The organism is Enhygromyxa salina, assembly GCF_002994615.1.
Lineage (GTDB): Bacteria > Myxococcota_A > Polyangia > Nannocystales > Nannocystaceae > Plesiocystis > Plesiocystis salina_A.
The window spans coordinates 1-57,671 of record NZ_PVNK01000146.1 but is presented as its reverse complement, the minus strand read 5'-3'; the positions used below and the strand labels follow the sequence as shown (position 1 = coordinate 57,671).

Annotated in this window: 44 protein-coding genes and 1 tRNA gene (1 of these 45 running past the window's edge); 21 read left to right on the top strand and 24 right to left on the bottom strand. The window is 69.9% G+C overall.

What is annotated here, in order from left to right; genetic code table 11:
- On the top strand, positions 1–408 hold the 3' portion of the coding sequence (locus ENSA5_RS36000) for a hypothetical protein (protein WP_146155723.1). It extends 348 nt beyond the left edge of the window; only the last 408 of its 756 coding nucleotides appear in the window; its start codon lies off the left edge, out of view; its stop codon occupies positions 406–408.
- Between the two features lie 524 nt (positions 409–932).
- Here ENSA5_RS36000 and ENSA5_RS15320 read toward each other — a convergent pair.
- Together ENSA5_RS15320 and ENSA5_RS15315 are read right to left on the bottom strand one after the other, a co-directional pair.
- A complete protein-coding gene (locus ENSA5_RS15320) occupies positions 933–1,418 on the bottom strand; it encodes a hypothetical protein (RefSeq protein ID WP_106392401.1) in 486 nt (161 codons plus the stop codon).
- A gap of 448 nt (positions 1,419–1,866) precedes the next feature.
- Positions 1,867–2,187, bottom strand: a complete 321-nt coding sequence (locus tag ENSA5_RS15315; protein ID WP_106392400.1) for a thioredoxin family protein — start codon at positions 2,185–2,187, stop codon at positions 1,867–1,869.
- Positions 2,188–2,221: 34 nt separating this feature from the next.
- On the opposite strand from ENSA5_RS15315, the gene ENSA5_RS15310 reads away from it, so the two are divergent.
- Positions 2,222–2,578, top strand: a complete 357-nt coding sequence (locus ENSA5_RS15310; protein ID WP_106392399.1) for a hypothetical protein — start codon at positions 2,222–2,224, stop codon at positions 2,576–2,578.
- Between the two features lie 86 nt (positions 2,579–2,664).
- Here ENSA5_RS15310 and ENSA5_RS15305 read toward each other — a convergent pair whose 3' ends face one another.
- The 3 genes from ENSA5_RS15305 to ENSA5_RS15295 all read right to left on the bottom strand — a co-directional run bounded on the left by ENSA5_RS15305 (position 2,665) and on the right by ENSA5_RS15295 (position 4,989).
- The gene (locus ENSA5_RS15305; RefSeq protein WP_106392398.1) at positions 2,665–3,792 is read right to left on the bottom strand and encodes an RHS repeat domain-containing protein; all 1,128 of its coding nucleotides are present in this window, start codon (positions 3,790–3,792) and stop codon (positions 2,665–2,667) included.
- A 144-nt stretch (positions 3,793–3,936) separates the two neighbouring features.
- Positions 3,937–4,308 carry a helix-turn-helix domain-containing protein gene (locus tag ENSA5_RS15300; RefSeq protein WP_106392397.1) on the bottom strand — a complete coding sequence of 124 codons (372 nt, stop codon included), beginning with the start codon at positions 4,306–4,308 and terminating at the stop codon, positions 3,937–3,939.
- A gap of 102 nt (positions 4,309–4,410) precedes the next feature.
- Positions 4,411–4,989: a sigma-70 RNA polymerase sigma factor region 4 domain-containing protein gene (locus ENSA5_RS15295; RefSeq protein ID WP_146155722.1), complete on the bottom strand. Its 579-nt coding sequence runs from the start codon at positions 4,987–4,989 to the stop codon at positions 4,411–4,413.
- Positions 4,990–5,087: 98 nt separating this feature from the next.
- Here ENSA5_RS15295 and ENSA5_RS15290 point away from each other — a divergent pair, with 98 nt between their 5' ends.
- Together ENSA5_RS15290 and ENSA5_RS15280 are read left to right on the top strand one after the other, a co-directional pair.
- Positions 5,088–6,746, top strand: a complete 1,659-nt coding sequence (locus tag ENSA5_RS15290; RefSeq protein ID WP_146155721.1) for a serine/threonine-protein kinase — start codon at positions 5,088–5,090, stop codon at positions 6,744–6,746.
- Positions 6,747–7,528: 782 nt separating this feature from the next.
- The gene (locus ENSA5_RS15280; protein WP_181197777.1) at positions 7,529–9,103 is read left to right on the top strand and encodes a serine/threonine-protein kinase; all 1,575 of its coding nucleotides are present in this window, start codon (positions 7,529–7,531) and stop codon (positions 9,101–9,103) included.
- Positions 9,104–9,783: 680 nt separating this feature from the next.
- On the opposite strand, the gene ENSA5_RS35995 is transcribed toward ENSA5_RS15280, so the two are convergent.
- From ENSA5_RS35995 to ENSA5_RS15245, 7 genes are all read right to left on the bottom strand, one after another.
- On the bottom strand, positions 9,784–9,996 hold the full coding sequence (locus ENSA5_RS35995) for a hypothetical protein (RefSeq protein ID WP_146155720.1): 213 nt from the start codon (positions 9,994–9,996) through the stop codon (positions 9,784–9,786).
- A 1,108-nt stretch (positions 9,997–11,104) separates the two neighbouring features.
- Positions 11,105–11,995 (bottom strand): TlpA family protein disulfide reductase, encoded by an 891-nt coding sequence (locus ENSA5_RS15270; RefSeq protein ID WP_106392392.1) that lies wholly within the window; start codon positions 11,993–11,995, stop codon positions 11,105–11,107.
- A gap of 10 nt (positions 11,996–12,005) precedes the next feature.
- On the bottom strand, positions 12,006–13,604 hold the full coding sequence (locus ENSA5_RS15265; protein WP_106392391.1) for a DsbA family protein: 1,599 nt from the start codon (positions 13,602–13,604) through the stop codon (positions 12,006–12,008).
- Positions 13,605–13,840: 236 nt separating this feature from the next.
- On the bottom strand, positions 13,841–15,904 hold the full coding sequence (locus ENSA5_RS15260) for a DsbA family protein (RefSeq protein WP_106392390.1): 2,064 nt from the start codon (positions 15,902–15,904) through the stop codon (positions 13,841–13,843).
- Between the two features lie 44 nt (positions 15,905–15,948).
- Positions 15,949–17,400, bottom strand: a complete 1,452-nt coding sequence (locus ENSA5_RS15255) for a DsbA family protein (RefSeq protein ID WP_181197776.1) — start codon at positions 17,398–17,400, stop codon at positions 15,949–15,951.
- Between the two features lie 195 nt (positions 17,401–17,595).
- Positions 17,596–18,126, bottom strand: a complete 531-nt coding sequence (locus ENSA5_RS15250) for a hypothetical protein (RefSeq protein ID WP_106392388.1) — start codon at positions 18,124–18,126, stop codon at positions 17,596–17,598.
- 161 nt (positions 18,127–18,287) lie between these two features.
- Positions 18,288–18,360 (bottom strand) — tRNA-Gly (locus ENSA5_RS15245).
- Between the two features lie 210 nt (positions 18,361–18,570).
- Between ENSA5_RS15245 and ENSA5_RS15240 the strand changes: the two genes are divergently transcribed.
- From ENSA5_RS15240 to argH, 6 genes are all read left to right on the top strand, one after another.
- A complete protein-coding gene (locus tag ENSA5_RS15240) occupies positions 18,571–19,569 on the top strand; it encodes an Asd/ArgC dimerization domain-containing protein (protein ID WP_106392387.1) in 999 nt (332 codons plus the stop codon).
- Positions 19,562–21,535 carry a bifunctional glutamate N-acetyltransferase/amino-acid acetyltransferase ArgJ gene (gene argJ, locus ENSA5_RS15235; RefSeq protein ID WP_106392386.1) on the top strand — a complete coding sequence of 658 codons (1,974 nt, stop codon included), beginning with the start codon at positions 19,562–19,564 and terminating at the stop codon, positions 21,533–21,535. The genes ENSA5_RS15240 and argJ overlap by 8 nt, the downstream gene beginning before the upstream one ends.
- A gap of 9 nt (positions 21,536–21,544) precedes the next feature.
- On the top strand, positions 21,545–21,988 hold the full coding sequence (locus ENSA5_RS15230; protein ID WP_106392385.1) for an arginine repressor: 444 nt from the start codon (positions 21,545–21,547) through the stop codon (positions 21,986–21,988).
- Between the two features lie 188 nt (positions 21,989–22,176).
- Positions 22,177–22,659, top strand: a complete 483-nt coding sequence (locus tag ENSA5_RS15225; protein ID WP_106392384.1) for a hypothetical protein — start codon at positions 22,177–22,179, stop codon at positions 22,657–22,659.
- A gap of 157 nt (positions 22,660–22,816) precedes the next feature.
- Positions 22,817–24,295, top strand: coding sequence for a CotH kinase family protein (locus tag ENSA5_RS15220; protein WP_106392383.1), 1,479 nt, complete (start codon positions 22,817–22,819; stop codon positions 24,293–24,295).
- A 65-nt stretch (positions 24,296–24,360) separates the two neighbouring features.
- Positions 24,361–25,671, top strand: coding sequence for an argininosuccinate lyase (gene argH / locus ENSA5_RS15215; RefSeq protein ID WP_181197775.1), 1,311 nt, complete (start codon positions 24,361–24,363; stop codon positions 25,669–25,671).
- Between the two features lie 7 nt (positions 25,672–25,678).
- Here argH and ENSA5_RS37695 read toward each other — a convergent pair whose 3' ends face one another.
- A complete protein-coding gene (locus ENSA5_RS37695) occupies positions 25,679–25,840 on the bottom strand; it encodes a hypothetical protein (protein ID WP_181197774.1) in 162 nt (53 codons plus the stop codon).
- Between ENSA5_RS37695 and ENSA5_RS15210 the strand changes: the two genes are divergently transcribed.
- A complete protein-coding gene (locus ENSA5_RS15210; protein ID WP_106392381.1) occupies positions 25,839–26,477 on the top strand; it encodes a hypothetical protein in 639 nt (212 codons plus the stop codon). The genes ENSA5_RS37695 and ENSA5_RS15210 overlap by 2 nt on opposite strands.
- A gap of 42 nt (positions 26,478–26,519) precedes the next feature.
- Here ENSA5_RS15210 and ENSA5_RS15205 read toward each other — a convergent pair whose 3' ends face one another.
- From ENSA5_RS15205 to ENSA5_RS15175, 7 genes are all read right to left on the bottom strand, one after another.
- Positions 26,520–27,314, bottom strand: a complete 795-nt coding sequence (locus ENSA5_RS15205) for a hypothetical protein (RefSeq protein ID WP_106392380.1) — start codon at positions 27,312–27,314, stop codon at positions 26,520–26,522.
- A complete protein-coding gene (locus ENSA5_RS15200) occupies positions 27,311–29,269 on the bottom strand; it encodes a methyl-accepting chemotaxis protein (protein WP_106392379.1) in 1,959 nt (652 codons plus the stop codon). The genes ENSA5_RS15205 and ENSA5_RS15200 overlap by 4 nt, the downstream gene beginning before the upstream one ends.
- Positions 29,270–29,416: 147 nt before the next feature.
- Complete coding sequence (locus ENSA5_RS15195; RefSeq protein WP_258182863.1) at positions 29,417–30,610, bottom strand: fatty acid desaturase family protein; 1,194 nt, start codon at positions 30,608–30,610, stop codon at positions 29,417–29,419.
- On the bottom strand, positions 30,607–31,599 hold the full coding sequence (locus tag ENSA5_RS15190) for an NAD-dependent epimerase/dehydratase family protein (protein WP_106392377.1): 993 nt from the start codon (positions 31,597–31,599) through the stop codon (positions 30,607–30,609). Before ENSA5_RS15190 ends, ENSA5_RS15195 begins: the two co-directional genes overlap by 4 nt.
- Positions 31,596–33,308 carry a fatty acid CoA ligase family protein gene (locus ENSA5_RS15185; RefSeq protein WP_258182862.1) on the bottom strand — a complete coding sequence of 571 codons (1,713 nt, stop codon included), beginning with the start codon at positions 33,306–33,308 and terminating at the stop codon, positions 31,596–31,598. The genes ENSA5_RS15190 and ENSA5_RS15185 overlap by 4 nt, the downstream gene beginning before the upstream one ends.
- Entirely contained in the window at positions 33,305–34,195 is an 891-nt protein-coding gene (locus ENSA5_RS15180; RefSeq protein ID WP_106392376.1) for an alpha/beta fold hydrolase, read from the bottom strand. Before ENSA5_RS15180 ends, ENSA5_RS15185 begins: the two co-directional genes overlap by 4 nt.
- Positions 34,196–34,199: 4 nt before the next feature.
- Positions 34,200–35,216 carry a 3-oxoacyl-ACP synthase III gene (locus ENSA5_RS15175; RefSeq protein WP_106392375.1) on the bottom strand — a complete coding sequence of 339 codons (1,017 nt, stop codon included), beginning with the start codon at positions 35,214–35,216 and terminating at the stop codon, positions 34,200–34,202.
- 164 nt (positions 35,217–35,380) lie between these two features.
- On the opposite strand from ENSA5_RS15175, the gene ENSA5_RS15170 reads away from it, so the two are divergent.
- Positions 35,381–39,796, top strand: a complete 4,416-nt coding sequence (locus tag ENSA5_RS15170; protein ID WP_106392374.1) for a cation-translocating P-type ATPase — start codon at positions 35,381–35,383, stop codon at positions 39,794–39,796.
- Here the strand turns inward: ENSA5_RS15170 and ENSA5_RS15165 are convergent.
- The 4 genes from ENSA5_RS15165 to ENSA5_RS15150 form a co-directional block, all read right to left on the bottom strand.
- Entirely contained in the window at positions 39,778–42,300 is a 2,523-nt protein-coding gene (locus ENSA5_RS15165; RefSeq protein WP_106392373.1) for a fused MFS/spermidine synthase, read from the bottom strand. The genes ENSA5_RS15170 and ENSA5_RS15165 overlap by 19 nt on opposite strands.
- Before the next feature lie 128 nt (positions 42,301–42,428).
- Positions 42,429–44,072 (bottom strand): dihydroxyacetone kinase subunit DhaK, encoded by a 1,644-nt coding sequence (locus ENSA5_RS15160; protein ID WP_106392372.1) that lies wholly within the window; start codon positions 44,070–44,072, stop codon positions 42,429–42,431.
- Between the two features lie 36 nt (positions 44,073–44,108).
- Positions 44,109–44,837 carry a hypothetical protein gene (locus ENSA5_RS15155; RefSeq protein ID WP_106392371.1) on the bottom strand — a complete coding sequence of 243 codons (729 nt, stop codon included), beginning with the start codon at positions 44,835–44,837 and terminating at the stop codon, positions 44,109–44,111.
- 164 nt (positions 44,838–45,001) lie between these two features.
- On the bottom strand, positions 45,002–46,249 hold the full coding sequence (locus ENSA5_RS15150; protein ID WP_258182861.1) for a DUF4215 domain-containing protein: 1,248 nt from the start codon (positions 46,247–46,249) through the stop codon (positions 45,002–45,004).
- Between the two features lie 1,229 nt (positions 46,250–47,478).
- Here ENSA5_RS15150 and ENSA5_RS15145 point away from each other — a divergent pair.
- The 9 genes from ENSA5_RS15145 to ENSA5_RS15105 all read left to right on the top strand — a co-directional run.
- The gene (locus ENSA5_RS15145; RefSeq protein WP_106392370.1) at positions 47,479–48,930 is read left to right on the top strand and encodes an aldehyde dehydrogenase family protein; all 1,452 of its coding nucleotides are present in this window, start codon (positions 47,479–47,481) and stop codon (positions 48,928–48,930) included.
- Complete coding sequence (locus ENSA5_RS15140; protein WP_181197773.1) at positions 48,927–50,105, top strand: LuxE/PaaK family acyltransferase; 1,179 nt, start codon at positions 48,927–48,929, stop codon at positions 50,103–50,105. The genes ENSA5_RS15145 and ENSA5_RS15140 overlap by 4 nt, the downstream gene beginning before the upstream one ends.
- Before the next feature lie 28 nt (positions 50,106–50,133).
- The gene (locus tag ENSA5_RS15135; protein ID WP_181197772.1) at positions 50,134–51,048 is read left to right on the top strand and encodes an alpha/beta hydrolase family protein; all 915 of its coding nucleotides are present in this window, start codon (positions 50,134–50,136) and stop codon (positions 51,046–51,048) included.
- 134 nt (positions 51,049–51,182) lie between these two features.
- Positions 51,183–52,274 (top strand): LLM class flavin-dependent oxidoreductase, encoded by a 1,092-nt coding sequence (locus ENSA5_RS15130; RefSeq protein ID WP_106392368.1) that lies wholly within the window; start codon positions 51,183–51,185, stop codon positions 52,272–52,274.
- An 88-nt stretch (positions 52,275–52,362) separates the two neighbouring features.
- The gene (locus tag ENSA5_RS15125; protein WP_106392367.1) at positions 52,363–53,340 is read left to right on the top strand and encodes an NAD-dependent epimerase/dehydratase family protein; all 978 of its coding nucleotides are present in this window, start codon (positions 52,363–52,365) and stop codon (positions 53,338–53,340) included.
- Complete coding sequence (locus ENSA5_RS15120; RefSeq protein WP_106392366.1) at positions 53,340–54,578, top strand: DegT/DnrJ/EryC1/StrS family aminotransferase; 1,239 nt, start codon at positions 53,340–53,342, stop codon at positions 54,576–54,578. Before ENSA5_RS15125 ends, ENSA5_RS15120 begins: the two co-directional genes overlap by 1 nt.
- Before the next feature lies 1 nt (position 54,579).
- The gene (locus ENSA5_RS15115) at positions 54,580–55,533 is read left to right on the top strand and encodes an IolE/MocC family protein (protein ID WP_181197771.1); all 954 of its coding nucleotides are present in this window, start codon (positions 54,580–54,582) and stop codon (positions 55,531–55,533) included.
- 2 nt (positions 55,534–55,535) lie between these two features.
- Positions 55,536–56,843, top strand: a complete 1,308-nt coding sequence (locus tag ENSA5_RS15110) for a M20 family metallopeptidase (RefSeq protein WP_106392364.1) — start codon at positions 55,536–55,538, stop codon at positions 56,841–56,843.
- A 25-nt stretch (positions 56,844–56,868) separates the two neighbouring features.
- The coding region (locus ENSA5_RS15105; RefSeq protein WP_181197770.1) for a DegT/DnrJ/EryC1/StrS family aminotransferase at positions 56,869–57,671 on the top strand (803 nt) is incomplete at its 3' end.

Sequence of the window (57,671 nt, the reverse complement as noted above, 5' to 3'; positions counted from 1 at the left end):
GGCCGCAGCGCGGCCAAGGACGGGTTCTTCTTCGGGGGCAGCACCCAGTCCGCGACCAACGACGACAGCGAGACCTGCGGGCCCCAAGACAACCCCGACAACCTCGACACCGGCCGCGATCACTTCTTCCGCATCTGGCTGGTCGAGGGCGACACGATCACCGCGACCCAAAACCCCAACGGCTGGCACGCGCGGCTCAAGATCCACGACGAGGCCGACTGTGTCGGCAACGCGAAGGAGTGCACCTTGCTGCCGGACCCGGCCGTGATTGTGTATGTCGCGCCGAAGACGGATTGGTTCACGCTCGTCGCCGATGGGCGCAGCGTCGGGTTGGACGACCATGGCGATTACACGCTCTCGGTCGACCTCGTGCCCGGGCCCAACGTCGACGAATGCGGATGCGGTTAGCTTTAGACCCCCGCAGGCGTCAGCAACTTTGCCACGCACGGCCGCTGCGCGGCCGGTCGGTCGCTCCGCTCCCTCCCTCGGTGGGCTGGTATGAGCTTCGCTATCTCTTGCGTGGCCCCCTAAAAGGGGGCTCGAACGCGTTCTTCTGTGGCTCATGCGTTGTGCGACTCGCTCGGAGACATGAGCTTGTTTGCGTGGGCCCCTGAGAGGGGGGCCGAACGCGTTCTTCTGTGGCTCATGCGTTGTGCGACTCGCTCGGAGACATGAGCTTGTTTGCGTGGGCCCCTGAGAGGGGGGCCGAACGCGTTCTTCTGTGGCTCATGCGTTGTGCGACTTGCTCGGAGACATGAGCTTGTTTGCGTGGGCCCCTGAGAGGGGGGCCGAACGCGTTCTTCTGTGGCTCATGCGTTGTGCGACTCGCTCGGAGACATGAGCTTGTTTGCGTGGGCCCCTGAGAGGGGGCCCGAACGCGTTTTTCGGGGGCCATGCGTCGCGTGACTCGCTCGCTGGCCTCGCCGCGTGAACTACTGGGCGGTCACGGTGCCGGTTGAGTAGTACTCGACGACACCGCCTCCCCAGTCCCGACCGACGATCAGATCGGCCGACTCGACGGTCGTGGTCCCGGGCGCGCAGACCGGGTTCGACAGCTCGTAGAAATAGCCCTGGCTTGCGCTCTCCCACGACAAGGAGGTGGTCGAAGACTCGAAGTCGTAGGTCGTGTTCGAGAGGACGAGCTGGCCCGGGGACGCCCAGCCGCCGTAGAAACCCGGAGCCATGGTCGTCACCGTTGCCTGGTCGTCATCGAACTCGACGCTCATCGAGCTGCCGTTGGGGTCGGTGTCGTTGGTGCCCTCGAACAGCAGGTCTCCGTCAACCCCGATCCAGTCCTCGGCCAAGCTGCCGCAAGCCCGGGCGTCGGCAGTCGAAGACGCCAACAAGATCAGGCTGCCGACGGCGAGGGTGAGGAAGGCGCGAGGCCGGAACGTTTGAAGATTGAGTGTGTGATTCATGGGTTCGTCTTTCGTGTTGCGGGCGCGCGCAGTCCTGTCGCGGGCGCACCTATCTATGACGAGAGGCGTCGGCGCTCACGTGTCCCCCTATTGGCGATGCGAGGTGCAGCGAGCGAAGCCCGAAGGGCGCGGGCGAGATCGTGGTTCTCCGCGCCGAGTGGGGCCGTCTGCTCGTGCTCGAAATCAGTGCTTGTTTGCTCGCTCGCACAACAACGCGCGACCCGGGGCCGTCGTTACTGCCCGGTCAACGCTTCCATGTTGGCCAGGCACCCCCCGGCTGCCTGGTAGTGCTCAACGCCTTGCGGCATCGAGCGCGAGGCCTCGAGTCGTCCGGCCGAAATTTCGAGCCTCGCCGGGCACGTCGAAGCTTCGCTCGCACCGACGGCAGCGCTGCGATTCAAGCGTGGATCTTGGTCGCCGCCCCCCTGGGGCTCGCCTCTTTGGCTCGCTAGCCCCCCGTGGCGCTCGCCTTCAAGGTTGCGAGCGCGGCGGCGAGCTCCGCCGGCGCCTGGGGCCGGACGACCCGCGCGACTTCGACCCCGTCGCGTAAGAAGATCAGCGTGGGCCACAGCTTGACCCGGAACATGCGGCCGAGCTTCCGCCCCCGCCCATCCTCGACCTCGACGCGACGCACATCGCTCAGGACCTGCTCGATCATCGCTTGCGCGGCCTGGCAGAACCCGCACCAATTGGTGCCGAAGATCAGCACCGCGGGGCCCTCGAGCGACTCGATCGTCTTGGGGTCGGGTTGCTCCGTGGCGTAATTCATCTCTCGCGGATCTTAGCAAAACAGCCCGTCGGGGATGAGTCTTGACATCTCGCGGCTGGTCGGGCCTGCCCAGGTGATGCGGGTGTTCGCTGTCACCATCATCTTTAGCGCGACCGGGTTGCTCGCTGACGACCTGCGCGTCTGCGAGGTCATGAAGGACACGCTCGTGATGCAGAGCGACAAGCCTGCGAGCGAGATCAGCGTGGCCGTCGGCCTTCGCCTCGTCGATGCCGGCTGGACCCCCACGGGCGACACGCAGATCCCCGAATCCGGCGGGGAGGTCGTGTACTCGCGCGCGGACGCGCGCCTCAAACTCAGCGCCGACAACCTCGAACGTGGGCCCACCCACGTGCGCGCCACGCTCAGCTCGAGCGCGCCGCCAGAGGACTGAAGTCCCGCACTGTGCGGCTGGACCGTGCTCGTCGGACTCGGGCAGCTCCGTTCGAAACAACTGCTCTCGGTGTCGCACCGGGCCGCTTATTCGAGCGCTTCCGGCAGCAGCGGAAGTTCAGCGTGAAGCCACGCATCGAGGGCCGCGTTGCCCTCACCGGCTTGGGGTGAGGTCGGGAACGACCATGTCGCCAAGACCTCGTTGGCCCGCCAGTGGGCCGTGGCGAACGCGGCGTTGGGGCAGTCATCGTAGCCCAGCGTCCAGGCCTCGCCCTGCGACTCGACCGAGATCACTCGTTGACGCTCGTCGAAACGAAGCTCGAACTGGTCGCCACCCGGCCGGTCCTGGGCCAGGGAGACCGTGCGTCGATCCATGGCCTGCTCGACGACCCACCGCAGCTCGGGGTGCGCGGCAATGCCCGCCGCGTAGGTCCACCTCCGCTGGCGATCAGGTCCGTCTTCTCCAGTCAAGCGCCCCCGGTCATCGTAGGCATAGCGTGGTCCAGGAGACGGGCTTGGCTCGACCGTCTCCTCGTGAACGACTCGACCGCACCCGTCGAGTTCGTAGCGAGAAGCGTAGCTCGACGACTCCCCACCGCCGGTGACCACGGTGCGTGCCTCCACGATGCCCTCGGTGTAGCGGAGTCGCTCCTCGACCCGCTCCGTGCCTTCGCAGTCAGCGTAGGTCCATGCCGAGGTCACGACACGGCCGTGCTCGTCGTAGTCCCACTTCACCGTCTCAACCGTGAACGGAGCGTCGCCCAAGAAACATGCGTACTCCGTGACCGCCTCCGGGTTGTCTCCGTCGAGGTGCAGCTCGATGGTACGTTCCACGGCGGCGAGTTGCCCCTGCTCGCCCCAGATCCATCGCTGCTCTTGCCGCTCGAAGTCCTCGCAGCTCAGCTCTATGCCGCTCATCGCTCCGCCAAGTTTGCAGACCTCGCTGAACTCGGCGACGGCTTGGACTGGGCGGCCCAACTCGTCGTAGCCCAATTCGAGGCGGACGTGATGCCCCAAGCTGACGTTTTTCAGGCCTCCCTCGACACTGCATAGGCCCGGGCCCGTGACCAGGCGGCCCAGGGCGTCGACGCTTGCGCCGTGTGCTTTGCCGTCGGGGCACGCGGCGACGACGGGACCGCCCGCGTCTGCCCCCGTCTCCCCTCCCGCGCTGGGCACAGGTGTCGCGCAGCCCACAAAGGTGACCAGCATCAGCAACAGCCAGGATCGACGGCCCACGGCCTTACTTTGCGGCGGTCTACGGCTGCTTTCAAGGGTAGCTTCTCGGCCGGGTCTCGAGCCAGCGGGCGCGACAGAGGCCCCGCGGTGAAGGCCGGGACCTGGCGCTAGCAGCCCGGGCTGCTAGCCGCCATCGTCATCACCCTTCCTTGCAGCGTCGAGCTCCCCGAAGGTGAAGCGCAGCAGCTTGATGCCAAACTGAATCTCCCACGAAGACCGGCCCACGAGGAGCTCGCTGAGCTCGCGCTCGAGCTCGCGCTCGCCCAGCTCGAGCTCGGTGAAGAGCGTGCTCAGCTGCATGTCCAGCCCGCCGGCGAGCCTGCGCAGGGTGTCCAAGCTCGGCGACGACGCCCCCTGCTCGAGCCCTCGGATCGTGTCGACGGCCAGCCCGCTGAGCTTCGCCAAGTTCTCTGGCGTCAACGCCCTGGCCTGCCGAAGCGCGCGCAGATGTCGGCCAAAGGCGACATGCTTCGGGTTGCTCTTCTCCCTCGTCATCGGGTCTCCTCATCAGTTGTTTGGGCGGCGGGCGACACACCCTCCTATCCTCACAACTCGTGTGATCTGTTGGAGCCGAGGCGAGAAAAAATGAAAATCGCTTTAGACAGCTCCCGACGGCGTCCTGAAGGGGGACCGCGTTAGGCGCGCGCGTTCGATCGACTGTTTGAGCTGCCGCACCGCCTCCCACAGTCGCCAGCGCGCCGTGGTCTCGGGGATGCCCTGGCGCCGGGCCAGATCTCGGTTGCTGCCCCCGTCAAGCGCGTTGAGCAGCGCCGCGGTGTAGATGTTGGGGAGCTGCGACGCGTGCCGAACGATCATCTGCCGCTGTTCGTCGGTGAGCACGAGCTCGTGGAGGTCTTCGGGCGTGTCGTGCTCGTGGGCGCGCTGCTCGAGCTTGGCCCAACGCGCACGCCGACGGCGCACCTCGCCTTTTTCGCGGCGGCCTTCGGTGTACGCGAAGCCGAGCACCCAGCCCAAGAACTCCTCGGGCTCCTCCGGCGCGAGGGACAACTTCGTGAGGACGTCTCGCACAGTATTTTGCACGACCTCGTCGGTCTGGCTGCGGCTGAAGTGGTGCGAAAAGTAGCTGAACAAGACCGGATACAGCCAGCGCCCCAGCGCGTCGAGGCCCGCTCGCTGACCAGCCCGGGCGGCTCGTATCACTTCCTCCCTATCCATGCAGGCAGTCTACACGAACAAAATCACCAACAACTGGCCAAAGGGCCAAGCATGAGCGTGCCCGACGCACGCGTCGAGATTGCGCTAAGTTCCCCTTCTTGACGACCCCAGCTCAACACAGCCAAGGCGCTGGCCGGGTGTTCGACGAGCTCGCCCAACGGGAGGACGAGCGCTTCACAACGCCCCCGCGCTGGGAGGCGCTGATGGAGGCCGTGAGCGAGGCCGCATGCCTCCACCTCTTCAACCCCGACCACCCGCTGCAGACGATCGGCCGCTTCGAGGCCCTTGCAACCCGTGGTCTCGGCGGCTTCGGTGTCGTGTTCAAGGTTCGAGATCCCGAGCTCGACCGTCTCGTCGCCCTCAAGTTGTGTATGACGCGGGGCCCCGAGTCCGCCGAGGGCCTGATGAACGAGGCCCGCGTCCTCGCCAAGCTCTCGCACCCCAACATCGTCTCGATCCACGAGCCCGGCCGCGAGGGCGACGACGTGTTCTTCGTCATGGAGTTCGTCGACGGCGTCAACGCCCACGACTTCGTCCGCGACGAGGACCCGCCGTGGCCCGAGGTCGTCGACGTCTACCGCGGTGCCGGCCGGGGCCTCGCGGCCGCGCACGACGCTGGGATCGTGCACGGGGACTTCAAACCCTCGAACATCCTGCTCGACGCCGAGCGCTGGCCGCGGGTCGCGGACTTCGGGCTCGCGCAGGTGATCGCCGACCACCTCGCTGGTGAGGTGCTGCGCCATCGCCCGGGGACGTTGCCTTTCATGGCGCCGGAAGTCCTCCGCGGGCAGGCTGGAGACCCGCTGTCGGATCAGTGGTCCTTCTGTGTGTCGCTGTGGCAGGGGCTCGAGCACGGGCTCCCCTACGATGGCTGGACCCCCGCGGAGCTGCTCGAGTCGATCGAGCGCGGCGAGCCCTGGGTGCTGCAGCCCGCCGTACCCGAGGCCGTGCGGAGCGTCGTGCGCCGGGGTTTGAGCGTCGACCCTGCGCAGCGGTACCCGGACATGCACGCGCTCGTGGCCGAGCTCGACAAGCTCCGGGAGCGACCGGGGGCGTCGCAGGAGACAGGTCTCGACGCGCTCGCGCTCGTGCCTGGGTCTTCGAAGGTCACGGAGGCGAGGCGCCGTCCCTTCGTGCTGGGGCTGTTGCTGACGGGCGCGGCGTTGCTGGGAGCATGGAGCGTCGAGCATGTCCCATGGGCGGAGCCGGACCCCGCCGAGACGTCTCATGCAATCCCTGATCGCCCCTCGCCGAAGCCGGAGCCGGAGCCGGAGCCGGAGCCGGAGCCGGAGCCGGAGCCGGAGGGGTGTGCGCTGTGGGAGCTGCCGCCCCTCGAGCCGAGCCCGGAGGTCCAGAGCATCTGTCGACTGATTCGAGATGGTGACTACAAGGGTGCAGACTTGCTCTGGGACTCGGTCCATCGCGCTCGATTCCTCAACCCGTCCACGTCCGGGATCGAGGGATACAATCACCTAGACTTGGCTCTGGATACTCTCATCGTCGCACAGACATTCGCGGAAGCGGCCGTGGACCTCGAGAGTTCGCAGTCACCCAAAGACACGGCGGCGACGGAGGAGGCCACCTACCCGGCAGTGGTTCTGATGGCCAAGCAATGGGCGAACGCTGCATCCTCTACGAGCATCATTCATCGCGAGACTGAGCGCGCTGGCGAACCCCCAGTGACGGGGGAGCCGCCAGTCACGCTCGAGAAAATTGACCGCCAAGTCGGTGAGGTGCACCGGCGTCTACAAGACTAATCCGACCTCGTCGAGCGGCCCTAGGTGTAGCACTCCACGGTTCCATCGGCATTTAGAATGCCGTACGGACATGCGAGAAATTCCCCACGACAGTCCCACCCGTCCTCGCCATCGGTGGGAACGCAGACACCACCTGCGCAGCAGACAACGCCTTCTATGGCCAGCCCGGGGGGCGGCACGTCAGGTGGAGCCACGCACAACCCGGCGTCGCACATGCTCGGGAACGGCTGGTAGCAGATGACGCCAGCCGCGGTCGCCTCGCCGTACTCGCAATAAAAGCGTGTCCCCGACTGGCACCGGCCCGTGTGATCGGCCGCGGTGCAAGCCGCACCGTCGACGTCGATATCGCAACATAGGTTGGCGTCGAGGACCGGCGCCTCCGGACCCGTCCAGGCGCAATACCGCGCAAGGCCCTGGCCGGTCGAGTCCAGATACGGCGCCCCGCTTGCGTCCGCATGCAGGAGATCGCACAGATTCGGGTCTGAAGTCGCGAAGGTTGAGAGGAGGGTGGACAGAATGACTGGGAGCATCATTCGCGAACGCTAGCACGCGCAGCCCACGCGTGCGCCTGCGTTCGTACCGCGCAGATGGGTTCTGGCGCCAAGCTGCGAGGTAATCTCCGGCGATCTCCGAAACCTGCTGCTGTTCGCAATCATAGTCCGCGAATTCTTCGCAGTCCACATTCACACCGAGACACTATTCAAACATCACCAACAACTGGCCAAAGGGCCAAACATGAGCGTGCCCGACGCACGCGTCGAGATTGCGCTAAGTTCCCGTTCTTGACGAGCCCAGCTCAACACAGCCAAGGCGCTGGCCGGGTGTTCGACGAGCTCGCCCAACGGGAGGACGAGCGCTACACAACGCCCCCGCGCTGGGAGGCGCTGATGGAGGCCGTGAGCGAGGCCGCATGCCTCCACCTCTTCAACCCCGACCACCCGCTGCAGACGATCGGCCGCTTCGAGGCCCTTGCAACCCGTGGTCTCGGCGGCTTCGGTGTCGTGTTCAAGGTTCGAGATCCCGAGCTCGACCGTCTCGTCGCCCTCAAGTTGTGTATGACGCGGGGCCCCGAGTCCGCCGAGGGCCTGATGAACGAGGCCCGCGTCCTCGCCAAGCTCTCGCACCCCAACATCGTCTCGATCCACGAGCCCGGCCGCGAGGGCGATGACGTGTTCTTCGTGATGGAGTTCGTCGACGGCGTCAACGCCCACGACTTCGTGCGCGACGAGGACCCGCCGTGGCCCGAGGTCGTCGACGTCTACCGCGGTGCCGGCCGCGGCCTCGCGGCCGCGCACGACGCGGGGATCGTGCACGGGGACTTCAAACCCTCGAACATCCTGCTCGACGCCGAGCGCTGGCCGCGGGTCGCGGACTTCGGGCTCGCTCAGGTGATCGCCGACCACCTCGCTGGCGAGGAGCTGCGCCACCGCCCGGGCACGCTGCCCTTCATGGCGCCCGAAGTGCTCCGCGGGCAGGCCGGGGATCCGCTGTCGGATCAGTGGTCCTTCTGCGTGTCGCTGTGGCAGGGCCTCGAGCACGGGCTCCCCTACGATGGCTGGACCCCGGCGGAGCTGCTCGAGTCGATCGAGCGCGGCGACCCCTGGGTGCTGCAGCCCGCCGTGCCCGAGGCCGTGCGGAGCGTCGTGCGCCGGGGTTTGAGCGTCGACCCTGCGCAGCGGTACCCGGACATGCACGCGCTCGTGGCCGAGCTCGACAAGCTCCGGGAGCGGCCGGGGGCGTCGCAGGAGACAAGTCTCGACGCGCCCGCGGTCGTGCCTGGGTCTTCGAAGGTCACGGAAGCGAGGCGCCGTCCCTTTGTGCTGGGGCTGTTGCTGACAGGCGCGGCGTTGCTGGGAGCATGGAGCGTCGAGCATGTCCCATGGGCGCAGCCGGACCCCGCCGAGACGTCGAAGCCGCAACTGGCAGGGTGTGCGCTGTGGGAACTGCCGCCCCACGAGCCGAGCCCGGAGGTCCAGAGCATCTGTCGGCTGATTCGAGATGGTGATTACAAGGGTGCGAACTTGCTCTGGGACTCGGTCCATCGCGCTCGATTCATCAGCCCGTCCACGTCCGGCATCGAAGGATACTCTCACCTAGATTTGGCTTTGGATGCCATCATCATTGCACAGACATTCGCGGAAGAGGCCATGGTCATCGAGAAGTCGACGACGAAGGAGGAGGCCTACCGAGTGGCGAGTTCGATGGCGAAGGGGTGGGCGAACGCTGCATCCTCTACGAGCGTCCTTCATCGCGAGACTGAGCGCGCTGGCGAACCCCCAGCGACGGGGGAGCCGCCAGTCACGCTCGAGACAATTGACCGCCAAGTCAGTGAGGTGCACCGGCGTCTACAAGACTAAAGCCGACCTCGTCGAGCGGGCCTAGCAGCCCGGGCTGCTAGGTGTAGCACTCCACGGTTCCATCGGCATTTAGAATGCCGTACGGACATGCGAGAAATTCCCCACGACAGTCCCACCCGTCCTCGCCATCGGTGGGAACGCAGACACCACCTGCGCAGCAGACAACGCCTTCCACCGCGAGGCCGGGGGGCGGCACGTCAGGTGGAGCCACGCACAACCCGGCGTCGCACATGCTCGGAAACGGCTGGTAGCAGATGACGCCAGCCGCGGTCGCCTCGCCGTACTCGCAATAAAAGCGTGTCCCCGACCGGCACCGGCCCGTGTGGTCGGCCGCGGTGCAAGCCGCACCGTCGACGTCGATATCGCAGCATAGGTTCGCGTCGAGGACCGGCGCCTCCGGACCCGTCCAGGCGCAATACCGCGCAAGGCCCTGGCCGGTCGAGTCCAGATACGGCGCCCCGCTTGCGTCCGCATGCAGGAGATCGCACAGATTCGGGTCTGAAGTCGCGAAGTTTGAGAGGAGCGTGGACAGAATGACTGGGAGCATCATTCGCGAACGCTAGCACGCGCAGGCCACGCGAGCGCCTGCGTTCGTACCGCGTCGATGGGGTGCTGACGGCGAGCTACGAGGCAATATTGGCAGATAGCAGCGGCCGTGCGGCGAGCGCCGAGACCTTCTTCTATTCGCAATCATCGTCCGCGAATTCTTCGCAGTCGACATTCGCACCGATACATTGTTCACATTTACCGGTCGTACGCACGAGCCCGGCAAGCACCATCAACACGCGCAGCCCCACGTCGAGCTCCTCGGGCGCGAGCCGGCGGGCGAGATCGACGAGATCGACGAGATCGCCGGGCCAATTGTGTGGACCGGGACTCGGCGCGGCGCCCACCAGGATCCGCAGGCGGACGCGGCGACGGGGCTCGGGGCGGCGGTCGTCGCCGCCGGGCTGGTCACGACGCTGCTCGGGCGGGCGCCCGCCGTCGGGGACGAATCAACCCGCGAGGATTCTCACTATGAATCAGGGATCATTTTAGAGCCACCCGCCGACATTAATAAGAGACGCACCCGAACTCAGCGTCGACGCGCTCACCGCGTTGATCGAGCGCGGGGATCTCGACGCTCCTCGCCACGAGTGAGAGCGAAGCCAGCTTCGCCAGCCAGTCGTGCGCGCCCGCGACCCCACGGCATGAACCCGCCCGCCTGCCGGGCCGGTTCGCTTCGCGGGGTCCTGCGAAGGCCCTCACTCGGCGGCGCTCATGGCGTCTCGCTGATCGCCTCGTTCGCGCTGCTCGGCCTCGCGCAGCCGCTGCATCTGTTTGATGAACAGGTTGCCCATGCGATCAGACGCGACCGGTAACATTTAGCGGAGTTCGAGTTTTGCTTCGACCTTGGTCCAGGCCAGACCGAGCCGACTGGTAGGGGCAACCCCGATGGCTACGACAAGCCCACGACGAGGAGAAGCGCCCCTACGACAACAGCTGGGACTTCGCCTCGGCTCAGCGAGTAGGCCTCGGGCTCGAGCAGCGATCGCCTGGCCGAGCCGCTCCCGGCGACCGAAGAGAATCGCAGCACCAAATACATCGATGCGCACACCCGCGATTGAAGCGGGCCGTCGTGGGAGCCTCGACCTCGGCCCGTGGGATCGAGCTCTGGCCTGGCGCTGCCGTGCGCGCGTGAGATCGGGCCCGAGACCGCGCTGCAAGCTGCGACCACGCCCCTCGACGAGCTGGAATCTCGCGCGAGTCGGGCTGCGCCCGAGGGGCCCGTACCACCCGCGTGCAGCTCATGCTGGCGTGCCACATCTGCTCGCCGCTCGCGGCCGAGACGGGCTCAAAGAGCGAAGCTCGGCTTGCCGACGCCTTCGCGAACGACCCTGAGCCCGAGCACCATCTCGCCGGGCGGCCGAGCTCCGCTCCGCTCAGCTCCGCTCCGAGCTCACGCCAAAGCTCGCATCAAAGCTCGCACCGGTCCCAGCGCGGGCACTCGTCGAAAACCACTCAGTGGCTCTGCTCAGCGCTGGCCTCGACGCAGCGGACGCCCTTGGCCTTGCCCCACTCGCGGACGTTGACGAACACCGCCTCGAGCTCGCCCTCGGGGCTCACGAAGTAGGTGTCGGGGATCTTCTCGCTGCCAAACAGCTGGTGGGCATCGGGCGGCTTGGCCCGCAGGATCTTCACCTCAGTCTCGAGCAGGCCCATCCGCTCGAGGTAGGGCCCGATCAGCTCGGGCTCCTGATCGACGCTGATCGCGATCACGGCCAGGTCGTCACGCTCGCCGAGCCGCGACGCGAGCACGTCGAGGTCGGGCCACTCGCGGGTGCAGGGCTCGCACCAGGTCGCCCAGAAGTTCACGACCAGGAACTTGCCGCGGAAGTCATCGAGCGAGACCGGGTTGCCGTCGAGATCCTCGAGCTCGAGCTCGGGGACCGGCCCCGACGCGGGCGACGGGCTCAGCGGGCGGCAGGCGGCGCCGAGCTGGGCCTCGGCGGCCGGGACCAAGGCCTGAGCGAAGCCGAAGACCAAGAGCCCGCCGACGAGCACGAACACGAGCATCGCAAGGATCGCGACCGAGTCGAGACCGCGGCGCGCCCCCTTCTCGCCCGCGGCAGCCGGCTTCGGCGGCGGGATCGAGACCCGCGGCTTCGCGGTGGGCTCGCCTGCGGCGGCCTCGCCTGCGGCGGCCTCGCCTGCGGTGGCCTCGCCTGCGGTGGCCTCGTCTACGACGGCCTCGCCTGCGGCGGCCCCGTCTGCGGCGGCCTCCTCGGCGACGGCCTCGTCTGCGACGGCCTCGCCTGCGGCGGCCTCCTCGGCGAGCGCCTCGCCGCCCTCGGGCGGGCCCGCTTTGGCCGCTTCGGCCTCCTCGGCTTGATGGTCTGGCTCAGCAGTCAAGCAGCCCTCGTCAGTCGACGCTCGTCTTGGCGTCGGCCATCAGCGTGTCATACACCGCGCTCGGGGCGGTGCCGTTGGCGACCATCTGCCGGGCCTCGACGAGGCGCTCTTGCACGAGCGCCTCGAGCACGGCGTAGCCCTGCGCGCCCGAGACATAGCGTCCGTTGATGAAGAACGCAGGGGTGCCGTTGACGCCGTATTTCTCGGCCAGCTTCTGATCTTTGACCAGCTGCTGCGCGACGGCCTCGCTGGCGTAGTCGGCCTTGAACTGGTCGAGGTCGAGGCCGAGCTCGACGGCGAGATCCTCGAACTCCTGGACCTCCTTGGGCTGGCGCAAGAACAGCTTCTCGTGCATCTCCCAGAACTTGCCCTGGTTGGCGGCCGCGAGCGCAGCCTTCGAGGCGTCGCGGGCCTTGGGGTGGAGCGAGCCGAGCGGGCGCTGGACGTAGACCAGGCGCAGCTCGTCCTTGTGCTCCTCGAGCAAGCGGTCGATGTCGGGCATGACCTTCGAGCAGTAGGGGCAGTGGTAGTCGGCGAACTCGACCAGGGTCACGAGCGCGGTCTCGGGGCCCTTGACCGGCCGGCCGTCGATCGGGACCTTGTAGACCGAGACATCGTCGGGCTCGCCGGGCCTGCGCTGGCGCTTGGACTTGGCCGCGCTCGGGGCACCGACCTGGTGCTCGAGCGCGTCCTTCATCAGGTGCTCGTAGAGATCGGCCCGGGCGACGCCGTCGTCGACGATCTCCTTGGCGTACTCGAGCTCGGCCTCGATGATCTTGCGCCAGTCGATCGCGCTGCGCTTGCCGCGATAGAGGTGACCGTTGACGAAGAAGGCCGGGGTCCCGGTCACGCCGACCTTCGAACCCGCGAGCATGTCGCTGTCGACGTCCTGCTTGGCCCGGGGGTCCTCCATGTCGCGGCCGAACTTGCTCGCGTCGAGGCCCCGCTCCTTGACCCACTCGGGGATGTGCTCGATCGAGGCCTTGTCCTCGAACAGGCGATCGTGGAACTCCCAGAAGTCGCCCTGCTGGTGGGCGGCCCAGGAGGCGTAGGCGGCCGGACCGGCGTTGCGGTGGCCCGGGAGCGGGTAGTGCTTGAAGATCAGGCGCACGTCGCCCTCGTAGGCGGCGGTGGCCTCGGCCAGGGGCTCGACGGAGTCGGCGCAGTAGGGGCACTGAAAATCGGCGAACTCGATGATCGTCACGAGCGCGTCGTCGGGGCCCTTTTGCGGCTCGTCGCCGCGCAGCACGACGTGGTAGCGGTCGCCGGTCTCGGGCGTCGGCTTGTCGCCGAACTTGACCCGGACCCACTGGCCAACGAAGTAGCCCAGGACCAAGGTCGCGAGGAAGCCGAGCACGAACACGAGGTTGCCGAGCAGCTTGCTGCGCTTGTCGTCGGCGCCCGCGGCCTTGCCTGCGCTGGCCTTGGCGCCGCCGGGCTCCTCGACCTTCGGCGGGGTCGCGTCGCCCGCGTCGCTCGCCTCGTCGCGCGCGTGGAGCTTGGACTCCTCGACGGTCTCGTCCTCCGGGTCGCGGCCGTCGGCGTCGGCGTCGGCGTTGGCCTGGTCTTGGGTCTCGTCGCGTTTGTCGTCTTCGTCGTGCTCGGACATGTCTGACTCCGACTCGCAGCCCCGGTCTGGGGTCGCGGCAGCTTACTGTCTGGCGCGGGCCTGCGCAGCCCTGCCGAGCCCAGATCGGGGTTGTGTCCCGATCTGGGCTCGGCAGGACCGCGCCGGACCGGTGCGCACCGGTCCGGCGGGTCACGGCGAAACCGTGGGAGGGCCCCATGGTGCAATGCCTCACGCCGCGAGGCGTGACGGTGCATCGCACCACAGGCTCCTGGCGGCTAGTCGTCCTTCTTCTCGGCCTTGGCGTCCTTCTTCTTGGCCTCGGCGGCCTCGAACCCGCCAGCGAGCTCCTCCTTGAACACGACCTCGGCCATCTTCATCGGCACGGCGCCGCGCATCGAGCGGCCGTTGACGAAGAAGTTCGGGGTCCCGGACACGCCGTTTTTGGCGCACAGGGCCTTGTCGGCGGCGATCTTCTCCTTGGTCGCCGGGTCCTTCCAGTCGGCCATGAACTTCTCGACGTCGAGGCCGAGCTGGGTGGCCATGTCGCGGAAGTCGCTCTCGGACCGCTTGCTGCGATCCGCGAACAACAGGTCATGCATCTCGAAGAACTTGCCCTGGTTGCCAGCCGCGATCGCGGCGAGGTGCGCCCCCTCGGCGTTCTTGTGCATCGGCAGCGGGAAGTTGGCGAAGTAGAACGCCGTGATGTCCTTGTAGTCCGGGTGCTCGAAGATCTGCTTGACGAGCTCGGCCCCACGCGTGCAGTAGGGGCAGTCGAAGTCGGAGCACTCGACGATCGTCAGCTTCGGGTCCTTCAGGTTGCCCTTGCCCGCGAGGGTATCAACGGGGATCTGGCGCCGGACGTGGTCGGCGACCGGCGGGGCCTTGACCTCGGTCTCCCAGCCCTTCGACATCTCCTCGTAGAGCTTCTCGGGCTCGACCTTGTTCTCGGCCATGTAGGCCTTGGCCTTGGCCATCTCCTGGTTGATCACGGCCTCGAAGGCCTCGTAGGGCTGGGCGCCCGACAGCGGCCGACCGTTGACGAAGAAGGCCGGGGTCCCGCCCGCGCCGAACTGCATCGCGATCTTCTGATCCTCCTCGATCATCTTGGCGAGCTCGGGATCCTTGCGATCGGCGTTGAACTTCTCGATGTCGAGGCCGAACTGGGCGGCGAGCTCACCGTAGGTCTGCTCGTTGAGCGCCCGGGTCTCGGCCTTGGCGAACAGCGCGTCGTGCATCTCCCAGAACTTGCCCTGGCGATGGGCCGCGAGGGCGGCGAGGGCCGCGGGCTTGGCCTGCTTGTGCATCGGCAGCGGCTGCTGGCGGAAGACCACGCGGACGTCGTCGCCGAAGGTCTCCTCGATCTTCTCCAGCGTCGGCAGGACCTTGCGGCAGTAGGGGCACTCGAAGTCCGAGTACTCGACGATCGTCACGAGCGCGCCGTCTTCACCCTTTTGCGGGCGGCTGTCGGTCGGGACCGCGTAGTTCTTGCTCGGGTCGGGCTTGCCGGGCCGGGCCTTGCCCTGCTGGCCCTTCTGGCTCTTGGGCCGCTCGGGCGCGGCGCGCTCGGTCTTGGCCGCCTTCATGATCCGGGCGTAGATCTCGGACTTCTTGGACCCGGCGTCGAGCAGCGCCTGGGCCATCTCCTTCTCCTTCTCGATCATGGTCTTGAGCTGCTCGGGGCTCTTGGTCCCGCGCTCAGGCCTGCCGTTGATGAAGAAGCTCGGCGTCGAGCCGATCCCGAATTTCTTGCCCTGGGCGAGATCGGCGTCGATCTGCGCGGCGTAGGTGTGGTTCTCGAGATCCTGCTTGAACTTGGCCATGTCCGGCACGCCGACCTGCTCGGCGTAGCTGAGCAGATCCTCGTTGCTGAGCTTGCGGGCGTTGTCGAACACCAGGTCGTGGAGCTCCCAGCCCTTGCCCTGGGCGTGGGCGGCGAGCACGGCCTCGGACGCCGGCTTGGCCTGGGGGTGCATGGCCAGCGGGAAGTGCTTGAACACGATGCGGACGTCGTCGGGGTACTCCTCGGCGACCTGCTTGAGCGAGTTGGTCAGGCGCGAGCAGTAGGGGCACTGAAAGTCCGAGTACTCGACGATCGTGACGAGCGCGCCGTCGGGGGCGCCCTTCCACATGTCGTCCTTCTCGTAGGTGATCTGGTAGCGATCGCCCGTGACCTTGTCGTTCATCGAGGCGTCGACCTCGTCCATGGTCACGAAGGTGCCGCCGGTCTGCGCGGCGGCGCCGGTCTTGGCGGGGGGCGCGACGCAGCCGACGGTCGCGGTCGCGCCGAAGCCGAACAGGAGGCCGGCGGCGATGAGGGTTCGAAGTGCAAAACGCTTCATGATGGTTGTCCTCGTGGGGGCCTGGGGCCCGGGGTCTGGTTGGTTCAGGGTTGGTCGGCGCTGCCGGCCGACGCGGGGTCTTGTTGGGGGTGAGTGGGTTGCGCGACCTCGAGGTGCGCGTTCGGGAATTGGTCGGCCCCGAGGGCCTCGCGCATGAGCGCGTCGTGGAGCTCGGCGCGAGCCGTGCCGTCTGCCTCGAGCTGCTTGGCGCGCTCGAGCTCCTCGTCGATGATCGTCGTGAAGGTCTCCGCGCTGCGGACCCCGTCGACGTAGCGACCGTTGACGAAGAAGCCGGGCGTGCCCTGGACGCCGAGATAGCGAGCCAGGAGCACGTCGGCTGCGAGCGCGTCCGAGACCTCGCGGGTCTGGAAGTCGCGCTTGAACCGTTCGACGTCGAGGCCGAGCTCCTCGGCCACGCGCACGAAGGTCGAGAACACCATCGCGCCGCGATCATCGGCGAACAGGCGCTCGTGGTACTCGCCAAACTTGCCCTGCTCGCCGGCCGTGATCGCGGCCCGGGCCGCCGCGGCGGCGGCCGGGTGGATCTCCAGCGGCAGGTGGCGAATCTCGACGCGGAGATCGTCCGGGTACTGCTCGCGCAGCGCAGGCACGACCTCGGTGTGGGCCTTGCGGCAGTAGGGGCACTCGTAGTCGATGAACTCGACGAGCACGACCGGCGCGTCTGCCGGCCCGAAGCCCGCGGCCCCGGTCGGGATCGCGTAGCGTTGCCGGGCGTCGGGGCTGTCGAGCTTCGCGGGCTCGGCAGCGGCGGCCGCGGCCGCGCGCTCGGCCTGGAGGCGCTTGGCCTCGTCGTTGTCGTCGACGCGGCCGCGCTTGGCGGTCTTCATGAATTCCGCGTAGACGTCGGCGCGCTTGATGCCCTCTTGCATCATCTTGCGCGCGCTGGCGATCTCGCGGTCGATGAGCGCGTGCCAGCCAGCCTCGTCCTTGAAGCCGAGCACGAACAGGCCGTTGGCGAACGCGGCGGGCAGCGGGCTCAAGCCGAGCGCGGCGGCCTGGCGACGATCGCGGACGCGCGGGGCCGCGTAGCGCCCGGTGTCGAGATCGTCCATGAACTGCGGGACGTCGAGGCCGATCGCCTCGGCGTGCTTGCGCAAGACCGGGCGCGAGAAGTCGTCCGGGTGCTCGAACAGGCGCCAGTGCATGTCCCAGAACTTGCCCTGACCGCCGGCCGCGAACGCGGCCTCGGCCGCGCGCTCGCCGTGCTGAAAGCCCGGCACGGTCCCGGCCCGGTAGACGACGCGAAGATCCTCGCCGTAGTCCTCGACGAGGTGCTTCATGACGGCCCAGCTGCGCCCACACGGGGCGCACGCGTAGTCGGACCACAGCACGATCGTGACCAGCGGCTGCTCACCGCCGATCGCGTAGTCGCCGTCCTCGACGTTGACCACGAAGCGACGCAGGTCGATGTCGACCGCCGCTTGTTGCTTGTCAGGTTTGGCAGGACAGGCCGCCAGCGGCCCGATTAGGGCCAATAGCAGGCCAATCCTCGAGAGGGAGGAGCTAGGTGCTCGTGTCATGGGTGTTCGCCGTCATGTGCTGCTAGGTGGCCCGATCGAGTCGACTCGGGCGCTCACGTCACTTCAGGTCGAGCGTGACTCGACCGGTCCCCTCACCGCTGCTCGAGCTCGGATCCCGCTTGGATCCTGAGTGAGCGCGGTGAAGAACAATCAGTGACCCAGGAGCCTGGGCGGCGGAACAGGAGGCTGGAGATCGCGTGAGCTCGGTCCGCGCAGCTGCGTGTTGAAGCCGGGGCTGCGAGCGTCGTCACCAGCCAGACCGATCGTGGCCCAGCTCGAGCGCGCGCTCGACGAGCTCGACGCGAGCTTGGGGGCCGGGGGTGCAGGCGCGGCGGAATTCATCTTGCCGCAGTCGCGGCCCTCGGCCTGGCAGCTTTGCTGGGCCCAGATGTCGGCGAGCAGATCGTTGCAGGCCTTCTCGGTCATGCGGACGTCGAGGGCCCGCAGCAGCGCGATCGCCAGGGGCTCGTCGAGCATCTCGTGGAGCGAGGCGCCGCAGTCGACCAGCTCCTCTTGCTGGCTCTCCCCACACGCGCCGCCCTCACCGTGCACGCCCTGCCCGTAGGGCAGGTACTCGGCCGAGGGCGCGGCGGCCTCGGCCTCGGCCCGCGGGACGAGCAGCGCGAGCAGCATCAGCCCGGCGCCGAGCAGGCGCAGGACCGCGCTCAGGGACCGACCCAAATCCGAGCCGGGAGCCGGCGACGCCGGCCGATGTGGAGAAGCGAGACGCACGTCCGCGGGGGAGGCTATCCGCGCTCGCATTTGCGCGCAACCCTCGAGCTGATCCGGGGTTTCCGCAGGAGCGGGTGAACCAATGAAAAAGCCCGGCAGAACCGGGCTTGAGCGGGAAACGAGACTCGAACTCGCGACTTCAACCTTGGCAAGGTTGCGCTCTACCAACTGAGCTATTCCCGCGTCAGGGCGCGAACTCTACCCGAGCGCATCGGCGAGTCAAGGCCAAAATCTTGGCGCAAAAGCGCCTCGATGTCTGCCAGCTCACGAACTCCGCTTCAGCGCCCTACCCGCGGGCCCTCGATGCTGCCGATCCCGCATACTATGCATCTATGCTGCATGTGCACGGCGAGCCTTGCGGTTGGCCATGCGTCAAGATAAACGGCCACTCAAGTGGCCCAAGAACAGTTCAAGCTCGGCATCGTGGGAGCATCAGGCTACGCAGGCCAGGCTCTCCATGCGCTCACGATGCATCATCCATGCATCTCGCCGTGGATCGTCAAGGCTCGCTCGCCGGGTGATCTCGACCGCGCGTCCCGCGAGCAGCTGCGTCGATGTGACGTGGTCGCCCTCGCCCTCCCCCATGAGCCGGCGACGCAGTGGACGGCGGCGCTGGTCGAGCTCGGCGCCGCGAGGATCCTCGATCTGTCCGACGCGCGCCGCCGCGATCCCGAGGTCCACTACGGGCTGCCCGAGCTGTTCGGCGCGCCCCCAGCTGACGCGCGCTTCGTCGCCAACCCGGGCTGCTACCCGACCGCGACCTTGCTGAGCCTGCGTCCGCTGATCGAGCGCGAGCTGATCCACCCGCGCCACATCGCGGTGCTCGGAACCAGCGGGGCGTCGGGGGCCGGCAAGGGCGTCGCCGAGCACCTGCACTTTTGCAACCTCACCGGCAACAGCTTCCCCTACAAGGTCGGCGAGCACCGCCACATACCGGAGATCGAGCACCACCTCGGCGGCGGGGCGACGATCAATTTCGTGACCCAGCTGCTGCCGATCGTCCGCGGGATGTTGGTGACCAGCTTCGTCGAGCCCCGCGTCGGCCCCGAGCAGCTGCGCGAGGCGCTCGTCGATCACTACGCCGCGCACCCGTGGGTCAGCGTGCTCGAGCAGCCCGGCCAGGGCCTCGGCCTCGGCCACGTGGTCGGCAGCCACCAGGCGCTGATCGCCGTCGGTCCGGCCGCGCGCAGCGATCTGGTCCCCGTGTTAGCGAGCATCGACAACCTCATGCGCGGCGCCGCCAGCTTGGCGCTGCACAACCTCAATCTGTGGCTTGGCCTCGAGCCGGGCCTCGGCCTGCCGCCGCCGCTCGCGGACTCGCCCTCCGGCACGCCGCGAACCTTTGCCTCCCTCGTCCGCCCCCCTCTCTTGCCCCCGAGCGACCATGTCTGACACCACCGAGCTCAGCCTCTCGACCTCCCTCGACGGCCCCGTGCCCCTGCCCAAGGGCTTCGAATTCGCGGGCATCCACGCGGGCATCAAGCGCTCGCGCAAGGACCTCGGGCTCATCCGCTGCACCAGCCGCGCGGGGGCCAACGCGGCTGGCGTGTTCACCCGCAACCCGGTCCGCGCGGCCTGTGTCGATCGCTGCGCCGAGCTGCTCCCGGCCAGCGGCGTGCGGGCGGTGCTGGTCAACAGCGGCAACGCCAACGCGATGACCGGCGCGGCCGGGGTCGCCGTCAACCTCGCGATGGCCGCGGCCGCGGCCGCGGCCCTCGAGGCCAAGCCCGAGGCGATCTTGACCTCCTCGACCGGGGTCATCGGCGTGCCCCTCGACCCCGAGAAGATCGCCGCGGCGATGCCGAGCTTGTCCGCCGAGCTCGGCGAGGATCCGCGCGGCTTCGCCCGCGCGATCCTCACGACCGACACCCTGACCAAGGTCGCCCACGCCGAGCTTCAACTGCGCGACGCCGAGGGCCAGCCCCAGGTGGTTCGGCTGTTCGGCGTCGCCAAGGGCTCGGGGATGATCCACCCCAACATGGCCACGACCCTCGGCTTCGTGTGCACCGACGCGGCGGTCGAGCCCGAGCTGCTCCGCGAGCTGCTCCGCGACGCGACCGAGCCGACCTTCAACGCGATCACCGTCGACGGCGACACCTCGACCAACGACACGGTCCTCGCCCTCGCCAGCGGTGAGGCCGGGGTTGCGATCGAGTCTGAGCCGGACCGGGCGAGCTTCAGCGCCGCGCTCGAGGCCGTGCTGCGCTCGCTCGCCGAGCAGGTCGCGCGCGACGGCGAGGGCGCCACGCGCCTGCTCGAGGTCCACGTCAGCGGGGCTCCCGACGCCGCGATCGCCAAGGCGATCGCCCGGGGTTGCTGTCGCAGCTCGCTGTTCAAGTGCAGCGTGTTCGCGGGTGAGGTCGCGGGCTGGGGTCGGCTCGGCGCGGCCGCGGGCCAGGCCGCGCTCGAGGCCGGCTTCCTCGAGCTCGATCTGGCCGCGATCGAGATCGACGCCCAGCGCATCCCGCTGGTTCGCGGCGGGGCTGCGATCGGAGCGGCGGGTCCAGCCGGGGCCGCCGACGAGGGCATCGACCTGGGCGAGCTCGCCCGGCGCCTCCGCGAGCCCACGGTCCGCTGGGACGTGCGCGTGGGCGAGGGTCCCGGCAGCTTCACCGCGCTCGGCTGTGATTTCTCCTACGACTATGTCCGCATCAACGCCGACGAGGCGCTTCAGGTCACGGTCAACGCCCAGGGCCAGGTCGGCCGCAACGTGACCCTGGCCTCGTACACCCCGATCCTCAAGCACCAGCTGCTCGTCGACGGGCTGTCCTACGTGCGCCGCTTCACCGGCCTGCGCGCGATGGTCCACCTCTCGGGCTCGGCCGCGCGCAAGCCGATGCTGCTCGCGAGCGTCGCCCGGGATCTCGAGCTCATGCTCAGCGCCGAGCTGAGGGTGCTCGTGGTCGTGCCCGACCTCGAGGTCCTCGCCGGCCTCCGCCGGGACTTCGCTGATGGCGCCTACCACCTCGCGCAGGTCCCCCACGATCCCGAGCGGATCGGCGCGCGCCTCGATCGCGGCCAGGCCTGCGTGCTGGTCCAGACCCGGCCCGACCCCGGCGAGCTCGTCGCCCTCGCCGTGCGCCTCGGCGTCGCCAAGCTGCTGAGCCTCGCCGACGATCAGGGCCTGCGCGACACCGGCGGCCTCGTCAGCGAGCTGACGCCCGACCAGGCCCTCGTCGGGCTCGACCGCGGGCGCTTCTCGACCGAGGCCGACGAGAACCTCGCCTTCGCCCGGCACGCCGCCCGCCAGGGCCTCGGCGCCCTCCACCTGATCGACGGCCGCATGCCCCACGCCCTCGTCGCCGAGCTGTTCACCGAGCAGGGCATCGGAACCTTGATCACGCGTCAAATTCGCTAGCTCGAGACCGTGTCCGAGACCAAACAACGGCGCAAGATGCTTCGCCAGCTGCTGCTCTCCGGCCGCGGCGGGAGCACCCAGACCCAGCTCGTCGAGGCCCTCGCCGAGCGCGGCCTGCCGACGACCCAGAGCACCGTCTCGCGCGATCTCAAGCTGCTCGGCGCGCACCGCGGCGTGGGCGACGACGGCGGCTTGGTCTACCGGCTCGAGCCCGCCGGTCGGACCAGCTTTCCCGCGAGCATGGTCGTCTCGGTCGAGCACAACGAGACCCTCGTCGTGGTCCGAACCCGCGTCGGTCGGGCGCCCGCCGTCGGCATCGAGCTCGACGGCCTCCGCCACCTCGACATCCTCGGGACGATCGCCGGCGACGACACGGTCATCGTCATCCCCCGATCGATCAGTCGGGTCGGCGAGCTAGCGAATGCGATCGCGCAGCTTGCTAAACTACAGTAAATGCCCTGCCCCTCGGACCGTTCGACGGGCAATCGACAGATTTGCGCGTATTCGCGCTGTCCTCAATTGCCCCACTCACCCAGAGTTCCCCATTAGTGGATGTATATACATAAATTTAAATACCATTATTTTCTCTAAATGATCCTAGGGACGTGGTTGGCGATCCCGACCCATGCTTTGCTATTCACATGGCCGAACTCGATGATGTCCCGACCGAGCGGCCCCCGCTCAACCCAAGCGCGCGAAGCTCAGCCCGCCTCGGTCTCGGCCAGGCCGACATCATCGCTCCCGGCCTGGTCCACGTCCGCTTCGCGGGCGCGATCCGGCTCGAGCACCTCGAGCCGGTCCTCGCCGCGGGCGACGCAGAGATCCGCAAGGGCCGGCGCCTCCTGCTGGCGATCGACGCCGACGATGTCCACGCCTACAAGCCCGAGGTTCGCAAGCTGCTGCAGGCCTGGCTCGGGCGCCACAAGGCCGACGTCGAGTCGGTCTGGGTCTTGTTCCGCTCGCCCGTCATGAAAATGGGCGTCGCAATGATCAACACCTCGACCGGCGGCATGATCCGCGGGTTCCAAAACCCCGAGGCCTTCGACACCGAGCTGACCCGGGCGACCAAGCGCGCACGCGGTGGCTGGCTCGTGAACCGGGCGCAAGTCGCAGCCGGGCACTGAGCGCGCGTTTACGACCAATCCGGCGGGCGCGCGGCCCCCAATGCCGAATCTGCCGCAGCCCATGCGAGTTCTGCACCCCGGATCGAAGTGAGCCCGCACCTGGGTGCCTACATTGGCTCAGGGTCTGTGGCGCGGTAATTGCTCGGGGTCGAGAGCCATGGAATTTTTATCTGCCCGCCATCTCCTCCTGCCTGTCACCCTCACCGCGTTATTCGCGTGTGCGAACTGCTCCGCCGACGCGCCTGGGGGCGAGGGCAGCGATGAGACCGGCAGCGAGGTCGGCGGCGAGACCGGCGGCGAGACCAGCGGCGAGACCAGCGGCGAGACTGGCGCGGGTCTGTGCGCCGACGACCCGGCCGATCTCCTGCGCCCCGACGGCTGGGGCGTGCAGAGCCACTGCAAGGGCGTCGAGCCCGACTACGACGGCTTGTTTGGCGAGGGTCTCGTCCACCGCATCGACATCACGATCGCGGCGGAGGACTTCGCGGCCATGAACGCGAACCTCGACGATCTCCTCCAGAGCATGGGCGGACCGCCCGGGAGCCAGGCCGACGAGGATCCGATGTTCGTGCCCACGACCGTCGCCCTCGACGGCGTCACGTGGTGGCAGGTCGGGATGCGCTTCAAGGGCAATTCGTCGCTCCGATCGACCTATATGTCGGGCGGCAAGAAGTTCTCCTTTCGCCTCGACTTTGACGAGTTTGAGGCCGACAACCCGGAGCTCCTCGATCAGCGCTTCTGGGGCTTCAAGAAGATGACCTTCAGCAACGGCTACAAGGATCCGTCGCTGATCCGCGACAAGACAGCGGCAGACATCTTCCGCGCGGCAGGCGTCCCCGTCGCGCGCTCCTCGTTTGCGCGGATCTATGTCGACACCGGAGATGGGCCGGTCTACTGGGGCCTGTACACGATGATCGAGGATCCCTCGAACAAGATGATCGACACGCAGTTCGCCGATGGGAGCGGCAACCTCTACAAGCCCGATGGCACGGGCGCGCGGCTCTCGAGCTTCGATCAAGCCTCGATGATCAAGAAGACCAACGAGGACCTCGCCGACTACAGCGACGTCCAGACGTTCATCACCGCGTTGAACACGGGGTCGGGCCAGGCGTGGCGCGACGAGCTCGAGGCGGTGTTCGACGTCGACCGCTTCTTGACCTACCAGGCCACCAATCAGGTGATGGTCGACTGGGACGTCTACGGCTGGATGACCCACAACTACTACCTGTACGCGGATCCAACCGACGGGCGCATCGTGTGGATCCCCTGGGACCTCAACGAGGCCCTGCTCATCAACAACGGCGGGCCCGGCGGATCCGGCTCGTCCGACTCGGTCTTGCTCGACGAGATCGGCTCGGAGTGGCCGCTGATCCGCAGGCTGCTCGATGACGAGATCTACGCGTCGACCTACCGCGAGAAGCTCGCGGACATCATCGCCGGCCCCTTCGAAGCCGAGACCGTCAAAGCGACGATGCAGGCCAACCACGATCTCATCGCGCCCTACGTGTCCGGGCCCGAATCGCAGGAGGCCGCGCCCTACTCCTTCTTGTCGAGCCCCGCCGAGTTCGATAGCTCGCTCGACTACTTGTTCAGCCACGTGGACGCGCGCATCGCCGCCGTCGAAGAGGCGCTGTAGCTGGGGCTGGCGCCGCGCACATGACGCCCGGGTGCTTCGCGGGCATTGCTGATAGGTTCGCGGCCATGAGCTCCATCGCCCGAACCGACGCCACCGGCGGCACCCTCGATCCCGAGTTCCTCGCCTGGCAGACCTCACTGCCGATCGACCGCCGCCTGCTCGAGGTCGACGTCGCCGGCAGCGTCGCCCACGTCGAGGGCCTCGTCGCGGGCGGGCTGCTCACGCGCGAAGAGGGCGACGAGCTCCAGGCCGCGCTCCAGGGCTTGCCGGGCAAGGTCGCCCGCGGCGAGGTCGAGCTCCCGGTCGAGGAGGACGTCCACATGGCCGTCGAGGTCTGGCTGCGCGCGACCGTCGGCGAGCTCGCCGACAAGCTCCACACCGGGCGCAGCCGCAACGATCAGGTTGCGACCGATCTCAAGCTCTGGACCCGGGCCGCGCTCGCCCGCGTGCTCGCGGCGCTCGGCCAGCTCGACGCGGGCCTCGACGCCTGGATCGCGCGCTGGGGCGAGACCCCGATGCCGGCCTACACCCACCGCCAGGTCGCGATCCCCGTGCTCGCGCGGCTGTGGGTCGGCGCGGCCCTGCGTGAGCCCCTGGCCCGCGACCGCAGGCTGCTCGCGGTCGTCGAGGACGAGATCGCCGACTCGCCGCTCGGGGCCGGGGCGATCGGGGGCAACACCTTGCCGATCGATCCCCAGGTGCCCGCGCGCGCGCTCGGCTTCGCCCGGCCGCCGAGCAACCCCCTCGACGCCGTCGGCTCGCGCGACCACACGCTGACCCTCGCCTTCGCCTGCGCCCGCATCGGCCAGCACCTCGCCCGCTTCTGCGCCGACGTCATCGAGCTCAGCTCCGACGGCCTCGTGACCCTCAGCGGCGCGGTCGCGTGTGGGTCGTCGATGATGCCGCACAAGCGCAACCCCGATCTCTTCGAGCTCGTCCGGGGTCAGGCCGCCCTCCGCCAGGGCGAGCTCGTCGCGCTGATGACCACCTTCCAGGGGCTGGGCACCGGCTATCACCGCGACTTGCAGCAGGACAAGCAGGTCATCTTCGCCAGCATCGACGGGACCGTGGACTGCCTGAAGATGATCACCCTCGGGCTCGAGCACCTCGACCTCCTGCCCGAGCCGTGCCTCCGCGCGCTCGAGCGCGGCGACGCGATCGCCACGGATCTGACCGAGCACCTCGTCAGCATCGGCACGCCCTTTCGCGTGGCCTATCGGCAGATCGGCGCGCTCGTGGCCAGCCAGCGCGCGGCGGGCAAGCGGCTGGTCGAGCTCGAAGCCGAGGATCTGCGCGCCGCCGGGCTCCCGCTCTCGCTGCTCGAGCAGCTCGACGTCGGCGCGAGCGCGAGCAAGCGCGCGGCTCGCTACCGCTGAGCCCGAATCAGGCGAATCGGGTCTGGGGCTCGCCCTCGGCCGGCTCGGCGACGGCTTCGGCTTGCGCAGCTCGGCTGGCGGCGAGCTGCGCCTCGGCTTGCGCAGCCGGGGCGGCGTGTGGGCAGGGATCTTCCTCAGCCTCGGCCTCGGCGTAATACAGTCTATCCATGGCCGACCGCGCATCGCTCGAGACGACTCCAAACGTCAACCGTGAGCGCTTCTTGGCGCTCGCCGCCGCGCTCGCGGCCGCGAGCTGCATCCCTCAGCCGCCAGCCGATCTGCCCAAGCCCGAGGTCTCCGAGCCCGAGCCCGAGCCCGAGCCCGCGACCGGGCCCGTCGTCATCGTCGAGCCCGCGCCGACGCCCAGCCCCACCGCGTTCGTCGAGCCAGCGGCGCCCGCTTGCGACAACAACCTCGGCCGCGTCGACTGCTCGCAGATCAGCAGCACCTGCGAGGGCCTGCGCGGCTCGTGTCAGATGCTCGCCGACGGCTACCCCTACAAGGCCCGGGTCGGCGAGTCGGTCGCGCGGTGTTGGGCGCGGCTCGGCCAGGGCGCCTGCAACATGCGGGGGCGGAAACAGTGCTACCGCGAGGGCATCCGCGACGGGTGCCTCGATCCCGCGTTCGAGGCGGAGTGCCAGGAGCGGCTCGACCGCTGCCACGACGCCGGGGCCTCGGCCAATTACACCGTCGACGAGTGCGTGCAGGTGCTGTCCTCGCTCAGCGACGAGGGCGAGCGCGAGTGGGCCAGCCAGGCCATGGGTCCGACCCGCGAGGGCTGCCGCCTGATGTTCCCGGTCTACTGACGAAGGGCGACCCTGGGCGCATGCCTCACGCGCTGTCCGTAGTCAGGGAGTCTCCACGCACAGCTCGAGCCCGTCGTAGACGAGCTCGCAGGTCGAGCCCACCGGACACATCGGGTCGGCGAGGTCGCAAAATTGCGAGCACACCCCGGCCTGAACATCGGAGCTGAGCTCGCCGCTCCAGCACATGCTGTTCGCGCCGCAGCTGTCGCTGAACTCCGGGGCGCCGTTGGCCGTGCAGAGCTCGCCGGGCACACCGCGGCCCTCGAGCGGCACGCACATGGTCGGGAACAAGCCCTCCTCGTCGAGGGGACGGCGCACACACTTCTCGCCGTCGGGGCAATCTTGGTGGTTGAGGTCGCAGGGAGGAGACTCGAACGCCCCACACAGCATGTCGATGTTCGATGCGTCGCGACCGCTGCAGCTCTCGCGCAAGAACACGTAGGGCGAGCCACACACGAGCTCGCGACAGGCGGGGTTGTCGAGATCGTCGGGTGGGCACAGCGGCTCGTCGACGCAGCGCAAGTCGATGGGCGCCGAAGGCGTGCCGTCTGGAGACGCGATCTCCTCCGAGCAGGTCGCTGCGCAGATGAAGCCCTCGTCGCAGTCACACGACGGAGCCTCGGCGCCCGGGAGGTCGATCGGCCCGGGCCCGGTCTCCGACGTGGTCTCCGACGTCGACTCAGACTCCGTCCCTTGCGAGGCGTCGGTCGTCGAGGTCGCGCTCGTCCCATCGTCGGACACCGACCGCGTCGTGCACGCGATCAGGCAGGTGAGCGCGATCAGGCAGGCCGAGCGTCGCGTGGACAAGGCCGGCGACGGCACCGCGCAGGAGGTCACGACGATCCACCTACCGACGGCAGGACCTCGACCTCGAAGCGCCGCGTCAGCCGCTCGAGCTCGTCGGCCTGGAGCTTGAGCCGCTCGGCCGCGATCCGGGTCTGCTCGGTCGCGGTCCCCGTTGCGATCACCCGCTCCGACACGCCCAGCATCGCCGCGGACGCGCGCTGGGTGTCGCGGCCCTGGGCCGCGGTCAGGGTCGAGATCTCGCGCGCCGCCGCGGCGGTGCGCTCGGCGAGCTTGCGGCTGCCCTCGGTCGCGATGACCGTGCTCGTGCCCGAGTTTTTGATGTCGATCACGCGCCCGCGGACGTCGGCCACGGTCCCGCTCACGCGCTCGGCCAGGCGCCGCATCTCGGCGGCGACCAGGGCGAAGCCGCGACCAGCCTCGCCCGCCCGCGTGGCCTCGAGCGAGCCGTTGAGCGCGAGCAGATCGCTGCGGTCGGCGATCTGCTCGATGAGCTCGAGCAGCTCCGAGACCCCGTTGGCCTGGGTGCTGAGCTCGGTGATCTTGCCGACCATCTCGTCGGTCGTCGACAGGGTCTGCTCGGCGTTGTCGAGGACCCCCTCGGCGGTCTGGGTGATGTCGTGGGCGGCGTTGGCCAGCAGCTCGACGGTGCCGCCGACCTCGGCCACCGTCCGCGACTGTTGGTTGACGACCCGGGCCTGCTCTTGGGCGACGGCCTGGAGCTCGGACGCGGCCGAGGCCAGGTCGAGGGCGGTCGCCCGGATCTGCGCGACGGTCTCGCGCAGCCGCCCGAGCATGCCCCGGAACGCGTCGTGAAGATCGCCGGGTCGGTCGAGCTCGACGGTGAGGTTGCCCCCGGACACCAGGTGGGCCGCGTCTGCGAGCTCCTCGAGCACGTCGAGCATGCCGTTGAAGTCGCGGATCAGCGCGCCGACCTCGTCGTTGCTCGGTGGCCGAAACCGGCCGATGTCACGGATCTCGCCGGCCTCGAGCACCCGCTGGGTCGCCCCGCGGACCTCGGCCAGCTGCTTGGCGATCGCGCTGGACACCGACCAATTCGCCGCGGCCACGCCGGGGACGAAGAACAGCGGCAAGCCCAGCACAAAGGCCAGGATCAGACCCAAGCGCTCCTCGGTCTCGACCTCGGCGACGACCCAGCGGCCGTCGCCGATCGGGGCGGCCGCGACCGTAAGCCCGCGAACGACGTCGGTCTCGGCCACGCCCTCGTCGCCCGGGCCGAGCTCGCCGACGACCTCGGGCAACGCGGACGCCTCGACGACGCGCAGGCCCTCGTCGAGCTCGCCCGCGTCCTTGACCGCCCTCGCCCCTCGCTCGACCCGACGCTGCTGCTCGACCCGATCCGTCGCGCGCCATGCCTCGACCAGCCCCATCCCCGCGAGCCCGGACATGCCGAAAAACACCGACATCGTGATCGGGACGTTGAGCAGCACGAACAGGCCGACGATCGTCGATGGTCGGCGCTGCGCGTCGAGCCCTCTGTCGGCGAGCGCCGCCCCGACCGCCGCGCGATCCTCGAGCAGCACGGGCTCGATCAGGTTGTTGACGATCGCCAGCACGCCACCCAAGATGGCCATCAACACCAGGCCCGCCATGAACAGCTCGGCGTCGCCGAGCTGCAGGCGCGCGGGCAGCCCGAGCAGCCCCAGGGCCGTCGACGACACCAGGACCACGGCCCAGCCGAGCGCGCAGAGCCTGGCCAAGCGACGGGGCCCCCGCTGCAGCGCCGCGTCGAGCTTCAGCAGCTCGTCGCTGTCGCGGTCGTCGAGCTCGCGCCGCGGACCCGCGAGCTCGGCGAACTCCCGACGCAGCCACACCAAAGTGGTGACGACGCGGACCAGCGTCAGGCCGAGGACCACTCGCCAATCCGCGACGCCAAGGAGCAAGGCCCAGACAGGGACCACGCTCACGACGAGGCTCAGATCGTAGAAGGTCGCGCGAGCGAGCAAGCGATGCCAGGTGCTGAGCATACTTGTCCGAAGTGGCCTCAAATCTTACGCAATAGTTTGTTCAGATAATACTGTCGGTTTGAAACCGACAGCCGGCTGTGTCGCGAACACTCCAAACGGACCGCCGCTGTCGCTCGAACAGGCTGCTAGCAGCCCGGGGTGCTAGCGCTAGCCAGACGGCCGCGTGGCGCGCGCCGTCTTTGTGGTGCTTTTTGCCTCACAATAACGACACATCGAAGCATCCCCGACCATGATCGCCACCGTCTTTTGGCAGCGCCGCCAGACCGACTCCTGGACGTAGGGCACTCCGTGCCGCGCACAGATCTCACGCACCCTCGGCTGCGCGCGGCGGTACTGCAGCATCGACATGTCCGGCCACAGGTGGTGCTCGATCTGATAGTTGAGCCAGCCGTGCATCAGGTCGCGAAGGTCGCCGCCGCAGCGAAAGTTGGTGCTGCCGAGGACCTGGCGCAGGTAGAACTCGGCCCGGCTGCGGGTCCGGCCCTCGAAACGGTACAGATCCTCACCCGCGTGGTTGGGCACGATCGTCACGAAGGCGTGGGCGTTGGTCAGCAGCTCGGCGAGCACGGAGTTGATGAGCACGCTGATCACGGCCCAGGCCCCGAGCGGCGTGAACAGGGCCGGCAAGACCACGAAATAGGTCAGCAGGTAGGGCCCCCAGCTGCGCAGCCACAGCCGCGAGGTCACGCGCGGGATGAAGCTCCACAGCCCGGTCGTGGACCAGCGCTCACGCAGCACGCGCTCGACCGTTGACCCGGGCGTCGCCTCACCGCCGCTGCGCCGAGCCTCGGCCCGCGCGAGGGCGTCGAGGGTGCTGGGCGCGTAGTAGACGAACTTCCAGCTCACCGCCATCAGCGGGATCAGGGCCAGGCGCTGCCACCTCGGCAGCTGCGACTCCCGGAGCCACGCGAGGTTGCGCTCGACGAGGTCGGGGTCGGCCTCTTCGTTGAGGCGGTAGTGGTGCTGGAGGTTGTGCTCCTCGTGCCACGCGTCGGGGTCGATCCAGTCGAGCCAGTCGAGCACCCGCCGTCGGCCGCGAGCGAAGACCGAGCCGAGGCGGCCGCGCGACACCCCGTCCATGCGATCGTAGGCGCGGTGGCAGACCGGGTGGGCGACCGCGGTCCAGCGCACGAAGCGGGCGAAGGACAGGGCGAAGATCGACAGGGGGTTGGGGGCGATCCAGGCCGTCGCGTAGCCGAGCAGGCCCGCGAGTCGGCCCCAGATCTCGATCTTGCGCAGGTGACGAAGATCCTCCTCGCCCGCGCTCGCGCGCAGCCAGACCTGGAGTTCGTCGAGATCGCGCGCGAAGGCCTCCGCGTCGATGTCGAGCGGTGGGCTCAAATTGGATGTTCGCGGACCCATGTTCGTAGTCGCTCCATACCTTCGTCGTAAGAGACCTTCGGCGCGTAGCCGAGGTCGCGGCGCGCGGCCGAGATGTCGTACCAGTGCGCCGTGGACAGCTGGCTGACGACAAAGCGCGTCAGCGGTGGCTCGGCCTTGATCCCCAGCAGCCGCCACAGGCCCTCGATCACGGTGGCGGCGGCGCGGGCCTTGGCGACCGAGATCGTCTTGGTGACCGGGGGCAGCCCGGCGGCGCCGAGCAGATCGTTGATGAACGCCGGACCCTCGAGGGGCTCCCCCTGGGTCACGAAGTAGGCCCGGCCGGCGAGCGCCGCCCCGGGCTCGAGCCGGTCGAGGGCGCCGAGGTGCGCGTCGACGGCGTTGTCGATGTAGACCGTGTCGATCTTCTGGGGCGCGCCGATCATCCGGACCCGACCCGCGCGGGCCTTGGCGACGACCCGCGGCATCATCGAGCTGTCGCCCGGGCCCCAGACGAGGTGGGGGCGGATCGCCACCGTGGCCAGCTCCGGGCCGTTGGCCGCGAGGACCTCGCGCTCGGCGAGGGCCTTGGTCGCCGGGTAGTGGGCCTCGAAGTGATCGGGATAGGGCGCCGACTCGTCGACCCCCGAGACCGCGTCGCCGCCGTGGACCACGCTCGGCGTGCTCGTGTAGATCAGCTTGGCCACGCCGTGGGCCCGGCAGGCCTCGATCACGTGGCGGGTGCCGAGGGTGTTGGTCGCGTAGAACGCCTCGTAGGGGCCCCAGATGTCGACGCGCGCGGCCGTGTGAAACACCGCCTCACAGCCCGCGACGGCCCGCGAGACCGCGTCGGCGTCGGCGACGTCGCCGCGGTGAACGTCGACGCCCCACTCGCGCAGCCACGGGTAGTCGCCGCGACACAGGCTCCGAACCCGTTGCCCGCGATCGAGCAGGGCCCGAAGGATCGACTTGCCAATGAAGCCGCCGCCCCCGGTCACCAGCACGGTCATCGCAGCCGCCCCTCGGCCCAGGCCCGCAGCTTCTCGCGCCCGATCTTGGCGTTGTGGCGGATGTCGACCGGGAACCCGCCGCGCGCGTCGTAGCGCAGGTAGTGCTCGATCCGCTCGAGCCCGAGGGCGTGGCCACGCTCGCGCGCAGCGAGCTCGCGCAGCTCGGCCTCGATCGCGGCCCACGGGCGCGTGACCCCGGGCTCGAGCTCGACGCACAAGGTCGGCCCCTGCCGCGGCCCGACCAGCGCGCTTCGATACACGTCGGCGTGGGCGTCGAACACCTTCTCGCTCGACACCGTGAACATCGTCGGGCCCGCGCTCGGGGTCACGCGGTGGGACTTGCGGCCGCAAAACCAGATCCGGCCCTGCGCGTCGCGCCAGCCGACGTCACCCATCCGGTGCCAGACCCGATCACCGTCGGGGATCTTGGCCCTGGCCGTGTTGGCCTCATCGTTGAAGTAGGCCGCGGTGACCATCCGCCCGCGCACGGTGATCTCGCCGACCTCGCCGTCGGGCACGAGCAGATCGTCGGTCCAGCGCTCGATCGCGTCGTCGCGGATCTCGATGATCCGGACCTCGATCGCGGGCACGGGCTCGCCCACGCACACGCCCGCGCCGCCCTCGGTCTCGGCCCAGGTCTCGGCGAGGATCTCGCGGCAGGCCAGGCACGCGACCGGCAGCGACTCGGTCGCGCCGTAGGGCGGGAACAGGTCGGCGCCCTCGCTCAGCATCGCGTGCCAGCGCCGCATGGTCTTGGCCGGCAGCGGCGCCCCGGCGGCGATGACCCGGCGCAGGCTCGGCAGCTTCACCCCCTCGCGCTCGCCGTAGCGGCCGACGGTGTTGAGCAGGGCCGGAGACCCGAACATCGTGGTGACGCCGAAGCGCTCGATCGGCGCGATGATGTTGCGCGGGTCGACGCGCGCGGGCTTCGAGGCGTCCATGTCGGGCAGCACCGTCGTCATGCCCAGGGCCGGATCGAACAGGGCGAACAGCGGGAAGGTCGGGAGGTCGACCTCGCCCGGCTCGATGCCGAACATCGCGCGGATCGCCGAGACCTGGGCGACGAAGTTGCGGTGGCGGTAGACCACGCCCTTGGGCGACCCGGTGCTGCCGCTCGTGAACAGGATCGCGGCGAGCTCGTCGGGGCCCGTCGAGCCCGGGCGCTCGCCGGCCTCCAGCCGCGCGGCCCCGAGCGCCTCGACCCGCTCGAGCGTGTGCCCGCCGAGGCCGAAGCCGCCGACGCTGACGATCTGCTCGATCGTCTCGCGCCCCCAGCCGAGCGCGATCCGAGCCGCGTGGGCGACGGGGATCCCAATGAAGGCGCTCGGCTGGGCCCGCGCGAGGCAGGCCCCGAGCCCGCGCATGCCGAGGCCCGGATCGATCATGACCGGGACCACGCCAGCCTTGAACATCGCGAAGCTCAGGGCGAAGAGCTCGGGGCTCGGCTTGACCATCAGCGCGGCGCGATCGCCCCGGCCGATCCCGACCGCGTGCAGACCCGCCGCGATCCGATCGCTGCGCTCGTCGAGCTCGCGGTAGCTGACCTCCAGGTACTCGACCCGGCCCTTGTTGTCGCGGTGCCTGGTCGGGAAGTAGATCGCGGTCGCGTCGGGCTGGGCTGCGGCCATGCGCGGGAGCATGGCGGCGACGGTCGGGGGCTCGAAGGGCAGCTCGCCCTCGAGCGAGTAGTCGGGCATCGTCGAGCTCACCCAGCGACCCCCAAAAAGCGCAGGACCAGGCCCTCGATCTCTTCGCCGGCGTCCTCGAGCACGTAGTGGCCGGAGTCCGCGAAGCGGTGGACGTCGGCGCTCGGCAGCTTCTGCTCCCACACGCGCAAGAAGTGCTCGTCGAACACGAAGTCGCGCAGGCCCCAGCAGATCAGCGTGGGCCGATCGTCGAACTGCCCGAGCGCGTCACCGACCTCGCCGAGCAGCTCGAAGCCCGGGTCGCCCGGGCGCAGGGGGATGTCTTGGACGAAGCGCAGGACCGCGCGACGGTTGTCCCAGCTGTCGTAGGGCGCGCACAGGGCCTCGCGGATCTCGGCCGGGAGCGGCCGCCGGGTCACGCACAGGCGCGTGGCCCCGCGCGCGAACGCGTTGAAGCCCCGGACCAGGACCGCGCCGAGCCCGGTGTTGCGCGCCAGCCACAGCGACGCGGGCATCCGCTTGGTCGGCGGCAGCCCGAAGGCCGCGGTGTTGAGCAGGACCAGGCGCGTGACCAGCTCGGGGTGGCGGTGGGCCCAGCCCATGCCGATCATCCCGCCCCAGTCGTGGACCATCAAGGTCAGGTCGCGCAGCGCGAGCGACTCGACGAGGCGCTCGACGTCGGCGATCCGCCGGGTGATCGTGTAGGGGTAGCGCTCGTCGTCGGGCTTGTCGGACTTGCCGCAGCCGATGTGATCGGGGGCGATGACCCGGTGCGTCGGCGCGAGCGCCTTGATCAGTCGGCGCCAGTAGAACGACCAGGTCGGGTTGCCGTGGAGCATCACGACCACGGGGCCGTCGCGCGGGCCCTCGTCGACGTAGTGCATACGGACCCCGGGCTCGAGCTCGAGCCAGTGCTCGGCGAAGGGATAGAGGCGCTTGGGGACGTCCATGGAGCTACCAGACAATTTCGGCCATCGCGCAGTTGAGGCCCGAGCCGATGCCCATCAGCGCGACGCGATCGCCTCGCGCGAGCCGACCGAGCTCCGCGGCCTTCGACAGCACCAGCGGGACCCCGGCCGGGCCGACGTTACCGTACTCGGGATAGGTCGCGAGCAGCTTGTCGGCGCCGATCTCGAACGCCGCCCGGAGCTTGTCGGTGTGGACCTTGCTGACCTGGTGGATCACGTACTCGTCGAGCACGCCGGGGGTCCAGCCGAGCTCGCGCCCGGCGGCCTCCCACGCGCGCCGGGCCAGGCTCAGGCCCGAGCTCAGGAGATCGCCGGAGTTGGTCTCCATCCGGTCGACCTGGCCGCGACACAGATCGCTGTGCTCGGTCGCCGCGACCGTGACCCCGCCGAGGAACCGGTGCCCGTCTTTGACGAGGTCCGCGCGCGCGAGGATCATCGCGACCCCGGCCGAGCCCAGGGTCAGCGTGGCGAAATTGGCCCAAAAGGCCGGCTGTTCGACGCTCGCGGCGGACAGGCGCTCGATCGTCTTGTCGACCACGAAGCGGCTGTCCTCGCCGTCGACCACGATCCCGTAGTCGACCTGGCCGCGCTCGATCATGTTGCCGATGATCTCCATGCCGTTGAGGAAGCCGAGGCACGCGTTGCCGACGTCGAAGTTGATGCAGCCCGGCGCGAGCCCGAGCTTGGCGTGGACCAGGCACGCGGTCGAGGGCTCGACGTAGTCGCGGCAGACCGAGGTGTTGATCAGGATGCCGAGGCGCTGCGGATCGATGTCGGCGGCCGCGATCGCCCGCTCGGCCGCGAGCGTGGCCGCGTCCGAGGGCTTGGTGCCTGCGGTCCACATCCTCCGGGCCGTGATCCCGCTGAGCCCCTCGAGCAGGCCCTTCGGAACGCGGAGCCGCTTCATGGTTCCCGCGAGCCGCCCCTCGAGCTCGGCCGAGGTCACCCGGTGGGGCGCGTCGACGTGGGCGACGGCGCAGATCGAGACGTTGTCAAAGCGCATGTGGGCTCGTGGCGCGCACCCTACTCTCGGGTCGCGGGCGCGACAACGCCTCGCGGTGTGCGAAGCCGAGCGCACCCACGCGCCCGTCCCCAGGGCCCGCGTCAGCCTGCGTCGCGCGCAAAGCCTACATTTGCGCCCGCGAGCGCCCGTGCTTGGCTGCTGACATGCTCGGCGACTGGCCCCACCGACTGCGCGAAGCCTGGGCCGACGCGCGCCTTCACCGACGCGCGTGGGTTGGCGAGCAGCGAGCCTACGTCGAGCTTCGGATCGCCGACGCCGAGGGCTTCGAGCCGCGCCTGCGTGAGGCGCTGGAGGCCGTGCCCGGGGTCGCGTGGGTTCGGATCAACGCGGCCCTCGCTCGGGTCGTGATCGGCCTCGACGGCGAGCGCCTCGGCGTCGAGCCCCTGCTCGCGGCCATCGACGCGGTCGAGCTCGAGTTTGGCCTCGGCGGCCCGGTCGGCTGGGAGGGTCGCCGAGCCTTCCCCGGCGACCCCGAGCCGCTCCTGCGCGCGGCGGCGGAGATGGCGGCCGACGTCGTCGTGGTCGGGCTCGGCCTGGGCCTGCGAGCGCTGCGGATCCCGACGGTCCCGGCCGAGCTCGACGTCGCCGCGCTGACCTCCCTGATCGAGTTCGTGCCCTCGCTGCGCGAGCGCATCGAGCAGCGGATCGGGCCCGCGCGAGCCGAGGTCGCGCTGCACGTGGCGTCCTCGCTCAGCCAGGCCCTGCTCCAGGGCATGACCGGCCCGATCGTCGACGCGGCCAGTCGGGCGCTGCGCATGCGCGAGCACGCCGCCCAGCGTGACGCCTGGTCCACGGCCGAGCCGACCCTCGGCGCCGTGGCCGACGATCACCCGCGGGCAGCCACGACGACCAGGACCCGACCCGGGCCCGCCCCGCGAGGACCGATCGAGCACTACACCAGCCGCGCCCTCGCGGCGACCGCGGGCGCGTTCGGGTTCAGCTTCGTCGCAAGTCGAGATCTCGCCAGCTCGACGGCCTCGGTGTTCGGCGGCGTGCCCAAGCCCGCGCTGCTCGGGCGCGACGCCTTCGCCGCGGACCTCGGTCACGCCCTCGCGCGCCACGGCACCGTCGTCACCGACCCCTGCGTCCTTCGCTCGCTCGACCGGATCGACGCGGTCGTGGTCCCGGCGAGCTTGATGCGACCGCGCGGGGTCCGGGTCGAGGCGATCCTCGCGGTCAACGGCTTCAACGAGCGCGACGCGAGGCGCAACACCATGCGCCTGCTCGACATGGCCCACCCCGACGCGCTGCGCGACGAGGGCAAGTGGCGCATCGGCCCGATCGACGAGCTGCGCCCGCGAGCCGCGACCGAGATCGACGCCCAGCTCGACCAGCGGGTCGCGGCCCTGCGCGAGCCTGGCGGCCTGGTCCTCGGCCTCGAGCATCGCGGCGAGCTCGGGGCCCTGATCTCGCTGATCCCGATGCCCGACCCGGCGATCGAGGGCTTCGTCGCCGCCGTGCGCCGGGCCGAGCTCCAGCTGATCTGCGCGGGTGATGTCGACGAGCACGACTGGCTCCGGCCCGATCGCACGGTCGTCGCGGGCGATCGCCTGCTCGAGTCGATCCGGACCCTTCAGCGCGACGGTCACGGCGTGGCCCTGGTCAGCAACGGACCGACGCCGGCCCTCGCCGCCGCCGACCTCGGCGTCGGGCTGTGCGATCCCGACGCCCCGACCCCGTGGGGCGCGACGGTCCTCTGCGCGCGGGGCTTCGCCGACGCCGAGACCCTGATCGAGGCCGTGCACGCCGCGAAGATCGCCTCGCAGCAGGCCGTGTACCTGGCCATGGTCGAGGCCATGTCCGGGCTGGTCTTGTCGGTCAGCGGGATCCGAGAGCGCACGGTCCGGCGGGTCATGATGGCAGCCAACGCGACCGCGCTGTTGGCCATGGCCAACAGCGTCCGCCTCGCTCGCAGCGTCCGGCCCGCTCGCGCGCGGGCGCCGAGCGACCCGACCCCGTGGCACGCCCTCGAGGTCGATCAGGTGCTCGAGCGCCTGTCGAGCTCGCGCGCCGGCCTCGATCCCGAGCTCGCCCGAGCCAAGCGTCGACCCCCCGTCGTCACCCCAAGCGCCTGGTCGCGCTTCGCCGAGATGGCCGCCGAGGAGCTCGCCAACCCGCTCGCGCCCGTGCTCGTCGCCGGGGCCGGGCTCGCGGCGCTGACCGGCTCGCTGATCGACTCGGCGATGATCGCGACCGTCGTCGGGCTCAACGCCGGGGTCGGGGCGGTCCAGCGCTATCGGACCGATCGCGCGATCGGGGCCCTCGACACGTCGGAGGTCGCGAGCGTCCGTGTCCGCCGGGGCGGACACGAGCTCGTGATCGGGCTCGACGAGCTCGTGGTCGGCGACGTGGTGGTGCTCGAGGCCGGTGACGCCGTCCCGGCCGACGCGCGGATCATCGAGGCCCGCGGGCTCGAGCTCGACGAGTCGAGCCTGACGGGCGAGTCGCTCCCGGTCAGCAAGCGGGTCGCGCCCTCGTTCGCGGCCGCCGTCGCCGATCGCAGCTCGATGGTGTTCGAGGCCACGTCGGTCGCCGCGGGCGAGTGCCTCGCGGTCGTGACCGCCCTCGGCGACGAGAGCGAGGTCCGGCGCAGCGAGGCCCGAGCCCGCCACGCGCCCGAGACCGGCGTCGAGGCCCGGCTCGACGCGCTGACCAGCTTCACCGCGCCGATCGCCGCGCTGTCGGGCCTCGTGCTGATGACCTCGGGGCTCTCGCTCCAGCGGCCCCCGTCCGAGGTCATCTCGTCCGGGGTCTCGCTGGCCGTCGCCGCCGTGCCCGAAGGCCTGCCCCTGCTCGCGACGATGGCCCAGCTCGGCGCCGCCCACCGCCTCTCGCTGCGTGGCGCCCTGGTCCGAAACCCCCGCGCCGTCGAGGCCCTCGGCCGCGTCAATGTTTTGTGCGCCGACAAGACCGGGACCCTGACCGAGGGCAAGATCCGCCTGCGCTTCGTGTCCGACGGCGTCCGCGAGACCGAGCTCGACGAGCTCGCGGACGACGACCGGCTCCGCGATGTCTTGCGCGCCGCGCTCCGAGCCTCGCCGAGCGCCGAGCTCGAGAACCTGCCCCACGCGACCGATCGCGCCCTCGTCGAGGGCGCCCACGCGGTCGGCCTGCACCGCCGCGCGGACGACGAGGGCTTCGAGCGCGTGTCCGCCCTGCCCTTCGAGCCGGGTCGGGGCTACCACGCCGTTCACGGTCGCCTCGGTGAGCGCGAGGGCGGGCCCGAGTTGATCAGCATCAAGGGCGCGCCCGAGCGGGTGATCCCGCGCTGCACCACGATCGGGCCCGAGGCCGCGGCGCTCGACCCCGAGCGACGCGCGGCCCTTCGCGCCGCCGCAGCGCGCCTCGCGGGTCGCGGCCTGCGGGTCCTCGCCGTGGCCGAGCGGCCGCTCGAGGCCCGCTCGCGCATCGCCGATCGCCACATCGCCGAGCTGCGCTTTTGCGGCTTCGTGGCCTTCGCCGACACCGTCCGCGACACGGCCAAGCAGGCCCTCGACGCGCTGCGCAGGGCCGGCGTCGACGTCGTGATGATCACGGGCGACCACCCCCACACCGCGGAGGCGATCGCCGCCGAGCTCGGCTTGACGGCCGCCGGGGTCGAGCCGGGCGGGACCCTGACCGGCGCCGAGCTCGAGCGCCTCGACGACGCCGCCCTCGACGCGCGGATCGAGCACACCCTCGTGTTCGCCCGGGTCACGCCGGCCCAGAAGGTCCGCATCGTCGAGTCCTTTCAGCGCCGCGGCCGGGTCGTCGGCATGACCGGCGACGGGGCCAACGACGCCCCCGCGATCCGCCTCGCCGACGTCGGCATCGCCCTCGGTGAGCGCGCGACCCCGGCCGCGCGTCGGGCCGCGGACGTGGTCGTGACCGACGAGCGGATCGAGACCCTCGTCGACGCCGTGCTCGAGGGCCGGGCGCTGTGGCGATCGGTCCGCGACGCCGTCGCGCTCCTCGTCGGCGGCAACCTCGGCGAGATCGCGTTCACCGTCGTCGGCGGCCTGAGCGAGGGCCGCTCGCCGCTCAACGCCCGCCAGCTGCTGCTCGTCAACTTGCTGACCGACACCGCCCCTGCCCTGGCGATCGCGCTGCGCCGCCCCCCCCGGACCGCGCCCGAGCAGCTCTTGCGAGAGGGGCCCGAGGCCTCGCTCGGTGCGGCCCTCGACCGTGACATCGCGTGGCGGGCGACGGTGACCGCGGGCGCGACCGCGACCGCGTGGTGGGTCGCGCGGGCGACTGGCTCGCGCGAGCGGGCCGACACGGTCGCGTTGCTGACCCTGGTCGGATCGCAGCTCGGCCAGACCCTGGCGATCGGTGGCCGCGACCCGATCGTCCTCGCGGCCGGGCTCGGCTCGACGGCGCTGTTGTTTGGCCTGGTCGAGACGCCGGGGGTCAGTCAGTTCTTTGGCTCGCGGCCGCTTGGGCCGATCGGGCTGACCCTGGCGGTGGTCGCCTCGGCCGCGGCGACGGGGGTCTCGACGATCGGGCCTGCGCTCGGTCAGCGGGTTGTCCGGTGGGCGCGCGCTCGGAGCTGGCGGCCGCTTCAGCGCCGACGCAGCTGACGCTTCTTCGACTGCCGAGCCGCCATCGCGGCCAGCCGATCATCCGGGTTGAGCTCGAACGCGGCGCCAAAGTGCGCGGCCGCGGCGTCGTGCTCCCCGCGAACCTGAGCGATCGCCCCGCGCAGAAATTCTACCCGGGCGCGGCCAGCGTCGCCGAGGCGCTGGCGTTGCTCGTCGGACAGCCCGACGACGATCGTCGTCGCGGACACGTGGTGTTTGAGCAGGGCCTCGAGGCTGCGCGAGGCCTGCGCGTAGCGGACTCCAGCCTCGGCCCGCGGCGGCGGGTGAAACTCGACGTAGGGCCGGTCGTCGGTGTTGTGCGGCCCGTCGCCAGCGAGCGCGTCCAGGGCCGGACCATCGGCGACGTGGCTGCCGAGCATCCCGTAGGGATCGAGCAGCCCGTGGGCGCGAAGGTCATCGCGGATCTCGGGCCGCGCGACGAGGGCCTCGACCCTGGACCACTCGATCTCGAGCGGCTCGCGGCTCCCGACGAGCGCGAGGTAGTGGTCCTTCTCGAACGCGTGGACCTCCGGGGCGGCGGCGCGAAACGAGCGGATCACCGCGCGCAGGGCCTCGTCGGACAGCTGGTCGAGGGGCAGCCACTGGACCAGGAGGCCGCCGGGCCCGAGCTTGTCGACGGCGACGCGGTACAGGTCCTCGCTGTACAGATCGCTGACGCCGGGCCGGTAGGCAGTGAACAGCCCGAGCACGATGACGTCGAGCTCGCCGGAGCCCACGCTGCGCAGGACGTCGCGGCCGTCGGCGACCAGCAGCTCGACGCGCGCGTCGTCGAGGACGTGGTCGGCGACCTCGTCAAACTCGCGGGCCGCGGCCGCGACGGCCGGCGAGATCTCGACGATCACCCCGCGCTCGAACGCCGGGTGGCGCAGGTAGGGAGCAAACTGCACCCCCGTCGCGAGCCCGACCTCGAGCACCCGCGCGGGCTCGGGGTGCAGCAGCAGCGGCAGGTAGCCCTGGCGACGCATGGTCCGAAGCATGATCGGCTCGTCGCTGCCCCACGCGTGGGTCCGATCGGTGATCAGGTACTTCGCGCCCCTGCGATCCAACACCTCGACCAGACCGACGGCGTCCTCGCCCGAGAACAACAGCTCGCTGTCGAGGTCGGCCCGCGGCGGCATGTGTGGCGCGACGGGCAGGCGCGCGATGCCGACCCCGGTCGCCGCGACGAGCAGGCCCGCGACCCCGAGCTCGACGACGAGCCCGCGCTCGCGCTCGGCGGCGCGCAGGGCGACGGCGCTCGCAACCACCGTCGCGGCGACGACGAGGCCGGCGGTGATCAAGGTCGAGCCCCGGGTCCCCCAGCTCGGGATCCACCACAGCCCCGTCGCCAGCGCTCCGATCACGCAGCCCGCCGTGTTGGCCGCGAGCACCCGTCCGGCGGCGCGGGCGGGCGCGAGCCGACGACCGAGCACGCCGGCCGCGAGCGGGAGCGTGGCCCCCGAAGCCACCGCGCCGGGGACCACCGCGAGCGCGACCATCGCGAGCCCAAAGCCCGTGTCGAGCTCGAGCTTCCCCGGCCCGCCCGCGAGCGCACCCACGGCGAGCGGCCCGAGGACCAAGGCCGCGGCCGCGGCCGCCTGAAGCACGGCCACGCGGCCGAGCAGCCGTGGCCCCGCGCGATCGGAGGACGCCAGCGCGCCGCCGAGCAACCCGCCGAGGGCGAGGCCGAGCAGCATCCCGGCCAGGGTCAGCACCATGGTGCCGACGGTGTCGCGGGCGTGCGCGGCCAGGCCTCGCATCCACGTCAGCTCCAAGCCGATGCCCATCAGCCCGCTGACGCCCGCAACCACCAACGCCGCCGGTTGCTCGAGCTTGCGAGCCGAGCCCTCGGGCTGGGTCTCGACCCGCTCGGGTGCGGCCGCCTCGACGCCGCGCGCGAGCAGCTTGGCCACCCCCGCCACGGCCCAATTGCCTGCGACCAGGACCACGCTCGCGCGCGACAGCCCGAGCGCCGGGACCAGCAGCCACCCGCCGACCACCGTCCCGAGCACCGCGCCGAGGGTGTTGAGCCCATAGAGGATCCCGAGCCAGCGCCCGGTTCGGTCGCGCTCGGCGACGGCCCCGGTCAGCACCGGCAAGGTCGCGCCCATCAGCGTCGTCGCTGGCAACAACACAGCGGCGATCGCCAGCAGCGAGATCAACAGCCGAGCCGAAGACCCGGGCGGAGCCCCCAGGTCCGCGAGGACAGAGCCGAGCCCGCGGGTCAGGACCGGGACCACCAGCGCCCAGGCACCGAGCGCGAGCTCGAGCCGGACATAGGCCCGCAGCAGTCGATCGGCGGGCAGCCCCGCCAGCCACCGCCCCGCCGCGAGCGCGCCGAGGCCCAGCCCGAGCATGAAGGTCGCGAGAACGATCGCGTTGGCGTAGATGCCAACACCGACGATCCCCGCGACCAGCCGCAGCCACACGATCTCGTAGCCGAGCCCGCACAGGCCCGAAACAAAGAACAAAGCGACGAACGCAGCCCGACGCGAGGAGCTCATTGGCGCACTACTTACACCATCGAGCCCTCACAATTTCATTGCTCGCGGTGCCATTTTAGCGGCGCGGCCTCGACGGCGATCGCCGGGCCCGCGAGGCGTGCGAGGGCACGGTGATCGCGACTCGAGGATCAGCCCGCGAGCGCGTCGCGGATCGCCTCGAACGCCGCGGCCACGGCCACGGCGCCCGGATCCGGCACCCCCTCGAGCGACTCCGCCGACAGGTAGGCCGCCCGACCGGCCTTCGCCCTGCGCATGCCCGCCGTCTGCTCCGCGCCCGCCCGCGCCGCTGCGGCCGCGCGCTCGAGCGAGCCCGTGTCGAGCAGCGCGCCGAAGCCCGGCGCGAGCGCGTCGATCATGGTCCGGTCGCCGGGCGCTGCGCCACCGTACTCAGCGATCCGTGCGCCGCCCTCGGCCAGCGCCGCCGGCCACGCGAGGCCGCGAGCGTAGGCTCGACCTGCGGCCGTGCAGAAGATCGACATCAGCACACCCGAGCTGCCGCCCATCGCCGAGGCCAGGATCTCGCCCAGGACCGCGAGCAGCTGATCGGGCGCCGCGAAGGGCAGCTGCGCGAGGCGAGCCTGGACCGCGCGGGCCGCCGTGGCGAAGGTCGAGCCCGTGTCGCCGTCGCCGATCTTGGCGTCGAGGTGATCGAGCTCGGCCTGCATCGCGACCAAGCGATCGAGCAAGGCCGACAGCGCCCGCTCGACGCGCTCGTCCGAGGACGCCGCGGCCTCGATCCGCGCCGCTTTTTGGGCCAGCGGACGCACGACGACGGGGCTGGGCGCCCTCGCTGCGGGCCACGCCGCCGGGCCGCAGGGGCTGGTCAGCGCCTCGCGCCGCGCGTCGTCGAGGGCCAGGAGCGAGAGCGAGAACCCGTTCATGTCGAGCGAGGTCATCAGCGGCGCGGGACCGATCACGAGCTCGAGCCGCGAGGCGAGCTCGGAGCGCAGGACCTCGTGGGCGATCACCGACATCTCGATCGCCGGGACCGCGCCGAGGTTGTTGATCAGCGCGGCGTAGCGGCGCTCCCCCGCAGGCAGGGCGGCCTCGAGCCGACTGACCATCAAGGTGACGATCGACCTGACCGACTGCAGCGCGATCTTCTCGACGCCCGGCTCCCCGTGAATGCCGAGCCCGAGCTCGCCCTCGTCGGCCGCGAGTCGCTCGGTCGCGGGCTGGCCGGGGATCGTGCAGCTCGCGAGGCTGACCCCGAGCGACCGGATGTCGGCGGCGGCCGCCCGCGCCGCGGCGGCGACGGTGGCCAGGTCGGCGCCCTGCTCGGCGAGGTGCCCGGCGATCTTGTGCACGAAGAGCGTCCCGGCCACGCCGCGCGGCGCCGGGGAGCCCGGGATCGCGACGTCGTCGGCGACGAGCACGGTCTCGACTCGCTTGCCCCGGGCCCGGGCACGCTCGGCGGCGAGGCCGAAATTGAGCCGATCGCCCGTGTAGTTCTTGACCACGAGCAGGCAGCCCGCGTCGCCAGTCACGGCCATGATCCCGGCGTAGACCGCCTCGACGCTGGGCGAGGCGAAGATCTCGCCAGACACCGCCGCGCTGAGCAGCCCGGGGCCGACGAAGCCCGCGTGGGCGGGCTCGTGGCCCGCGCCCCCGCCCGAGATCACGGCGACCTTGCTCGGGTCGAGCTGCGCCCGCATGACGACCTTGATGTAGGGGTAGCCGTCGAGTCGAGCGAGCCCGCCAGCCCCGAGCGCGACCACGCCGTCGAGCGCCTCGGTGACGATCGTGTCCTTGTCGTTAATGAAGCGCTTCATCGGCTCTCGAGGCCCGAACCTAGCAGCTTCGCGGGGTCACTGATAGGCGACGTGAAGCTTCGGAGGAACCAAGCCCTCGTGGGAGTACAGGTAGAGCCCGTCGTCCGAGAGCGGGTACGCGCACAGGTACGTCGCCTCATCCGGGATGAAGACCTCGCTGTGCAGCTCCCACTGGATCGGCGCGTCGATCGGCCCGACTTCGGAGTTGCTCGCGACCGGCTCGTCCCCGGCCAGAAGTGGAACGCCCAAGAAGAAGTCGACGACCGTGAACGGCTCGACCTTCCAGATCTCGCCCGATGAATCCGACCCGGCCCAGAAGGTGTTGATCGTGTGCATCTCGAGGGACACCTTGGTGATGGTCTTGCCCTCGAGCGCCGGCTCTTTGGGGAACGCGAGACAGGCCACGAGGAAGTGGCCCGAATCGCTCGACTCATCGATGGCGACCGCGTTGGCCTGGCCCTGGCCAGCCCACAGCGCACACTCTGCGGGCGTGTAATTGTCGGTCCCACGGCACCCGACGAAGCTCGCCAGGATCTCGACCGTGCCCGACTCGGAGCCAGTCGCTATTTCGTCCTCGGCCCCGGTCTCGATGCCCTCGCTTTCATCGCCCTCGTCGGTCGCTTCGTCTCCAACCTCGCCCGTGGTCTCGATCCCGGTCGAGGTCGCACGAACGTCGTTTATGCTGTCATCCTGGTCGAACGCGGGGTTGGTCATGGTACAGGCGCTGGCCAGCACCCAGGCGCCGAGCAGGCGCCTGGGACCCACGGACAAACGACCCTCCATGCCAGCAACGTAGCATCAAACCCGAGGATCGGAAGTCAACGCGCGGCGGACCGAGCACCGAATCGTGCACGGTCAATGGCGACGGCGGCGCCTCCCCGGCGAGACCGCCGCCATTGACGGCTCATGTTCGTTGAGCCGGGGTAGAATCAGGGCATGTCAGCGCCGCAGTAGCGCAGGTTGCAGGGCCCAGGCTCCACGAGGTCATACAGGTAGAAGTCGCCGCAGTTGACGACCTGAATGTCCGAGTTCCAAAGGCAGGTGTCTGCGCTCCAGTGGAAGCAGACCTGGCGCGCGACGACGCCCTCGTCGATCGTCGGGTGGGCGCCGTTGAGCCAGCCGGGCGCGTGCGTGCCACACGAGTAGGTCGGGGGCGCGTTCTCGGGCATCACGACGCCGGCCTCGCCCTCGAAGCGATACCATCCGTTGCCGGCCCAGTCGGGGCTCATGTTGTTGCCTTGCTCATCGCAGTAGGTGACATCGACGTTCGAGTCGATGTGGCGGTCGGCGAGGTCGAGGCTGCTGTAGGGCTCGAGGCACTGGGGATCGACGTTGACCTCGCAGCTGTTGCTGCACGCGTCGTCGTCGACCTCGTTGCCGTCATCGCAGTCCTCGATGCCTGCTTGGACGAACCCGTCGCCACAGGTCGCGGCGACGCAAGCGATGCACGCGTCCGAGTCGAGGTCGTTTTGGTCATCGCAGTCCTCGACACCTTCTTGGATGAAGCCGTCACCACAGGTCGCGGCGACGCAAGCGATGCAGGCGTCCGAGTCGAGGTCGTTTTGATCGTCGCACTCCTCGACGCCCTCCTGGATGTAGCCATCGCCGCAGGATGCGACCTGGCAGGCCGCGCACTCGTCGGAGTTGTCCTCGTTGCCGTCGTCGCAGGCCTCGCCCTCGTTCAGCACACCGTCGCCGCAAAAGCCGGCCATGCACATGGAGTTGCAGCCGTCATCCTCGACCTCGTTGCCGTCGTCGCACATCTCGACGCCCTCTTGGACGATACCGTCACCACACACGGCGCTGGCGCAGGCGTTGGTGCAGTCGTCGCCGTCGACGGCGTTGCCGTCGTCGCACGCCTCGCCATCTTCGACAATGCCGTTCCCGCAGACCGGTCCGGGGTCGCCGTCGCCGTCACCGTCGCCGTCGCCGTCGCCGTCGCCGTCGCCGTCGCCGTCGCCGTCGCCGTCGCCGTCGCCGTCGCCGTCGCCGTCACCGGGATCGCCGTCGCCGTCCCCGTCGCCGTCGCCGTCCCCGTCGCCGTCCCCGTCGCCGTCGCCGTCGCCCGCGCTCGTCTCCGTCGTCGAGTCACCCGTGTCTGTGGGCGCATCATCTCCGCACGCCACGAGGACGCTCAGGGCGAGAGAACAAGGAACCAGGATCTTCTTCATCGTCATCGCGGAAGTATCTACGACGACCCTCGATTTTTCGACTGTCAGTCCGCTTCCTTTGCAGTGTTCACCTCGCACGATTCCTGTTTGCCCGAATACATTCAAAGTTATGCATTAGGAATACACCCCCAATCAAAGCGCTCCACACGCCATCCTTCCATATCGTGTTGCGCTGCTGCGCACGCCGAGCAGCACGGCTACGCCCCTCCATGTAAGAGTGCGCCACGAGCGAGGTGTTGCCGTGCCATACGAGGGACGCTCCGCGTGCCCACCGCGGCTCTGCTCACCACCGTGCTGTCCCAACATGCCACCGAGGCCGCGCCGGCCAAGGGCGGCGACATCGCGGGATCTCTTTGTCGATACCGAGGCCGCCCCGACCGGGCGCATGAGCCTTTTCGAGCGCGCCGACTCTCGTGACGATATCGCGCGCGTCCTCGCCAGGGTCGGCCTCGGGCCTCGACCGCGACCGTGTCCGTGGCCCGCTGTGCCCGGCCAGCTCGAGCTGGACCTCGACAACGACGCCCGGACCATGTGGTGCGGATCTTCTCGCTCCCCGGTTGCCCGCTGCACCCCACCAACAGCTCCGGCTCCATATCGGTGATGATCTCGCGCATGATCGAAGCTTGATGTGTCTTCTTTTGATGTCGAAGTGTTCTCATTGGACATCTCCGCAAGTCGCGGAGGCTCACAAATGCACCGACTCTTTCCGAGACCTGGAGAACGCCCCATCGCAGACCGGCAAGCTCGCCTTGCAATGGTGATTGTGCAGACCCTGCGTTGATGCCCGCCCGCGGGCGGGCTCGGCTAACGGGGCCCCAGCCTGACGTGGACAGGCCCCTCCTCGCGGACGGCCTCCCAGCCATCAGACCGGGCAAAACGGCCCTCTTCCCGGCCCCCTCCCGGTTTGACCCCGCCCACGCAGCGTCTCAGCGACCGCGCTCTCAACACGCGAATTCGCCCGAGATGCAGCGCATCCCCCTCACCACCGAACAGGGGCCAAACGAGCCGAAGACGGAATGCCCACATAGAGTACCAACATTGAATCACTAGCCACGTGATGGGTTAGGCCATCGCGTGGCCGATCATCATCACAAAAATCGGCTGATTTAATCGCAAGAATCAACTTGCCGAGGAGAGCGACGTCGGTAAGATGTCCACCGACTCGCAGGACCGCGCGCATCGAGGGTGCGTGGTCTCGCTCGATTGCAGACATCGCCACGGTCGCAAGACAAAGCATGACTACCAAGAGTAAGACCTTGCCCAGCGTGGTCTGCGGGGCCATCGTTCGCTCCGCGCCCGCGGGCTATCACGCCAGCACCACGGTAACCGACCACGGCCTGCGCGTGCCCCTGCTCGCAGCGCGCGACGTGGACGCGATCCTCGCCCCCGAACCCCGGAACGACCTCGCCGAGCTCCCTACCCAGGAGATCGTCAACTTCCTCTACGCCGTCGGGCAGAACTGGAAGTCCAGCGAGTACGTGCGTCGACGCCTCTACATCCGTGATCTGATCAACCAGCTGGGCTACTCCCCCGAGATGGCCAAGCTCGAGGCCAACTGGATAGCGATGATCCTCTCGAGCTACGCGGGGCTCTACGACATCATCGAGTCTGAGCTCGGCCACCGCTTCATCCTCGACGAGTGGATCCCCCGGGAGGAGGCCCAGGTCCGGGCCTATCCCAAGGGCCGCTCGCTGCACATCATGCCGGGCAACGTGCCCTTCTCGGCGGTGGTCTCGGTGGTCCGCGCGCTCGTGACCAAAAACCAGGTCATCGCCAAGAGCTCGTCCGAAGACCCCTTCACCCCCGTCGCCCTGGCCCAGAGCTTCGCGGACGTGGACGCCGACCACCCGGTGACGCGGGCGCTGTCGGTGGTCTACTGGCCCGCCGGCGAGCCGGGCGAGGCCGGCGCGCGGGTGATCGCCGCCAGCGACGTGATCTGTGCCTGGGGCGGGCAGTCGGCCGTCGACTGGGCCCGCGAGGTCGCCCGCCCCGACGCCGAGGTCGTCCGCTTCGGGCCCAAGCGCAGCCTGGCCTTCGTCGACGCCAGCGAGGCGCCACGAGACGCCGCCCGCGGCCTCGCCCACGACGTGTGCTTCCGCGATCAGCGGGCCTGCTTCTCGTCCCAGCAGGCCTTCATTCGCCCCACCCCCGCGGATCTGGTCCCAGCGCTGAGCGAGGCCCTCGACAACTACACCGAGATCCTCCCACCGAGCGCGCAGGGCTTCGACGACCGCGGCGCCCGGGCGCTGACCCTGGCCGAGGCGCGCTTTTTGGGCTTCGACTGCTGGGAGGCCCGCGACGGCAGCTGGGCGATCATCCACTGTCCGCCGAGCTTCGCCGCCCAGCACCCCCTGAGCCGCACGGTCTACCTCCACGACTGGCCCGCGGACCTCGACCCCGGCGCGCAGGTCAGCGGCGACACCCAGACCGTGGCGCTGTTCCCCTGGGCCAAGCTCCGAGACCTCCGCGACGCGGTCTGTCGCGCCGGCGTGTCCCGAGTGGTCGAGTCGGGGATGAGCAACGTGTTTCGACCCGGGGGCGCTCACGACGGGATGTTCCCGCTCCAGCGCCTGGTCCGCTTCGCGTCGACGGAGCTGCCCTCGGCCTACGTCACCAAGGTCATGACTGTGAAGATCGAGCAGACCAAGTTCCTCGAGCAGGACCGCTTCGTGGAGTTCATCCCGTGACTCACGCCGCGCCCACTTCCCACCCCGTCGGCGAGGAGTCCGGAGCAGCGGCTGCCGACGCGGGCGTGCGCATCATCGACGCGCGCACGGCGATCGACGGGCTAATCTTCGCCGAAGATCCCTGGTACGAGCTGCCCCTCGACCGCCAGCGCGAGCTCGGCGAGGCGTTGATCCGCCAGGCGCTGCGCGAACACCTCGCGCGCTGCCCGGCCTACCGCGACTACTATGAACGCAGCGGGGCCGCCGAGCCTGAAGCGGTCGCCCTCGCCGACATCCCCCTCGTGTCGACCCGCGTGTTCAAGTTCGCGGACCTGCGCAGCGTCGAGCCCGAGGCCGTCGAGCGCTGGTACCGAAGCTCGGGGACCTCGGGCCAGCCCAGCCGCGTCCCCCGAGACCGCGCCAGCCTCGAGCGCATGGTCGGCTCGGTCCACGGCAGCGTGGGTCTGCTCGCCGACTGGGACGAAGACGAGGTCGCGGTCATCAACCTCGGGCCCGGGCGCGAGCGCGTCGAGGACGTGTGGTTCCAGTACGTGATGAGCCTGATCGAGGCCCTGTACTGGTCCGAGTCCCGGGTGCCTCGGGATGAAGCCGCCCTCGACGAGATCTCGAGCCTCGCCCAGGCCTTGCTCGCCGACTACGAGCACCTCATCGTCGTCGGCCCGCCCTTCCACGTCCTCGACCTGTGCGAGCACATGGAACGCCGCGGCGTGCAGCTGCAGGCCGGCGAGCGGGCCACGATCCTGACCGCCGGCGGGTGGAAGCGCTTCGGCGGCCGGGCCATCCCCAAGCCACAGTTCCGGGCCGCGGTGGCGCGGCGCTTCGGCCTGGCCTCCGAGGCCCAGGTCCGCGACGTGTTCAACCAAGTCGAGCTCAACACCGTGCTGTTCGAGTGCGAGGCCCACGAAAAGCACGTGCCCCCGTGGGTCCACGTCGCCGCTCGCGACCCCGAGACCCTCCAGCCCGTGGGCTTCGGCGAGGAGGGGATGATGAGCTACCTCGACGCCTCGTGCTCGGCCTACCCCTGCTTCATCGTCACCGAGGACGTGGGCATCGTCCGCCAGGGTCGCTGCGCCTGCGGCCGCGAGGGTACCCGCGTTGAAATCCTGCGACGCCTCGAATCTCGCGCGGCCAAGGGCTGCGCCCTCAAGATGGGACAAATTCATGCCAAGGGATGAGAAATCAGAGTCGGAGATCCCCGCCGCCGTGACGACCGAAGAGTCGGTGCTGCGCCTCGACGATGGCCGCCAGATCGTAATCTGGCACTCTCGCCCGCAGTCCGAGGCGCCCCTGCGCGGCACGGTCCTGCTCGCCCCGGGATTTTGCGGCCGAATGTACAGTCTCGCGGCCACGGCCGCCTACCTGTGCGCCAACGGCTTCGCGGTGTACCGCTACGACCCCCTCGACCACCGGGGCCCGAGCAGCGGCGAGCTGGCCGACTTCACTATGAGCACCGGCCGCTTCAGCATGGACCAGGTTCTCGACTGGCTCGCCCGCGAGCGCGGCGTCGAGTCCCTCGGCGTCATCGCGACCAGCTTGTCCGCGCGCATCGCCTACCGGGTGGCCAGCGAGCGCGCCAAGATCCGCTACCTGGTCACCGCCGTCGGCGTGACCGACCTGCGCGCGACCCTCACGCGGGTGTTCGGGGTCGACCACATGGCCTCGCCCCCGGCCGAGCTCCCGCCCACGGTGGTGTTCGAGGATCGCCACCACATCCGGACCCTCGGCTTTGCGACCGACGCCCACGAGCGGGGCTGGAACCCGGCCGCAACCACCCGCGTCGAGCTCGATCGCGCGACGCTGCCGATCGTCGCGTTCATCGCCCGGGACGACGACTGGGTGCTCGAGCGCGAGGTCGAGGAGGCCCTCGACCTCGCGAATCACCCCGAGCGGCGCATGTGCAAGCTCGAGGGCTCGGGCCACAACCTGGCCAAGAACCCGCGCATCGCCCAGGCCATGCTGCGCGAGCTGACCGGCGCGGTCATGGCCCTCGAGAACTGCACCAGCGGGGAGGTCCAGCGCGCCGCCCTGCCCCCGAGCTTCCCCGCCCTCGAGCGCGAGCCTACCTTCGAGATGTTGACCACCCAGGTCATCGCCGAGCGCCGCCGCTCAACCCGCTGACCACCCCCACCTCACACCACGACGAGACGCAATCTGCATAGTTAGCCACGAACCCGCGCAGCCCCTCGCCCGCGCTCGGCCGCCCTCGGTCGACGCCTGGCGCCGCCTTGGCTGCGTCCTGGAGACGAAACACGATGACGCAATCCGAAGACATCAAATGGGGAATGTTCTTGAACACCGCCCGTCCGCCCCAGTTCACCGAGCGGCGGGTGCTGGAGAACGCCAAATTCTACGGCCAGGTCGCCGAGGAGATGGGCTTTGAGAGCGCCTGGATGCTCGAGCACCACTTCACCGACTACGGCCTGTGCGGCTCGCCCATGGTCATGGCCTCCTACATCCTCGGCGCGACCCGACGGATCAAGGTCGGCACGGCCATCAACATCCTGCCCCTCGAGCACCCCGTGCGCCTCGCCGAACAGGCCGCGCTACTCGACCAGCTCAGCGACGGCCGCTTCATCCTCGGCATCGGCCGCGGCTTCTTCGACAAGGACTTCACCGTGTTTGGCGTCGACATCCACGACACCCGCGCGTTGACCCACAATTACTACGACATCATGCAAGAGGCGTGGACCAAGGGTGTGGTCGGCAGCGACGGCCCCTTCCTCAACTTCCCGCCGGTCCCGGTCAACCCCCGCCCCTACTCCGACAAGATGCCCATGGTCTGCGCCGCGATGTCGCCCTCGACCATCGAGTGGGCGGCCAAGAACGGCCTGCCGATGATCATGCAGCACGACATCGAGCACAACGAGAAAGCCAGCAACGTCGAGCTCTACCGCGCGCTCGCCGAGGAGCACGGTCATGACCCCGACGGCATCGAGCACACGATCGCGATGATCGTCGCCGTCGATCCCGACCGCGAGCGCGTGCGCGAGGAGTGCCGCCACTACCTCAACTGGTTCGAGGACGCCGTCGAGAAGGCCCAGAACATCATCGACATCGTCCGCGAGCACGGCGTCGAGTGCTACGACTGGCACCTACGCAAGTGGCGCGAGGCGGTCATCAAGGGCGACACGGCGATCAGCAAGGTGGTCGACAACCTCCTGCGCCTCAACGCCATCGGTACCCCCGAGGACGCCATCGAGACCATCCAGCACGTCATCGACGTGACCGGGGTCAAGCGCGTGGTCGTCGGCTTTGAGGCTATCGGCGACCGCGACCGCGTGCTCGAGTCGATGAAGCTGTTCGACGAGCAGGTCCGCCCGCACATCCGCGGCGCCAAGATCTGAGCCTCTCAACTCCCACCTCTTTCGTGGGCCCCGGAGCCGCAGAGCGCCCCGGGCTCGCCCCCAGACTCTTCCAGCGAGACTCATAGCGATGAAGATCTTGATCACCGGCGGAGCCGGCTTTGTCGGCCAGGCCTTGCGCCGCGCCCTCGGCAACGCGCACACCCTGACGATCCTCGACACCGCCCCGGCGCCCGCCGACTTGGGCCCGAGCACACGCTGGATCGAGGCCAGCATCCTCGATGAGGCCGCCCTGCGCGAGGCCTTCGCCGGGCAGCAGGCCGTGTTCCACCTCGCCGCCGCCCTGGGCGTGCGCGCCTGCCAAGAGCGCGAGGACATCGTCGAGCAGGTCAACGTCGGCGGCATGCGAGCGGTGATCGCCGCGGCCGTCGCCACGCCCTCGGTCGAGCACCTGCTGTTCACCTCGTCGTCCGAGATCTACGGCGACGGCGAGCCCGGTCAGATCTTCCGCGAGCAGGACGAGCCCGCCCCGCGCTCGGCCTACGCGCGCAGCAAGATCGCCAGCGAGGAGCTCATGGCCGCGGCCGCGGCCAGCCCCGAGGGCGCGCGCCTGAGCTACACCGTGTTTCGGCTGTTCAACGCCTACGGCCCCGGGCAGCGCGCGGACTTCGTGATCCCGGCCTTTTGCCGGGCCGCGCTCCAAGGCGAGGCGCCTGTCGTCCACGGTGACGGCCTCCAAACCCGGACCTTCACCTTCATCGACGACATCGCGGCGGCCATGGTCTCCGCTCTCGACGCCCGCGCCCCGGCCAAGGCCGCGGGGAGCCTCGAGGTGTTCAACCTCGTGTCCGAGGAGACCTTGACCATCGCCAGCTTGGCCCAGCTCGTGTGCCTGAGCGCCGGCGAGCGGCCTCGGGTCTTGCACCGCGACCACGAGGACCCGGCCGTGGGTCGGTCCAAGCGCTTCGAGGTCACCCGTCGCGTCGCCGACAACCGCAAGGCTCGGGCGGCCCTGGGCTTTCGTCCCACGACGCCGCTGAGCGAGGGCGTGCGCCGGACCCTCGACAGCGTGCGCGCGGGCTCGGGCGCCGCGGAGGCCCGGGGCTGATGGCCGCGACCATCCCCTACGTGCGCCCGAGCTGGGGCCCCGAGGAAGCCGAGGCCCTGCTCGAGGTGCTGCGCTCGGGGCACTGGACCGGCGGGCCCTACCTTGCGCGCCTCGAGGCCGCCCTCGCCGAGCTGCTGAGCGATCCCGAGGCCCCGGGGGAGGTCGTGGCCATGGCCAACGGCACCCTCGCGCTCTACGCCATGCTCGCCGAGCTCCGCGGCCTCGGCCGCGACGAGCCCTTCGGGGCGCCGCCGCGCCGCCGCGCCCTCTACCTCAGCTCGGCCCTCAACTTCGCGGCCGGGCCGGCCTGCGCCCTGCAGACGGGCTACGAGCTCGGGCTGGTCGACGTCGACCCCGAGAGCCTCAACATGTCGCCCGCGAGCCTGGCCGCCCTGCTCGAGCGGGTCCGCGGCGACTACGAGCTGGTCGTCGTCAACCCGGTGCTGTTCGCCGGCGCCGACGCTGGCCTCGACGCCATCGCCGAGCTCACCCGGGTCCACGACGCGGTCCTGTTCGAGGACGGCTGCCACGGCCTCGGCCTGTACCGCCACGGCGGTGAGGGTCTGCGCCACTGGCAGCCCGCGCGCAGCTCCATGGGCGCGGTGTTCAGCTTCCACCCGACCAAGAACGTCGCCAGCGGCGAGGGCGGGGCCGTATTCACCCGCTCCCCCGAGCTCGCCGCGAGGCTGCGGATGCTCCGCAGCCACAACATGGATCGCAGCGGCGGCGCCCCGGAGCTGGCGACCACCCGGGGTCGGCCCAATCCCTGGTTCTACGAGGTCGCGACCCCGGGCCTGAACCTGCGCCTGTCCGAGTTCCACGCGGCCATCGCCCACGTGCAGCTTGGGCGCCTGGAGGCCAACCGCGAGCGTCGCCTCGCGATCGCCGATCGCTACCACCACGCCTTCGCCAGCGACTCGCGTCTGCGCTGCCGCACGCCCACGCGCCTGGGCGACTCGTCCTACCACCTGTTCCCGGTCACCCTCGAGCAAGGCGCCGTCGATCGCTTCACCCTGTTCGAGCGCCTGTTCGCCGCGGGGGTCCGCCCGCAGGTCCACTACGTTCCGCTGCACCAACAGCCCGCGTTCGCCAGCCAGGCCCTCGTCGCCAGCGCCCGCTTCCCCGTCCTCGACGACATCGGCCCGCGCCTGCTCAGCCTGCCGATGTTCCCCGAGCTCGACGAGGCCGCCCAGCGCCGGGTCCTCGCCGCTCTCGACGGCGCCCTTGGAGGCGGCTGAGATGCGCTTTTGCCTGCCCTTCTTGGCCACGGACCTGAGCCAGTTCGACCCCGACTGGGCCGACGAGGACCTGGCCGTCGAGGCCGTGGTGTTCGACGCCAAGGACCTGGTCGAGGCCGAGCGCTGGGCCCTGGTCCAGCGCAACCTCGCCGAGGTCGCCGGGCGCATGCCGCCGGGGCGGCTGCTGTTTCACTTCCCGGTCAACCGCGCCAACTACGTCGAGGACGAGGCCGTGCGCCGACGGCTGTGGCAGTGCTTCGAGCTCGCCGACCAGTTCGGCGTCGCGGGGATCGTGCTCCACTCCAACCAGATCCGCCCGGTCGAGGAGTGGACCCCGGAGCTGGCCGTGCGCACCCGCGAACGCTTCGCCGAGTTCTGCGTGCACCTGCGCGACCGCCTCCGCCACGCACCCTTTTGGGTCGGGCTCGAGAACATGCCGATCATGGGCAACTACGGCCGAGAGCTCGACCCGACCCTGGTCTTCCCCAGCGACTTCGAGGGGCTGTGCGGCGGCCAGCTGCGCGTGACCTGGGACCTTTGCCACTACAGCTACACCATCCACGTGCTCGAGCAGCTGCGCGCCAGCGTGCTCGATGAGCGGGAGCGCCAGGCCTACCCCTCGCTGCGCGAGCACGGACTGTTCGACTTCCTCGATCTGGCCCCGGAGATCGTCCACTGGCATTTCTCCGCGTTCCGCGGCCTCGCCCGGACCCAACCCGGCCCCGATGGCCAGCGCTCGCGCTGCTTCGAGGGCCAGACGCCCTGGGCGGCGAGCCTGCCCGAGTCGACCTACGCGCAGCTCCTGTCCGCCATGCACGGCCTCGACCACGTCCAGCAGGTCACCTTCGAGGTCGCCGAGGACGACTACCGCAACCGCGTCAACACCCGCGCCGTGATGCGCTGGTGCGCCGCGCACCTGTCCGCCAAACGGCCCGCAACCGCGCCCCCTCGCTGACCATGAACACGCCCATCGCCACGCCCATCCCCTCCAACTCGGCCAGCTCGGCGCTCGACACCGCCGCCATCGTCGAGACCGCCTCGGCGCTCATCGCCATGCACCCCGTGTACGGCAGCGACGGCCAGCGCCACGCCATGGACTACCTCGAGCAGCGGATGCGCGCGCTCGGGGCCAGCGTCCGCCGGCGCCGGATCTACGACGAGGAGATCGAGGACCACCCCTGCTACGTCCACGTCGAGAACTTCGGGGGCTCCTTCGCCAGCTACCGCGAGACCGTGCGCGAGAACCTGGTCTGCGAGCTCGACTTCGGCGCGCCCGGGCCGACGGTGCTGCTCAACGGCCACGTCGACGTCGAGTTCGTGACCGCGCCAGAGCAGTGGTCCAGGGCCGAGGGCTGGCGCAAGCCGAGGGTCGAGGACGGCCGCCTCTACGGCCGGGGCAGCAGCGACATGCTCGGCGCCGTGGCCTGCTTCGTCGCGGTCGCGGAGGACCTGAGCCGGGCCAAGGCCGAGGGCGCGCACCTAGGCGGGCGCTTGCTCCTGCACTTCGTCGTCGACGAGGAGATTGGCGGCAACGGGACTCTGGCCACCCTCTCGACCCTCGACGGCCAAGTCGACGCCGCGCTCATCGGCGAGCCCACGGACGGGGCCGTGTGCACGCGGACCCGCTCCTTCGAGCAATTCAAGGTGGTCTGCGGTGGCCGCCCCCGGCACATGTGCCTGAGCGAGGGCTCGGCCAACGCGCTGAGCCAGGCCGTGCAGGTGTTCACGATCATCGAGGAGCTCAACCAGTGGTGCCGTGAGCAGCTCGGCGGCGATCCGGTGCGCTCGCTGTGCGTCGGGGTGCTGCGCGGGGGCTCCGACGCTGCCGTGCCCGCGGCCTCGGCCGAGCTCCTGGTCACCGCCGCGCTGCCGCCCTCGCTGCCCCTCAGCGCCGTGCTCTCCGAACTCGACTCCCGGCTACGTGCGGCCTTCCCCGACGAGGCGCCCCAGGTCGGCCCCTACGGCCTGCGCTTCCCAGCCAGCCAGGGCGGCCACGAGGGCCTGGCTGCGGGGCTGCGCGCCCAGCTCGAGGGCGTCGTCGAGCTCGACCCCGCGCGCCGCGAGGCCCGGGACTTTCCGAGCGCCTGCGACGCGCGGATCTTCGAGTCCTTCTCGATCCCCACGGTCATCTACGGCCCCGGCAGCCTCGCCCGCGCCCACGGCCCCGACGAATACGTCAGCCTCGACGAGCTGAAGGTCTACACCCGAGTGATCCACGAAACCCTGCGCGCCGCCTTCTCTGGCGACGCGAGCCTGTCTGGTTGATCGAGCCTGTCGAGAGTCAAAGCTCGTGGACACGCGCTACAACCCCTACCCGCGCGAGCTGGTCGTGCCCCTGTGCCGGCCGCCCGCCCTCACGATCGATCGGGCCATCGATTGGGCCGCCGCCTGTGGCGACGCCCCGGGCCGCCCAGGCAGCGCCCGCGACACGCTCCGCGCCCTTCGCTGCGAGTTGGGTCGTCAGCTTCGATGCGAGCCCGAGCGGGTGGTCCCGACCACGAGCGGGCGCGCGGCCCTGAGCCTCGCGCTCCATGCCCTGTCCCTGGCCAAGCTCGACGCGAGCGCGGGGCCGCTGCAGGGCCACCACCGCGACGAGGTCGTGGTCCCCAGTTTCGGCTGCCCGCAGGTCATCGAGGCCGTGCTCGACGTCGGCCTGACCCCGGTGCTGTGCGACACGGCGCCCGATCGACCCGTCCCCAATCTCGCGGCCATCGAGGCCGCGGCCAGCGAGCGCTGCCTCGCGGTCGTCGCCGCCTCCGTGCTCGGCGACCGCGTCGAGCTCGAGGCCATCGAGGCGTGGGCCGAGGGCGCGGGCGTGGCGGTCATCGACGACGCCGCCCAGGCCTTCGCCGGAGCGACGACCTCCGGGCGCTGCCCCGGCGCGGGCGGTCAGCTCGGGGTGCTCAGCTTCGGCCGGCACAAGCCCGTGTGCGTCGGCGAGGGCGGGGCCCTGGTCGTCAACGAGCTCGGCATCTCGCCCTTCGTGCAGATCGCCCGCGAGCAGCTCGACCTTCGCTGGCGCGGGTCCACCTTCGCCCGAGCGCGCGCCGAGGGCCCCGCGAGCCCCCGCCCCTGGTTCACGGACGTCGCCGA

Bases quoted from the DNA above. Each gene is read 5' to 3' on its own strand.
- ENSA5_RS15165 (WP_106392373.1), bottom strand. From the start codon at position 42,300: ATGAGCTCCTCGCGTCGGGCTGCGTTCGTCGCTTTGTTCTTTGTTTCG.
- ENSA5_RS15160 (WP_106392372.1), bottom strand. From the start codon at position 44,072: ATGAAGCGCTTCATTAACGACAAGGACACGATCGTCACCGAGGCGCTC.
- ENSA5_RS15120 (WP_106392366.1), top strand. From the start codon at position 53,340: ATGGCCGCGACCATCCCCTACGTGCGCCCGAGCTGGGGCCCCGAGGAA.
- ENSA5_RS15315 (WP_106392400.1), bottom strand. From the start codon at position 2,187: ATGAATTACGCCACGGAGCAACCCGACCCCAAGACGATCGAGTCGCTC.
- ENSA5_RS15180 (WP_106392376.1), bottom strand. From the start codon at position 34,195: ATGGACGTCCCCAAGCGCCTCTATCCCTTCGCCGAGCACTGGCTCGAG.
- ENSA5_RS37695 (WP_181197774.1), bottom strand. From the start codon at position 25,840: ATGGATAGACTGTATTACGCCGAGGCCGAGGCTGAGGAAGATCCCTGC.
- ENSA5_RS15265 (WP_106392391.1), bottom strand. From the start codon at position 13,604: ATGTCCGAGCACGACGAAGACGACAAACGCGACGAGACCCAAGACCAG.
- ENSA5_RS15260 (WP_106392390.1), bottom strand. From the start codon at position 15,904: ATGAAGCGTTTTGCACTTCGAACCCTCATCGCCGCCGGCCTCCTGTTC.
- argJ (WP_106392386.1), top strand. From the start codon at position 19,562: ATGTCTGACACCACCGAGCTCAGCCTCTCGACCTCCCTCGACGGCCCC.
- ENSA5_RS15145 (WP_106392370.1), top strand. From the start codon at position 47,479: ATGACTACCAAGAGTAAGACCTTGCCCAGCGTGGTCTGCGGGGCCATC.
- argH (WP_181197775.1), top strand. From the start codon at position 24,361: ATGAGCTCCATCGCCCGAACCGACGCCACCGGCGGCACCCTCGATCCC.
- ENSA5_RS15300 (WP_106392397.1), bottom strand. From the start codon at position 4,308: ATGACGAGGGAGAAGAGCAACCCGAAGCATGTCGCCTTTGGCCGACAT.
- ENSA5_RS15295 (WP_146155722.1), bottom strand. From the start codon at position 4,989: ATGGATAGGGAGGAAGTGATACGAGCCGCCCGGGCTGGTCAGCGAGCG.
- ENSA5_RS15225 (WP_106392384.1), top strand. From the start codon at position 22,177: ATGGCCGAACTCGATGATGTCCCGACCGAGCGGCCCCCGCTCAACCCA.
- ENSA5_RS15170 (WP_106392374.1), top strand. From the start codon at position 35,381: ATGCTCGGCGACTGGCCCCACCGACTGCGCGAAGCCTGGGCCGACGCG.
- ENSA5_RS15220 (WP_106392383.1), top strand. From the start codon at position 22,817: ATGGAATTTTTATCTGCCCGCCATCTCCTCCTGCCTGTCACCCTCACC.
- ENSA5_RS15190 (WP_106392377.1), bottom strand. From the start codon at position 31,599: ATGACCGTGCTGGTGACCGGGGGCGGCGGCTTCATTGGCAAGTCGATC.
- ENSA5_RS15310 (WP_106392399.1), top strand. From the start codon at position 2,222: ATGAGTCTTGACATCTCGCGGCTGGTCGGGCCTGCCCAGGTGATGCGG.
- ENSA5_RS15175 (WP_106392375.1), bottom strand. From the start codon at position 35,216: ATGCGCTTTGACAACGTCTCGATCTGCGCCGTCGCCCACGTCGACGCG.
- ENSA5_RS15150 (WP_258182861.1), bottom strand. From the start codon at position 46,249: ATGACGATGAAGAAGATCCTGGTTCCTTGTTCTCTCGCCCTGAGCGTC.
- ENSA5_RS15125 (WP_106392367.1), top strand. From the start codon at position 52,363: ATGAAGATCTTGATCACCGGCGGAGCCGGCTTTGTCGGCCAGGCCTTG.
- ENSA5_RS15320 (WP_106392401.1), bottom strand. From the start codon at position 1,418: ATGAATCACACACTCAATCTTCAAACGTTCCGGCCTCGCGCCTTCCTC.
- ENSA5_RS15130 (WP_106392368.1), top strand. From the start codon at position 51,183: ATGACGCAATCCGAAGACATCAAATGGGGAATGTTCTTGAACACCGCC.
- ENSA5_RS15210 (WP_106392381.1), top strand. From the start codon at position 25,839: ATGGCCGACCGCGCATCGCTCGAGACGACTCCAAACGTCAACCGTGAG.
- ENSA5_RS15110 (WP_106392364.1), top strand. From the start codon at position 55,536: ATGAACACGCCCATCGCCACGCCCATCCCCTCCAACTCGGCCAGCTCG.
- ENSA5_RS15200 (WP_106392379.1), bottom strand. From the start codon at position 29,269: ATGCTCAGCACCTGGCATCGCTTGCTCGCTCGCGCGACCTTCTACGAT.
- ENSA5_RS15115 (WP_181197771.1), top strand. From the start codon at position 54,580: ATGCGCTTTTGCCTGCCCTTCTTGGCCACGGACCTGAGCCAGTTCGAC.